The following is a 54,878-nucleotide window of genomic DNA, read 5'->3' on the forward strand; positions in this document are numbered from 1 at the left end:
GCCAGGCCGAGGCCGAGCCAGTGGTCCATGATGTCGCGGAGCGCGGCGCGGTTGGCGCGCGGGCCCTCGGCCTCGACGGACCGGCGCCACGGTTCGGCCGGATGCGTGCGGGCGTAGCCGAAGTTGAGGGCGGGCTGGGAGTCGAAGAAGTTCGGCAGGTACGCCCCGGGGCGGGCGCCGGGAGAAGCCACGAACCGCGCCGGGGCCGGCTGGGTCCCGTCGGTCCAGATGTAGCGGTCGTCGTCGGGGTCGTCGGCGGACGCGGTGAACCAGGGGTGCTGGTCGGAGGTGTGTCCGGCGACGAGGTCGAGGAGTACGCGGATGCCCCGGCGGCCGGCCGCTTCCACGAGGGCGGCGAGGTCGTCGTTGGTGCCGTAGCGCGGGGCGACCGTGAGGTAGTCGCTGATGTCGTAGCCGGCGTCGAGGAAGGGCGAGGCGAAGCACGGGTTGAGCCAGACCGTGTTGACACCCAGCCAGGCGAGGTGGTCCAGGCGTTCGGTGATGCCGTTGAAGTCACCGATGCCGTCGCCGTTGGAGTCGGCGAAGGACTGTGGATAGATCTGGTAGAAGACGGCGTCGGCCAGCCAGGCGGGAGCGGGGCGGAACGTTGTCATGGAGGGGTACTTCCCTCGCGGAAGCGCGAAATGCCCAGGCAGGAAATGCTCCGGCCGGGGCATCCGTACTGCTGGTGGGTTTCGGCGTCACCAGGACTCGGACTCACGGGCAGGCCGTTGCCCGAGCCGTTCGTACGCCGCCCGCGCCGTGAACTCCCCCTGGCCGCCCGGGAAGAGCAGTCCGGCCGTGGCGAACGCCGGATCGTTCGCCGTCCCGCGCACATACGGCACGGCGACGCAGCGCATGCCCGCGGCGTGCGCCGCCGCCGCGCCGGCCGGGGCGTCCTCCAGGACCACGCAGTCGGCCGGCGCCGCGCCGATCCTGCGGGCGGCCTCCAGGAAGATGTCGGGCGCGGGCTTGCCGTGCGGTACCTCTTCGGCCGAGACGACCTCGGTGATCAAGGAGTCCAGGCCGGTGCCCGCGAGCACCGCCTCGATGGCGGCCCGGGACGAGCCCGAGGCCACGATCATCGGCGTCCCTTCGGCGTGCAGCCGCTCCACGAACTTCCGCATCTCGGGGAAGACCTCGGTGGCCGCGGCGGCCAGCTCCAGATACAGCCGGTTCTTGCCGGCGAGCATCTCGTCGAGCGGCGCCGTGATCCCGTACTGCTCACGCAGGGCCGCCAGCGTCTCGCGCGTGCCGATGCCGATGAAGCGGGTGTGCTCGTCCCAGCCGAAGTCCGCGACTCGCACCCTCTGCTACGCCGGCCGCCGCTGGAGTCGCCCTGGGGAGGCGGATGTCGCCTCCGCCAGGGCGCGGGTGTATTCGAGATCCCAGACCAGGCTGAAGGCCGCCAGCGACGGTCGATCGGCGTGTAGGGCGTGGAGCAGGCATCCTGCTCCGATCGCGCCGGTGACGGCGCACCGGTGAGCCGTCGGCGGCCGGCAGACCCGACGGGCGAGGCGCAGCAGCCAGTGCCGGTGACGCAGGCCCTCTCGCACCGACGACAGCCGCCCCGAATCGGGCACGAGCTGATCGATGAGAACGTCGAAATGTGCGCTGAGGGCTGGGATGCGGGTCCACGTCCGAAGGGTGCGATCGCTGTCGTGCCAGACGACGGCGACTGGATCGAACGCGAACCGGCAGCCCAGTCGGAAGAGCCGGAAGCCGAGTTCGATGTCCTCCTGTCTGGCCAGACGCTCGTCGAACCCGCCGACGGCACGGAAGTCCGCGCGACGGACCGCGAGGTTGCCGGTGTAGCAGTGGTTCCACGTCGGGGTGCTCTCGCCGTGGCCCAGCCGGGCGTATTCCCGTCCCAGACGATCGGCGTCCCAGTGCGTCCAGGGCGGCAGGCGCCGTTGTGGCGGGGAAAGGATCGGGCCGAGGGACACCACCGGTCCGGCGGCACGGCCCAGTGCGGCGTGGTGCCGGGCGACCAGCCCGGACTGGGAGATGCAGTCGTCGTCAATGAACAGCACGTACGGTGCGTCCGACAGGGCCACACCGTGGTTGCGGCTCGCGGCAGGCCCAACCGATTTCTCATTGCGGATGACCCGGATCGGACGGGTGGGGTGGGACGCCTCGACGCGATGCACCACCGGGTCCCGGCTGCCGTCATCGACCACGATCACACCGAACTGCTCGAAACTCTGGTGCCAGAGCGCGTCGAGACAGGCCGCCAGCTTGTGGGCCGGGCGGTCACGGGTCGCGATGACGACGTCCAGCTCGGTGTCTCGTCCTGATCCCTGTATGTCCGCCATCACGTCCGCCTTCCCGGTATGTGCATGTTCAGCGATTCGAGCCAGTGGCCGGCGAGTGCGTCGACGGCGGCAGACCCGCTTCAGGGGCGAATCCGCAGGAGCGGCATTGACCTGCCCTCTCGTTCATGCCGAAAGCTCCAAAGGAGCCGCGGGAGCGACGCACGCGGCGGTCGCTCGCGGCGCTGATCAGGTCCACCAGCGGCGCACCACCTTCTCGGCTGCCTTGCCGCGCGGCGTGTAATCGAGCGCGTCATCCCGGCTGCCGCGTGGCGTCACGTCCCAGACCCACCAGAAGACACCGGCCCACCAGGACTGGTTCCGGAAGCTCGCGAGCAGCGCCTCGTAGCCGGCCGCCTGCTCCGCCTGATCCGGCGTCGTGCTGATCGTCCAGGAGTACGGGGCGGTGGTGGACCCACGCTGGCTGACATAGCCGGCTTCGGTGAACAGGATCTGGCGACCACGTTCGGCCGCGAACGCCGCCAACTTCTCCCGGATGGGTCTCCAGGTTCGTTTCAGCGCCTGCACATCGTGGGTGGGCTGCCTGCTCAGGGGCCAGTAGGCGTCGACGCCGATCAGGTCCACAGCGTCCCAGAAGGCGACTTGCGGGTACTCGTCGTAGTTGGCCGCGTACACCAACGGCCCTGGATAGCGGGCACGCACGGCCCGGATGACGCCCAGCCAATTGTCCCTGTCCCCCGAGACTCCTTCCAGTTCAGTCCCCACGGCGAATTGCTCCACTCCGGTCCGTGCGGCCAGATCCGCATAGTGGGTGATGAAGGCGGTGTAGGAGGCGAACCACGTCGCGTGGCTGCGTGGCCGGATGTGGCCCCGGCTTTCGGCGCCTGGCAGATCGACATGCGGTTTGAGCAGGACCTTCAATCCGCGCTCGTGGGCCAGGGCGATCACCTTCTGCACCCCGGCGTCGTCGGGCGTCTGCCATGTCGCACTGGCAGGCGCCCGGGTGATCTCGTTGGCGTCGGAACTGGACTGGAACCACGTGGGTACGATCTGGACCCATCCCGCGCCGACGTCGGCGATGTGGCGGAGACCGCCCTCGAGTACCCGCGTATCGCCGTAACCGTCACGGGAGTACGTGGGCAGGGCGAAACCGTGTTGCCGCTGCTGCGCCGGGCCGGGTCCGGGGTCACCGGAAGATCCGGAGATCGTCGTGGCGACAAGCACGATGCTCAGCACGGCGCCGGCCAGGCACCGTGCGTGGCACGTCAACGCACCATGCGGACCGAGGCCCTTGTCACGAGAACACCTGGTGGCCGGCACGAGGGCATCGTCTCCTCATATCCGCCGCACACGCGGCCGGGCGTGCTTGGGCGCACCGCTGCCGGGCGGCGACAGCGGTCTCGCCGAGGTGGCACGGTCACCACCGGAGAAGCAGACGGCGACCAGCAAGCCCATCACCGCGGTGATGCCCAGAACGTCGAAAGCCGGAAAGGTCACGCTGGTGAGGAGAAGAGCGAGCAGGGCCGCTCGGCTGCCGATCCGGAGGGTGTGCCGCTGCCACTCCTCTGCGGGCGGGGCCCGTCTCACGACGGCCGCTGCGATCACGAGCACGAGGAAGGCCGCCGCCGGTATCCCGATCTTCCATGCCAGCCAGAGGTACCCGTTGTGGGCGAAAGGGGTCGTCAGGGTGTCGAACGTATCGTCCTTGCTCCAGGTGATCGTGGCGCCGAAGCCCGATCCGGTCAGGGGCCGGCTTCTGATCTCCTCCAGGACGACCTGCGACTCGATCACCCGGTACTCGTAGGACTTGTCGACCTCAAGTCGAGTGACCGAGACCAGGCGTTCCACGGCCGTACGGATCTCGCCGGGTGCGAGCGCGGCGAGGCACCCGAGCAGCGACACAGCACCGATCGGCGCCCACCTCGCCGCTATCCGGCGCGCGTGGGCCCCCGACATCATCACCACGACGGCGCAGGCCACCGCCGTGGCCACCCAGAAGGTCCGCTCGTACGTCAGCCAGACGCAGATCGCGTTCAAGCACACGATCGCCGCCAACAGCCACCGGAGCGGGATCGACCGCACGCGACCGGATACCAGCGCGGCCCAGGCCAGCGTCACGGCGACCGGGTACGCGTACAGCCCACCCTGCAGTGAACCGCGGCCCGATGACGTGAGGTCAACACCCTGGCGTACGCCGACATCGGCCGAGCTCGTGTAGCCGATGGAGAAACCCCACTGGAACAGCCCCCAGACCCCCAGAGCCAACCCGAGAGCGAGGAGTGTCCGGTTGAGACGTCGTCGGGCCGCCTCGTCATGGACCACCGGCCACGCCAGCACGAACGCACCCACTCCGAGCATCACACGACGGGCTTCATGGCCCGCCTCGCTCACGGCGGCTCCGTGCGCGATTCCCCACGCCAGGGCCCCGGTGAGCATCAGGGCGACGGCCGCGGCGGCGAGGAGCGGCGCGTCGATCTTCAGCCTGCGCGACAGGATCAGCCATCCGACCCGGCACAGCCCGAGGATGAGGAGGACGTCGACGAGCAGCAGCCCGGGTCGGCCGGATCCGCCGACGACGGAGAACTCGTCCTGTACCTGGAAGGGCACCAGCACCGTGAGGGCGACCAGCACGGACAGGGCGGCGACCGGAGCTCCGAACGCCAGCGGGATCACCACGATCGCGGCGACGGCCGCGAGCGGGGCACCGGGGAGGAGAGCCCCGAACGCGAGCGCTGACAGCACGGCGACACACGCCGTGCCCAGGGCGCGACGGCCCGGTCCGGACGCGAGCGGCGGCAGCGATGGCGCCCCGTTCCGTCCGGCCGCTGCCCAGGTCACTGTGATCGCCTCCGGAGGAAGGGCCGCAGCAGCAAGATCCCGGATGCCGCCAGCCCGGCAGCGACTGCGGCGCAGACGGCGACGCTGTCGGAGGTCCCCGAGGCCCTCAGGGAGACGAGCACGGCGAAGGTCACCGCCACCTGCCATCCCACCGCGGCCACGATCGGGCGCACGGCATGCCAGAGGTCTCGGGATGTGGTTCCGGCGAGCCGTGCACCGACGGTGGCATACACCGCCACGTACGGCACGAAGACCACGAGGTGCGCCAGTGCGGCCCCACGGATCCCGTCGACCGACACGAGGACCCACAGGGCGACCGCGGTAGCGATACAACGGACGGCCATGACCTTCGCGCGGAAGGCGATGTGTCCCGTCCCGGAGAGCGCCTCACCTATGCAGTTGTCGATGGCGTAACCGATGCCGGCCACCCATAGCACCTGGAAGGCGGTCACCATGCCCGCCCATTCGGGCCCCAGGACCGCCGGAAGCACCACCGGTGCGAGCAGGATGCCGGCCGGAAGCATCGGCAGCAGGAGCGCCGACATCAGGCGTACGGACTGCACCGTCCGCTCCCCGCTGGTCTCGGGGCTGGATGCGGCGGCGGCGAAGAGCACCTTTCCGACCTGCTCCGAGAACTGCGTCGAGGGCGCCATGGCGATCGTGAAAGCCAGAGCGTAGAGACCGACGAGATGCGCATCGCTGGAGAGGCCGACTATCAGGTAGTCGATGTTGGCGGCCAGCATCATGGTGACGCCGAACAGGAAGAACCACCGGTTCGCGGTGCGCACGTGTTCATGGGCGCCGGAGGTGTAGGGCGCCGCCGACCGATGGCGGAGACCGGGCAGACACAGCGCGGTGGTGAGCACCGCCAGCAGACCGAACAGCACCACTTGGCGCATCACCAGCGACCAGACGCCCGCGCCGGCCAGGACCGCGGCCACGGCCACCGCCGCGGACACGATGTTGGCGGCGGCCGTCGCCCCGGCGAGCCGCCGGAACCGCATCGACTTGTGCAGCAGCGCCGTGGGGATGACGGAGATCGCGTGCAGGGGCAGGCAGACCGCGAGCAGCGCGACGGCAGCCGCGTCTCCGCCTCCCGCGAAGGTGCCCACCAGGGGCCCCGCAGCCGCCGCCATCGCTGCGGCGAGTGCTGCGGCGATGAGGAAGCAGCGCCAGAAGGCGCGTACGAGGTAGGACCGGGTGAGACCCGGGTGCACCATGATGCCGCCGTAGGTGCCGCGTTCCACCAGCAGGGTCGCGATGTAGACGACGGCTGTTCCGACTGCCACGGTCCCGAAGCTGGCGGGCGGTAGGCGTCGTGCAAGGAAGATGAGCGATCCGTAGGCGAAGGCCTGGGCGACCAGATGGCTTCCGGTCATCCACGAAGCGGAGGCGATCAGGCTGCGCCCGGTCGGCTTGCCCGGCCTGGAGACGATCTCGGGGACGCTCACGGCAGTGCCCGGCTGCCGGCTGACGTCGCCGATGACCCCTCACGCTGCCACCGCAGGCGCAGGGCGTCGACGGTCAGGCGAGCGGCGGTGGGAACCCCCTGGACCAGGTAGCGGCGCCAGAGCCAGGGCTGACTCGTGAGCCGCCAGGCCCACTCGAGGCAGAGCCGCCGCACGATTTCCGGGGGACGTGTGCGATCGCCGTTGATGAAATCGAAACTCGAGCCCACGCCCACGAACCATGTGCCCGGCAAGGCGGGGCGCAGATCGGTCATGATCGATACCTGGCTCGCGAAGGGCAGACCGAGGAACACGATGTCCGGGGACGAGGCGATCAGTGTGCGCGAGAGGGCCGCCAGCTCTCTGGTCATGGTGTCGGGCCGGACGTAGCACGGGTAGGTTTCGGCGCGCAGCCCCGGGTTCACCTGCCTGAGACGGTCGGCGGCCCGCTGTGCCTCGCCGGGACGACCTCCTGCGAGCAGGACCGAGCGCCCACGCGCATCTGCTCCCGCGGCCAGTGCCCGGAGCATGTCCGTGCCCGTGATCTGCTGGGGCACCGGGGTTCTCTGGAGCCGCAGCGCGACCACCAGCGGCATTCCGTCGGTGACGACGAGCTCGGTGTGTTCGAACACCCGCCGCAGGTCCGGCGAGCGCCGGTACTGCCGCAGGATGTCGATGTTCGGAGTCAGCACTGTCCCGCCCCCGCCGTCCGCCAAGCTGTCGAACACCTGGCCGACCGCCTCGTCCGGCGTCACCGCATGGATGGGCATGCCCATGAGACGTGGGATCCGCCGAGGCGGAGGTGATTTTGGAGCAGGCAACGACACCGGACTCACCTCCCCAGGGTTTCCGCTGAGGACACCGGGGGCTCGCGTCCGGCGGCCGCAACGTCATCGCTCTGCGCGCGGCGCCTGTGTCGCTCGATCCCGAAGGCGGCGAGAACGCCGAGGAACATCCCACCGACGGCCGCCATGCCGGTCATCACGACTGCGGGCATCCCCTCGACGCGCACCGGCGGGCTGGTCGAGTCGATTCTCAGGGTGGGGTCCGCGCCGGTCTGGCGGACGAATGTGAGAAGTTGCAGCTTCCCGGACTCTTCCCCGGCGTTCGGATCGGCAGCGGTGTTCTTGGTCGCGAAGGCGATGCGGCGGTCCAGTTCGGCGGAGATCGTCTGCCACCGATCCTTCAGAGCGGTCTTTGCGAACGTCTGTGCCAGGCGGTCCGCCTGGCCCGGGTCGGCCGCTCGGGCGGTGATCTCGATCATGTTCGTTTCGCCGACCGGCGTGACGTCGACAGCAGCGCGGACGGAATCGGGGGTCCAGCGGCCTCCGAGGGACTGGGCGGTCGTGAGCGCGACGCGGTGGGAGTCCAGCAGTCGCGCCACCGTGGAGGAGGTGCGGTTGGTATCGCCCGCGTCGCGAACGAGGCTGGTTCCGAGGAATGTCTCGTCCGATTGCGCGAGCGGCGTGACTTCCATTCTCGTGGTCGCACTGTAGGAAGGGGCCCGTGGACCCAAGGCCACCACGCTCGCCACGAGGGCGGCGAGCGTGGTGAGCACCACGAGTGGCCACCAGCGCGCGACGTCGCGGATCTCGACAGCGCCCGCATCGGCACCACTGACGTGTGGCGCTGCGCGCCGTGTGGCATCCGATGCCGTGGAGGTCCCGGGGACACGTCGATGCAGATCCGTTGTCATGTCAGCTGCCCGTATGCGAGAAGGTGCACTTTGACCGCCAGGTTCTCGTCGAGGGACAAGTCGGGTGCCACGGCGCAGGCCAGCTGCGCATCGATGGCACGGCTGAGATCGTGCGGATCGCCTGCCTCGAACGTCTGTGAGGCAAGTTCCCGCAGGCCACCGACGTTCGCCGCGACGGTCGGGGTGCGCAGCTGACGGGCAACCGCGAGCACCCCGCTCTGGCTCGCCTTGTCATAGGGCAGGACGACGAGATCCGCCGCCGAGATCGCCGCCGCGAACTCTGCGAGCTCGAGGAACTCCACTCGTGCGGCGACGTCGACGCCGTAGGCCTTCGCGAGTTCTGTGCAGTGAGCCCACCCACCACGGTCTTCGCCCACGACAGCCAAGCGTCGATTCGCAGGCCAGTGACGAGCACTCTCGATGAGCACGTCGAGCCGCTTCTCGGGCCGGATGCATCCCGCGAAGAGGACGACGGACACGTCCGTACCGGCCCGCCACGCGTTGCGCCACTCGAGCTGCTCATCGTCCGAGACCTCAGGCACGATTTGGACGAGCGGAGAACAGTGCGCCTCGAGACCCTGGCGGCGAAGAACCTCGACGTCCGCATGGGAGTAGACGATGATCGCGTGCGGGACTCGAAGGGCGAGCCGCAGCAACGCGCCGTCCACACGACCTCGTCGCGAGAACGTGTCGTGCGGTGAGTAGATCACCAGGCGATCCCTGAACCGCACAATGCTCAGTGCGAGAAGTGTCAGTGCCCCCGCCGCGGCGATCCCCTGTACGTGAAGGACCGCTCCGCGTGGCACCGCGGCGTGAAGGTGCGGCAGCGTGTGGCTGACGAACCTGCGGGCGATGGCGCCACGGCGGCGAGCGCCGACACGACCATGACGTGGCCACCAGGAGCACGGGCACAGGTCGACGCCCTCGATGCGCACCTTCTCGTGCTCGTGCCCGGTGTGGAGCACCACGCGCCGGCCGGACCGGCCGAGGAGCTGACCGAGGCGGCAGGCGTGTTGGAAGACACCGGCGTATCCCGATGGTTCGAACAAGTGGATCTCGGGGCGGGCGGACGCGGTCGAGCCGCCGCGGGCCGGTTCTCGAGCCCTTTCCGTCGTGACGGCAGTGCCGTCGGTCGTGGTCGTGCGGCGGGACGGACCATGTGGGTTGGTTTGGTCGGGTTCGGGGCGCATGCCAGCAGTCTGCGGTTGGCGCCGAGGCGGGTTCATCGGTAACCGGACCCAATTTTTCGCGGCGGTATACCCAGATACGCCGAGCGACGACGCTGTTACTGGTGCATCACGCGCGGCCACCCCGGCGCCGACGCTGCCGGCCTGCTGAGCTGCCCCCAGCGCGGGCGCGAAGGCGTTCGAGCCCGAAGATCCTTAGACTGAAGGTGTACGGACACACATACGCACCCACGCTGGGGACAGCCGTGACCGATCTCCTCGAACGCGGCGCCGTACTGCAGGATCTCGCAGACTGCCTGGAACAGGCTGAAGACGGCCACGGACAGCTGGTGCTGTTGCGCGGTGAGGCGGGTATCGGCAAGACCTCAGTCATGCGGCGCTTCGCGGAGGAGCTGAGTGGTGCCGGGCGCGCCCGGGTGCTGCTCGGAGCCTGCGACCCGCTGTCCACGCCGCGCCCGCTGGGCCCGCTGACAGACGTCGCCACGCTGCTCGGCCCGCCGGTGTCCCAGGCCCTGCACGCGGGGCTGCGCAGGCGCACCGACCCGGGCGGGATCTTCAGCGGAGTGCTCAGCGCGCTCGGCGGCCTGCCCGGAGGGCAGCCGACACTGCTGGTGATCGAGGACCTGAACTGGGCCGATCAGGCCACCTTGGACCTGGTGCGTTTCCTGGCCCGGCGGATCGACCGGCTCCCCCTCCTGCTCCTGGCCACCTATCGCGACGACGAGATCGGCCCCGCACACCCCCTGGCGGCGCTCCTGGGAGACCTCGCCGCCCTTGCCGCGGTCCACCGCTGCACACTGCCGCCACTGAGCCGCCGGGCGGTCGCCGGTCTGACGGCCGCGGCCGGGCACCCCGTGGACGCGGACGAGCTCTTCAGCAACACGCACGGAAACCCGTTCTACGTCACGGAAGTCCTGGCAGCCCGCACCCGCGGCGTCCCCACCACCGTGCGCGAAGCGGTGCTGGGCCGCATAGCGCGGCTCCCCGACTGGGCCCGGGAGGTGGCGGAGACGGTGGCCGTCATCGGGCCCCGTGCCACCGAACCGCTGATCACCGCCGTGGCACCGGACGCAGCCCCGGGGTTGGCGAACTGCCTGGCCGCGGGTGTGCTGCGCCCGGACGGTCCGGTGCTGTACTTCCGCAACGAGCTGGCGCGCCGGGCCGTCTGGGAGTCGCTCCCCGTCTACCGACGCGCCATGCTGCACGGCCGCGTCCTGGCCGCCCTGCGCTCCGGCCCGGTCGACCCGGTCGATCTCGCGCAGGTTGCGTTCCACGCCGAGCAGGCCGGCGACGAAGGGGCCGTGGCCGAGTACGTCCCGAGGGCTGCCGCCTACGCCGCGGCGCTCGGCTCGCACCGGGAGGCTGCCGACCTCTACCGGCGCGCCCTGCGCGACCCGGCCGTCACACCGCCCGAACAGCGCGGCGACCTGCTCGAAGCCCAGGCTTACGAGAGCTACGTGACCGGGAACCTTCCGGAAGCGATCGACTCCTGGGACGAAGCGGCCCGGCTGCGCCACGAGCAGGGTGACCGGCGCCACGAGGCGGAGGACCTGTGCCGGCTCTCCCACATGCACTGGCTGACGGTCCGCGTGACGGACGCCTGGCGAGCGGGCCTGGACGCCGTGCGCGTGCTGGAAGGCGAGGGCCCGACCCGGGAACTCGCCTGGGCCTACGCCAACCTCGCCCAGCTGGCCTGCCTCGGCCACGACCCCGCGACGACCGCCGACTACGCGGGCAAGGGCGCCGAACTGGGACTACGCCTGGACGAACCCGCGCTGACGGTCCGCTTCCGTGTCTACAAGGCCCTGGTGAACGTCGCCTGCCACGGGCAGGGCTGGCAGGACTTCGAGGACGCATGGCAGGCGGCCATCGCCGAGGACGACACCATGGCGGACGACGCCTGCGAGATCGGAGCGGTGGCCTGCTGGACCGCGGCACTCCACCATGACCTGCCGCGTCTCGATCGCCTCACCGACCGCACCTGCGCGTACTGCCGGGAACACGACCTCCCGATGTTCCTCGTGCTGGCCCTCGGAGCGGCCGGCCTCGGCATGCTGCACCGGGGCCAGTGGGCACGGGCCGCCCAGAAGGCGGGCGACGTGCTCGACCGGAACCCCCAACCGCTGCACCGGCTGCTGCCCTTGGTGACGTCAGCGCTGGTCAGGGCCCGCCGAGGCGAACCCGGGGTGTGGCCGCTGCTGGACGAGGCACTCTCGTACGGCGAAGAGGCGGATCTCTTCCTGGCGGGCCCGGTGTGGGCCGCCCGCGCCGAGGCGGCCTGGCTCGAAGGGGACGACAGCCGCGCCGTGGCGGAGGCCGAACACGGCCTGAAGGCGGTCACCATCGACAGCGACCCCTGGCTCGTCGGCGGAATGCTGCGCTGGTCCCGGCTGGCGGGCGGCGAACCCCCGCAGGCGCGGGCCGCAGAGCCGTACGACCTGGAACTGGCCGGCCAGTGGCGCGAGGCGGTGCGAGCGTGGGAGGAGCTCGGCTGCCCGTACGACGCGGCGCTGGCCGGCCTCGGCGGTGACGTGCCCGCCATGCGGCAGGCCCTGGAGACCTTTCGCTCCCTGGGGGCCCGACCGGCTGCGGACCGCGCCCGGGAACGCCTGCGGGCGGCCGGGGTGCGGCGCACCCCGTACGGCAAGCGCGCCTCGACGTGCGCCAACCCGTACGGCCTGACCAAGCGGGAGCGGGAGGTCCAGCGCCTGCTGTGCGAGGGACTCACCAACAGGGAGATCGCCGCCCGGCTCTACATCACCCCCAAGACCGCCGAACATCACGTGGCCGCCGTGCTCGCGAAACTCGGCGTCCACACACGCGAGGGGGCCGCCATCCCGCTTGACGACGACCCCTCACGGTGAGCCGGCGAACACTCGAAGTGTCGTTACGGCCACCCGCGGTATCTGGGTATCCCGCCGCGAAAAAATTGGGTCCGTTTACCGATGAACCTGCCCCGGCACCACCGCAGACTGGCCGCAGCATCTCTTGCCAGCGCCGGACGTGGGAGGTGGCACATGGCGAGACGCATCCGTGTGGTCACGTTCCTGGGCACACGGCCCGAGGTCATCAAGATGTATTCGCCCATTCGGGCACTGCGCGACAGGGATTCGATCTTCGAGACGACCGTGTGCTCCAGCGGCCAGCATTCAGAGCTGTTGTCCGACGCCCTCACGACATTCGGGATGAGCGTCGACTACCAGTTGTCGGTGATGCGAAAGGACCAACGACCTGCTGAGGTGGCATGGAGAGTGGCTCAGTGGGCCGCCGATATCTGTGACCAGCTACGCCCGGACGTTGTCATGGTTCAGGGCGACACCACGACCACGATGGCCGCCGGCGTCGCGGGCTTTCACTCCTCCACGCGAGTGGCTCACGTCGAAGCCGGACTGCGGACCTATGACAACAGTGCTCCTTGGCCCGAAGAGGGCCACCGGCGGATCCTCGGCGCGATCGCGGATCTGCACTTCGCCCCCAGCGAGATGGCCGCGGCCAACCTCGTACGCGAGGGGGTGGCCCCGGACCGGATATTCCTCACCGGGAACACCGGGATCGACGCGCTCCATTGGGCGCTCTCACACCCACGTCAAACGGCCGCGCCACCCGAAGGGCAACGTCGAATTGTGATCACCACGCACCGGCGCGAGAGCATACCCGACGGGATCAGATCCATCTTCGACGCTGTCCGGCAGCTGGCGAGTCTCTACCCTGACGTGCAATTCCAATTGGTGAGTCACCCGTCTCCGCGGGTCATGCGGATGCTCCAGCAGACCCTGAACGGGACTCGTCCCCGGAACGTCGAGGTGCTGGCGCCATGCAGCTACATCCCGTTCATGCGTATGCTCGCCGACTCGTATGTGATAGTGACGGATTCGGGCGGCATCCAGGAGGAAGCACCAGCCTTGGGTAAACCGCTTCTCGTGGTCAACCGTCGCACGGCGCGCGAGGAGCCCCTCAGGGCTGGGACATCCAACCTTGTCGGAACCGATCAGGACGACATCGTCGCAGCGGTGGCCGCCCTGCTCGAGGACCCCGTCCACTATGCGCGCATGGCCACTCGCCATGACCCCTATGGGGATGGCGTCGCCGGCGAGCGGATCGTGAAGATCCTCGGCGACGTGATCGCGTCATCGGCAGGGACGGAGTTCCGGCGATGACGGAGGCGTCCTCGATCACTGGTACCGGGTTGTCTGCCGAGACAGCGGAAGCTGCCCGGCGCATCGAGCGATGGTTGCTGCAGAGCGGGGTTCAGATCGAGGAGGGCGCCCAGCGCGGAGCGGTCGCCGGATGGCTGGATCGGGAGGGGCAACCAGAGTTCGTATACCTCGAAATCACCGGCTACTACCTGAACACGATGGCCTCGTTGACGTCGGGCGCGGCGAGCTCTCCGGACCGTGCCGCGGATGCACTCGAGCACGGCCGGCAGGCGCTGGACTGGATCACCCGCACCTTGTCGGAACAGGGAGTTCCGCCGACGCGGCTGTACCTGTCGGCCGGTCGCTCCGATTGGCGGAACGCCGGCGTGTTCACGTTCGACCTGGCGATGGCAGCGCGGGGAGTCGCATGTTTCGGGGACGTCGCCCGGCACGGCGCATGGGAGAAGCACGCCGCCGGCCTCTGCACCATCATCGAAAGCATGTGTTCGGGAGCTGCTGTCCTGCGGTCCCATGACGCGGTCGCCGGCGCGCCACTTCCGGACCGTTGGTCGACGCAACCGGGCCCGCACCACCTGAAAGCGGCTGCGGCCTTGCTCCGGATGCCTGATGGCGTGCTCAGGACACCTCTCAGACGGGTCTGCCACCGGACCTGCGAGCACTGGGAGGCGATGTTGCAGGAAGCCTGGCCGTGCCGTGAGCTGCACCCGCTCCTCTACGGGATCGAGGGCCTGCTCATCGGGGCGCTCCATACGGAAGACGAGGCGCTGGAGGTCGTCGAGAGGCTCTACGCACGCCTCATGGGACTGCAGGCCGTTGCCGGAACCCTCGCGGAGACCACGGGAGGGGGAATCGTGCGTTCCGACGTTCTCGCCCAGGCCTTGCGCATCGGCCTCCTACTGCGCGGCCGTGGATACCTGCAGGGGGACCACTGGGCCGGACGTCTGGAGGGGCTGACGCGGGCGCTGCTCGGCTTCGTGCGACCGGACGGAGGAGTCCTGTTCTCAGGCGATCAGGACATCGCCAACGTCTGGTGTGCGATGTTCACCCATCAGGCGCTGCTCCTTCACTCCCGCAGCGCCGATCAGGCCCCTCTGACCGCAGTCGTCTCGGAGCTGTTGGTGTGAGCTCGGCGACGGCGCATCAGTAGGCGCCTCGGCGCTCGAGCACGGCCGGTACCGTCCTGACCAGGAGCGTGATGTCCATCACGAGGTTCCAGTTGGCGATGTAGTCCAGATCCATCCGCACTTGTTCAGCGAACTCGACATCGGAGCGGCCGCTGACTTGCCAGATGCATGTGATACCGGGCTTTACGAGCAATCGCTGCCGCTCCTGCGGACCATAATGCTCACACTCCTCCGGAAGAGGGGGGCGCGGGCCGACGAGACTCATCTCGCCGTGTATGACGTTCAGCAGCTGTGGCAGCTCGTCGATGCTCCACCTGCGAAGAACGCGTCCCACCGGGGTGACCCTCGGATCGTGACGAATCTTGAAGATGGGACCAGCGCATTCGTTCAGGTCCAGATACGCCGACCGCTGACGCTCCGCATCCAGACGCATCGAACGAAACTTGAACATCTTGAAAGGCTTCCCGTCGCGGCCGACTCGCTCTTGCGGGTAAAAGACCGGCCCCGTGGAAGACAGCTTGATCGCGCATGCTGCCACCAGAAGGACCGGCGACAGCAGGATCAGTGCCAGCAGGGCGAGAACAATGTCAAAGACACGCTTGGCGAGCAGTTGGCGGCTGCTTACTGCAAGAAGGCCGCAATCGAGACGTGGCGGGATATCGCCATCTGCGATCGGGGCGGCCCCCGGGTGGACCCCTGTGTCAGAGACCTGATCAGGGGCAGCGGCGTCCTGATGAGTGTCCAGGATGGGCTGCCCGCGAACATCTTGCGAACACGGGTTCGACGTTGAATGCGCTGACGTCTCGGGACTCCCGGTTTGCACAGTGTTTCTCATCGTGACGGCGACATCGCCGTTCATGGCCGTGCGGCAGGACGGACCCTCTGGGTTGGTTTGGTCGGGTTCGGGGTACACGCAAGCAGTCTGCGGTGGCGCCGAGGCAGGTTCATCGGTAGCCGGCCCCAATTTTTCGCGGCGGGATACCCAGATACGCGGAGCGCCGACGCCGCTACTTGGAGCGCCGGCCAACGGCAAACCACCGGTGCGGTACCCCTGCCTCCCTGGGCGGAGCCGGGGGTTTCGTGTATCAGGGGGCGTAGGCGTAGCCCACGCCTGAGAGCCGCTTCCGCTTCCAGTGCTCAAGGAGCGTTCTCGGCGCGGATCATGCTGCGCGGGCTGATCCGGTCGCTGGCCAGTGCCTCGTCGCGTTCCCCCTGCAGACGGTGGTTCTCCGGGCCTCGCGCAGGACCTGGGCGTCCGGTCGGTGAAGTTGCGGATGACGAACTCGGCGGTCTGCAAGGGCGATGGAACGTGCAGTACGAAAAATGGAGCGCCGTATGCCCGGCGTACGTCCTCTCAGTGTTCTAGGCCCGGCCAGCATCTCGCAGACCTGCGAGGAAGAGCGAGCCCTCACGGTGAAGGGCGTAGTCGTCAGCTCCGACGATCACCCACCCGGTCCGGTCCTGGGCCGGCGTCGCCCGTTCTGCGCGGAACGACGTGACAAACGTGCCTGTGAAGCCGAACACCCCTTGGCTACCGGTGACCAGCCCGACGGAGGTGCGGTGCGGGTGGCTCATGGCACCAGCATGCCAAGCCCGGCGGTCAGTCCCGCTTCGCGGCCGCCGCCCTGCCCACCGACTCCACCAGCGGAAGAAGCCGGTGCGGTACCCGCTCGCGCAGCGCCACCTCGGTCCGTGTCCGTACGACGCCGGGAATCTGGATCAGCCGCTGGATGACGTCCTCCAGATGCCCGTTGTCGCGGGCCGCCACCCGCGTCAGCAGGTCGCCGCCGCCGGTGATGGAGAACGCCTCGATGATCTCGGGTACGGCAGCCAGCGCGTCACCCACCTCGTCCAGATGCCCCTGGGTGACCTCGACGTGTACGAAGGCGAGCACGGGGTGGCCGAGAGCGGCGGGGGACAGGGCGGGGCCCGTACCCGTGATCACGCCGTCGCGCTCCAGTCGGTCGAGCCGGGCCTGGAGCGTCCCGCGGGCGATGCCCAGGAGACGGGCGTACTCGCGCACGCTGGTGCGCGGCTGCTCGATGAGGAGTCGCAGGATGCGGGTGTCGAGCTCGTCCACTGCCATGATCCGTTGGTCTCCTTCTGGCCCGGTCTTCTGATCGTAAACAGTACCAATGGCCCAGTGAGATCTCATCGAGTTGAGCCAGTGTGCCTCTTGATGCTTTCCTTTACTCATTGATGGCGCCGCCAGCGCCGGACGGCAACGAAGCCGCCTCGGACCCGCGGCGCCTTTGCCATGTCTGAAGTGTGAAGTCTGAAGAGCAAGGGGGGCGGAACCTACCGTCGTGAAGAGGATGTTTACCGCTCCTGATCCGGGGCTCCTGCGTCTGCGCGTCTCCGCGCGCGCCGTCATCGGCGTGGGCCTGTCGGTGGCAGCCGCCGAACTGGCCGGGCTGTCCCTGACCGCCTCCATCACCGCGGGACTCGCCGCGCTCCTCGCACTCTTCACCGTCCAGGACGCGACCACGCGCCGCCAGGCCGTCACGACCGCGTTGCTCCCGGTCGCGGGCTTCCCCGTCCTCGCCCTCGCGACGGCCCTGCACGGCGCGCCGCTCCTGCGCGACCTGGCGTTTCTCCTGGTCGTCTTCTGCGGGGCGTACGCCAGGCGGTGGGGGCCGCGCGGGCACGCGCTCGGCATCTTCGCGTTCATGCAGTTCTTCGCCGTCCAGTTCCTGCACGCCGTCCCCGGCCAGCTGCCCGAGCTGTACGCCGCCGTCGCGCTCGCCGTCGCCGTGTCGGCCGCCGTGCGCTTCGGGGCGTGGTGCATCGAGCGGCGCACCGCGCCGCCCGCCGCCCCGGCCCCGCTGACCGGGCGCGGCCTCGCCCGGCCCACCACCCGCCAGGCGTTCCAGGTCACCGCCGCGTGCGCGTTCGCGCTCGCCCTGGGCCAGCTGCTCTCCCAGGAGCGCTGGTACTGGGCCGTCGGCACCGCCTGGTGGATCTTCGTCAACACCACGGCGCGCGGCGAGACCCTGGTACGGGGCTTTCGACGCGTACTCGGTACGGTCGCCGGCATCGGAGCCGGCCTGCTGATCGCGGTCCCGATCGCCGGGGCCCCAGTGCCGACCGCCGCGCTGGTCGCGGTGTGCGTCTTCGGGATCTTCTACACGGCCGCGCCCTCGTACAGCTGGATGATGTTCTTCGTGACCGTCATGGCCGGTCTGCTGTACGGACTGCTCGGCGTCCTGCACCCAGGACTGCTGCTCCTGCGCTTCGAGGAGACCGCCGTCGGCGCGATCGGCGCGGCCCTCGCCGTCGCCCTCGTCCTGCCCGTCACCACCCACGGCGCCACCGACGCCTGGATCCAGCGCGCCCTGCACTGCGTGCGCGCCTGCACGGCCGAGGCTGTCGCACGGCTGGCGGGATCAGACGTCGCCGACCCGGCTCCGCGGGCCGCCGAACTGGAGCTGCTGCTCGGGCGCGTACGGCTGTCCCTCGCGCCGCTGATCCATCCGCTCAGCCCGTTCCGTGCCCGCAAGGCCCGGGCGCGCCAGGTGCTCGCGTTGCTCGACGAATGCGCCCGCGAGGTACGGGGACTGGCTTCCGTGGCGGCGGACCCGTACGCGGGCCATGACGCCCGGCTCGCAGCGGCCTGCTGGCGCGTCGAAGCGGCGGTAGGGGCGCTGGTCTCGCCGGCGACGCCCGGGACGCCCGGGACCGTACGCCGCACCGAGGACACCACGACATCGGCCGCCGACCCCGTGCCGCTCCCCGCCGAGCCGGCGCTCGCCCATCTGCACGGGCTGGAGACACTGCTCGCCCAGCTCGACGAGCCCTTGCGGAGCTCGCCGCGCTCCCCGCTGGACACCGTGCCGCGCTCGGCATCACGCTGACCGCGCCGAAGTGGTCTAGACCGGCTACTACCGTCGAACGTCGGCACCCCGGCAGAATGTGATCAAAGCTGTCACAGCTCTTGCGGCTGTACGCGGTCAACTGGCGGAAAGGGGCTCCACGGTGAGCAGCAGCAACGAGGCCGAGCGGGCTGGGCGGGCCGAGCGGTCCGGGCGGGCGTTCATCGGGTCGTTCACCTCGGCAGGCGGGCGCGGGATCGTTGCCGCCGCCGTGGACCGGGAGACGGGCGCGCTGACCGTGCTCGGATCGACCGACGCCGTCGCCGACCCGTCGTTCCTCGCGCTCGCCCCCGATGGAACGGTTCTGTACGCCGTGAGTGAGACCGACGACGGGGCGGCCGCGGCCTTCGACGTGACCGGCGACGGCGCCCCGGTCCCGGCCGGCGAGCCGGTCCTTGTGGGCGGCGCCGGGCCCACCCACCTCGCGCTCGCCGCCGGGCACCTGCTGACCGCCAATTACGGCTCGGGCAGCGTCACGGTGCTCCCTGTGGGCGCGGACGGCGCCCCGGAAGCGGCCACCGGCGTACTGCACCACCGCGGCAACGGCCCCGACCAGGACCGCCAGGCCGCACCGCACGCCCACCAGGTGCTGCCCGACCCCACGGGACGGTGGGTGCTCAGCGTCGACCTCGGCACCGACTCCGTACGGGTCTGCGCGCTCGCGGCGACCACCGGGACGCTGCGGGTGCACACCGAGACCGCGCTGCGGCCGGGCTCCGGGCCGCGCCACCTGGCCTTCCACCCCGCGGGCGGTCACGCGTACGTCCTGGGCGAGCTGGAGCCGACCGTCACCGTCTGCCGCTGGGACGCCGAGTCCGGAGTGCTCGTACCGCTCGGTGAGGCTCCTGTGGTGGCCCCGGGCACGGAAGGGCCGACGTACCCCTCCGAGGTCGTCGTCGCCCGCGACGGGCGCTTCCTGTGGGTGGCGGGCCGGGGGCACGACAGCATCGCCGTCCTCGCGCTCGACGAGTCGGGAGCGAGGGCGGAGTTCGTGACGACGGTGGAGTGCGGCGGTCAGTGGCCGCGGGACCTCGCCCTGGACCCTTCGGGGCGCAGGCTCTACGTCGCCAACGAACGCTCCGGGGACGTCACCTGGTTCGACATCGACCAGGAGACGGGCATCCCGCGCCGGGCGGGCTCCATCGAGGCGCCGGCGGCCTCCTGCGTCGTCTTCGGCTGACCGGAACGCCCAGGGGGTCCGCACCGGTCGCTCGTCGCTCGGTGCGGACCCCCAGGCGTTCGCCGTGCTCAGTGGGCAGGCATGCCCTGCGCCTGCTGCTGAGGGGCGATGCCCAGCGCGGTCGTGTAGTGCGACAGCGCGAGCTTGCCGATCGCCGGGTAGGCACCCAGCGGCTCGGCGGTCGCGCAGTCCGCCTCCTTGACGGCCGCGTCCAGGAGGCTGTCGGGCACCTCGGGACCGATGACGTACGGCGCCAGGGCGAGCTGGGTCGAGCCGGAACCGCGCAGCTGCTCCGCGACGGCGCCGACCGATCCTTCCTCGTCGAGCGCGGCAGCGATCACCGGTACGGCGAGACGCGCGGCCAGCAGCATGCCGGTGATGCCGGCGGCCTGCACGGCCTCGTCGCCGCCCACGGTGGCCAGGATGATGCCGTCGGCCGCCGTGGCGACCGTGAACAGCCTGGCGCGGTCGGCGCGGGACAGACCTGACTCGGACAGGCGCACGTGCAGGGCCTCGGCGAGCAGCGGGTGCGGGCCGAGGACGTCGGTCAGCTCGACGGCGGCACGGCTGTCCATGACGGCCTGCCGTATCCGGCGCATCAGGGCGTTCTCGGGGCCGGCGAGGAGCGGCACCACGACGGCGACTGGGCCCTCCGGCTCGGCGACCTCGCGGCCCGCCGCGAGCGCCTGCTCGTAGCGGGCGGTGCGCTCGGTGGCGGTGTGCGCCAGGACACTCTCAAGAGTGGGGTACTCGGCGTTGTCGCCGTCGAGGTAGCCGATCCGGGCGTCAAGACCGGGCAGCTCGGAACGGGCGATACTGACGACTTCCTCCGCCAGGCTGCGCGACGCGCTGCCCGGGGTACCGGGGACGGCGAGGACAAGCGCGGGCGCGCCCTCGGGCGCCACCGCGGGTTCCGGCCGGCGGTGCCGTCCGGACTGTCGTGGTCGCGGCATTCGTACAGGCAGGCCGGATGCGGGCCCAGTGGGGGAGCTCATGGCGCCGCATGCTACTGGGTTTGTGTGCTTGGCTGTTCGGGGAGGGCGCATTGAAGCGGTGTCTGTCCGCATTTATCCCGTGAGTCGCTTTGAGTTCAACTGCCCTGCTCTGTCGGTACGTGCAGCAGGCGCCCGTCGACCGGCAGCCGCAGGCTGTCGGTGGCGAGCGAGGCGGCGACGCGCACGGCTCCGGCCAGCGGATCTCCGGACGCCGACACCGTACGGGCGTGCGGCAGTCGCTCGGCGAGTGCGGCCCGCACCGGTACGAGCAGCGGGTCGCCGATCTTGAACAGGCCGCCGGTGAGGGCCACTTCGCACGCCCCGGCCTGCGGGCAGACGGCAACGGCGGCGTCGGCGATGTGCCGGGCCGCGTCCCGCAGGATCCCCGCCGCGACCGGATCGGCGGGTTCCGCCGTCGCGCAGTGGGCCACTTCCGGCGCGAACGAGGCGAGCACGGCGGGGCGGTCGGCGCGGGGGTAGAGCAGGCCGGGCAGCTCGGGCGCGGGACCGAAAACCGCCTCCACACGGGTCAGCAGCGCGGGGGAGCCGCCGGGCCTCCCGTCGTGGGCGCGCATCGCCGCTTCGAGCCCGGCACGGCCGATCCAGGCACCGCCGCCGCAGTCACCGAGCAGATGCCCCCAGCCGTCGGCCCTGCGCCAGTCCGCCAGGTCCGTACCCAGTGCGATCATGCCGGTGCCGGCCGCGACCACCGCTCCCGGCCGCAGGCCGAGCGCTCCGGCGTACGCCGTGACGGCGTCGGCGGCCAGCGCGAGGCGCCGTACGCCCAGCGCGCTCTCCAGCGCCCCGGGCAGCCGGGCCCGCAGATCGTCGCCGAGGGTCGCCATCCCGGCCGCGCCGATGGCGACGGCGCCGATCGTGGCGGCGGACGCGTCGCCGTCCGGGTCTTCGGCGTCGCGGTCCCGGTCTTCGGCGTCGCCGAGGAGCGCGCGGGCCATGGGCAGCAGTTGGTCCAGCAGATGCGCCGCGTCGATGCCGGCGGGCCCCGTGCGTACGGGCTCACGCGACGCGGCGGTCCGGGTACGCCCGATGTCCGAAGCCTCCGCGAGCGCCACCCGCAGCCCCGACCCGCCGGAGTCGACCCCCAGCACCCACGACGAACGCCCGCGTGACCTCAAGGACCGGCTCCAGGAAGAAGAGGAGTGACGGCGGCAGCCTATCCGGAGCCTCTCGCGCCTGGCCCGGCAGCATCCGTGCGCCGTACGCCGGTAGAGTGATCTGCCGTGGCAGCACTACCGTTGAACGAACTGGTCGAGCCCGGATGGGCCGACGCGCTGCGTCCTGTGGCCGGGCGCATCGCCGCGATGGGCGACTTCCTGCGTGCGGAGATCGCGGCAGGCCGCACCTATCTTCCTGCCGGAGCGCATGTCCTGCGCGCCTTCCAGCAGCCCTTCGACGAGGTACGTGTCCTGATTGTGGGTCAGGACCCGTACCCGACGCCGGGAATGGCCATCGGCCACAGCTTCGCGGTCTCGCCCGACGTACGCCAACTGCCGGGCAGCCTGGAGAACATCTACCGGGAGCTGCACACGGACCTCGGCCTGTCCCGGCCGTCCAACGGTGACCTGACTCCGTGGACCCGTCAGGGTGTGCTGCTGCTCAACAGGGCGCTCACCACGGCTCCTCGCAAGCCCGCGGCGCATCGCGGCAAGGGCTGGGAAGAGGTCACCGAGCAGGCGATCCGGGCGCTCGTGGCGCGCGGAAAGCCGCTGGTGTCCGTGCTGTGGGGGCGTGATGCCCGTAACCTGCGGCCCTTGCTCGGCGACCTCCCGGCCATCGAGTCCGCGCACCCGTCACCGATGTCGGCGGACCGCGGTTTCTTCGGGTCGCGGCCGTTCAGCCGCACCAATGAACTGCTGGTCCGCCAGGGCGCGCAACCGGTGAACTGGCAACTGCCGTAGGCAGCCGTACGCGGTCGAATCGGCCGGTTCAAGATCACGGCGCCGGCCAGGCAGGTACGGTGACTGGCCAAGACACCGGCGCGGAACCCGACGGGGCCGCAGCCGGCCCGGCCGGACCGGAGAGACCATGGCATTTGATCCGCAGCTCCAAGCCCTGTACGACCAGCGTTCCGCGCAAGGCGCCCGACCGTTGTACGAGATGACACTGGACGAGGCCAGGGCGGCCGACCTCGCCGCCGTGCGGGCCGACGCGGGAACGCCTGAGCCCGTACGCGAAGTGCTCGACGAGTCGATACCAGGGCCCGCCGGAACACTTCCTGTCCGCGTCTACCGTCCCGACGCCGGCCCGGGCCCCCTTCCCGTCCTCGTGTACTTCTTCGGCGGCGGCTGGACACTGGGGAGCATCGAGACGAGCGACGCGATCTGCCGGAGCCTGGCCAATGCCGCCGGCTGCCTCACCATCGCGGTGGGCTACCGCCTGGCGCCGGAGAGCAAGTTCCCGGCCGCACTCCACGACTGCTTCGCGGGCCTGCGCTGGGCCGCCGAGCACGCCGCACGCCTCGGCGCCGACCCCTCGCGCATCGCTGTCGGAGGCGACAGCGCCGGCGGCAACCTCGCCGCCGCCATGACCCTCATGGCGCGGGACGCGGGCGGCCCCGCCATCCGGGCCCAGCTGCTCGTCTACCCCAATACGGACTACCTCGCGGACACCGGCTCCCGCCGCGAGAACAACGATCCGCTGCTCTTCAACAGCAAGTCCGTGCAGTGGTACTGGGACAACTACCTGACCTCCCCCGAGGACGGAAACAACCCTCTCGTATCCCCGCTGCGGGCAGCTGACCATGCCGGTCTGCCACAGGCGCTGGTGATCACCGCCGAGTACGACCCGCTGCGCGACGAGGGTGAGCAGTACGCCCAACGCCTGCGCGACAGCGGTGTCCCGGTCGAGTCGACCCGCTACCCGGGCGTGGCCCACGGCTTCTTCGCCATGGCAGGAACCCTCGACGCGGGTGGCCGTGCCCTCGCGCAGGCGGCCGCGTACCTGCGCACCGCCTTGGCATGACGCCACCCCGGCGGAGCCGACGATCCCCGGCCGGCCACACCGGGGATCGGCGGCTCCGCCGCCACGGTCAACCGATGACGGCGGCCCGCACGCACAGCACATCTGGCAGATGAGAGGCGAGCATCTGCCAGCTGTCCCCGTCGTCCGCGCTCGCGAAGAGCTCGCCGTTGCGGTTGCCGAAGTACACGCCCGCCGGGTCGGCGTCGTCCGTACAGAGCGCGTCGCGCAGCACGGTTCCGTAATGCGGCTCCTGCGGCAGACCCGTCGACAGCGGCTCCCAGCTCTTGCCGGCGTCCCCGGTGCGGTAGACCCGGCACTTGTTGTCGGCGGGCACCCGGTCGGAGTCCGCCGTGATGGGGAAGACGTACGCCGTGTCCGCGCGGTGCGGATGCGCGGCCGCGGCGAAGCCGAACGTCGAGGGAAGCCCCGCGCCGATGTCCGACCAGTTGGCTCCGGCGTCGTCGCTGCGGAACACCCCCCAGTGATTCTGCAGATACAGCCGGTCGGGATCAGCCGCGTCCTGGGCGATCTTGTGTACGCACTGGCCGAACTCCGGGTCGGGATTGGGCAGGAAGACCGCCGACACCCCTTTGTTGGACGGAGCCCAGCTCGCCCCGCCGTCCAGCGAGCGGAACACGCCGGCCGTGGACACCGCGACCGTCACCGCCCGGGCGTCCCGCGGATCGGTGATGATCGTGTGCAGCCCCTCGCCGCCACCGCCCGGCACCCACTGCGAGCGCGTCGGGTGCTCCCACAGCGGCCGTACGAGCTCGAAGGACTCGCCACGGTCCTCGGACCGGAACAGCGCGGCCGGCTCTGTCCCCGCGTACACCACGCCGGGCGCCTCGGACCCGGCCGGACGCAGCTGCCAGACTCGCTCCAGCGACGCGCCGGTGAACTCCGGGAACTTCACGGCAGGTTGCTTCGGCTCGACCCAGGTCGCGCCCAGGTCGTCGGAGTGGAAGACCGAAGGACCCCAGTGCAGGCTGTCCCCGCCGACGAGCAGCCTGGGCACCGCGCCGCGGGCGTCGATGGCGATCGAATACACCGCCTGCGCGTTGAAATGAGGCCCGTCGAACTGCCACTCTCCATCCCCGCGCCTGCGGCCGATGAAGAGCCCCTTACGTGTTCCTACAGTGAGCAGTACGTCGGTCATGGCCGACACCTCCAGGACGCCGATGTCTCAGATACGAGCCAGTGTGCACCCGACCACTGACAGTGGCCCTCGGACCAGGTGTCGTAGCAGCTCAGGACGGCATGCCGGGCGACGGGCTCGTCCGGCCGTGGGAGGATTCGCAGGGGCCGGCAGCGAGCCGGTCCGTCGAAAGGGCGTCAGGACATGGCAGCGGGATTTTCGGAGTGGAAAGTCAATCGGCAGTATTCAGTGAATGACCGTGCCGCCTATTTGGGCAAGCAGTATCGCTGTCTGGTCACGCACAAATCGAATTCCGCGTCCAACCCGAAGACGGCCACCAAGATGTGGCAGAAGTCCACCGACTAGTACCGACTGGCGACTACTGACTAGCAGCGCGGGTGCGGCTCATCCTGGGTGGTTGACGCGGCCAGCAGCAGCGGCACGAACCGGCGGGCGAGCGCTCCCGGAGCGAGCCGCTCCGGTTCGACGTAACTCTGGCCGAGCGCCCCCTCCCGCATCGCGATGAGGACCCTGACCAGGTCGTCCAGGTCGACAGTGGGCCGCAGCCCGGCCCGCTCCAAGAGGTCGCGCAGCAGCCGGACCGCTTCCGCGCGCAGCCGGGCGTCATGATCGGCCAGCACCCGGGCCGCCCGGGGGTCGCGGATGGCGTACAGCGTGAATTCCGTGGTCACCAGGAACCAGGTGCGCTCGTCCGGATCGACGTACGCCAGCACTTCGGCGATCCGGTCGAGGGTCAGTTCGTCGTCGCCGAACTCCGCCGCCGTCCGGGCGATGCGCCCGAGCTCACGGTCGGCGTGCGCGTCGAAGAGCGCGAAGAACAGCTCGTCCTTGGTCCGGAAGTTTGAGTAGAAGGCGCCACGGGTGTAGCCGGCCCGTCGGCAGATGTCCTCGATCCCGGCGCCCTGGAAGCCCGATTCGGCGAACACCTCGCGCGCGGCGTCCAGCAGCCGTGCCAGCGTCTGCGGCCGCCGCTTGGTCGTTCCCTTCGGCATCCGCCCACCTCACTCCCGGAAAGTCCGGGTCCCTTCGTCCGGACCCTTGACAGCGCGTACGGCCTCGGAAAGCATCCGGACCCGTAATCGGATACGCGAATGTATCCGATGGACGAGGAGGCACACCATGCCCGAAGCGACGCCCCCCACCATGTCCGAGGTCATCGCGGCAGCCGCCGGACCCATGCCCGAAGGAGTCACGCTCCCGACGCCGCCGTCCTTCGGATCGGCGGACGTCGAAGAGGAACGGCGCTACCGCAAAGAGCAACTGGCCGCCGGATTCCGGCTCTTCGGCAAGTTCGGGTTCTCCGAGGGCGTCGCGGGACACATCACCGTCCGTGACCCGGAGAACCCGGACTCGTTCTGGGTCAACCCCTTCGGCATGAGCTTCAGCCGGATCAAGGCGTCCGACCTGATCCTCGTCGACCACGAAGGCAACCTCCTGCACGGCAACCGCCCGGTGAACCGGGCCGCGTTCGTCATCCACTCGGAGGTCCACAAGGCGCGCCCCGACGCGCTGGCCGCCGCGCACTCCCACTCCCTTCACGGCAAGGCGTTCTCCAGCCTCGGCATACCGCTCGACCCGATCACCCAGGACGCCTGCGCCTTCTTCGAGGACCACGGCATGTACAGCGACTACCGGGGTGTGGTCAGCGACGCGGAGGAGGGCAAGCGCATCGGCGCGGCCCTCGCCTCGTACAAGGCCGTCATCCTCCAGAACCACGGCCTGCTGACGGTCGGCGAATCCGTCGCCGAGGCCGTCTGGTGGTTCATCACCATGGAACGCTCCTGCCAGGCACAGCTGCTGGCGATGGCCGCGGGTACGCCGAAGCTCATCGACCGGGACACCGCGGTGCACACCCGCTCCCAGATCGGCGGCCACTTCGCGGGCTGGTTCCAGGCGCAGCCACTGTGGGAGCAGATCACGGCGTCCGACCCCGACCTCTTCGACTGATGAGTTACCTCGCCGGATGCGGCGTCGCCGACATCACGGGGGAGGCGGCCGAGTGCGGAATGCTCGGGTACGGCAAGGCCGGCCAGCAGACGACCGGAATCCACACCCGCCTGCACGCGCGCGCGTACGCCTTCGCGGACGGTGAACGGCGGCTGCTGCTCGTGGTGTGCGAACTGCCGCTGATGTCGGCAGGAGTCGTACGAGCGGTGCTTCGGCGACTGCCCTCCGGCTACACCGAGTCCAACGTCATGATCACCGCGACGCACACCCACTGCGGGCCCGGCGGCTACTTCCACCACGCGCTCTACAACAGCAACACGGGTGGCTTCCGAGAGCGCACCTACGGTGCGATCGTCGACGGCATCGTGGAGGCCTCGGAAGCGGCACACGCCGACCTCGCCCCTGCCGTACTGCGGCTGGCCCACGGCGAGCTCCACAAGGCCAGTGTCAACCGCTCCAAGCGCGCCTTCGACCGCAACCCGGCCGCTGACAGAGCGCACTTCCCGGACGCCGTGGACCCGCAGACCACGCTGCTGCGCATCGAGCGAAACGGACGGCTCACGGGAACGGTCAATTGGTTCGCCACGCACAACACGAGCATGACCAACACGAACACGCTCATCAGCGCCGACAACAAGGGCTACGCCGCCTCCCACTGGGAAGCGGAGGACCCCGGCGTCGTCGCCGCCTTCGCGCAGACCAACGCCGGGGACATGTCACCGAACCTACGCCTCGCGCCCGGCAGCGGCCCCACCGAGGACGAGTTCGAGAACACCCGCATCATCGGCACCCGCCAGTACGAGGCGGCCGCCGCGCTGTACGGCGACGAGATCCCCGGCGCCCTGGACGCCCGCCTCACTCACGTGAACCTTTCCCGTGTGACCGTACGGCCCGAATTCACCGGAGACGGACGTACGCACCGCACCTCGGGCCCGGTCGCGGGCGCGGCGGCCTTCGCGGGGGCCTGGGCGGACGGACCGGCGTTCAAGGGCTTCAGGCCGGGCCGCAACCTGCTCTGGGACACCCTGTCGCACCAGATCGTCTACCCCCTCGCGCCCCGGCTGCGCGATGCTCAGGCACCCAAGGGAATGTGCCTGCCCGCGGGGCCGGTCAACCGTGTCCGCCCCATGGTCCAGGAACGGCTGCCGGTGCAGTTGCTGCGCATCGGCCCGCTCCACCTCGTCGGCCTTCCCGCCGAGGTCACGATCGTGGCGGGACTGCGGCTGCGGCGTACCGTCGCCGCGATCGTCGGCGCGGAACTGAGGAACGTACTGGTCGCGGGCTACAGCAACGCGTACGCGCACTATGTGACGACACCGCAGGAGTACGACGCCCAGGAGTACGAGGGCGGCAGCACACTCTTCGGCCGCTGGGAGCTGCCGGCCCTCTGCCAGAGCGCGGCCGGCCTCGCGGCAGCCATGCGCGACGGCAGACCCGTCGCCCCGGGCACGCCGGAGCGCATACGGCCGCCCCGCACGCGGTACCGGCGACGGGGGAGCGACGTACCGCACCCCGGAAGGCACTTCGGTGACGTCCTCTCCCTCGTCCGTACGGACACCCGGGTCACGGCCCGCTTCGTGGGCTCCCATCCCGGCAACGACCTGCGCAGGGGAGGCACTTATCTGGCGGTGGAAAGGAGGGACACCGGGGAATGGACCAGGATCGCCGACGACGGCGACTGGTCCACCACCTTCCGCTGGACCAGAGCGAGTGCGTCAGCCCCACAGGCGTCCACAGTGACGGTCACCTGGGACGTCCCCGCCGACACACCCCCCGGTGTCTACCGGATCCGCTACTTCGGCGACACCGCCACGGGCCCGTTCACGGGAACGACAGAAACCTTCGAATGGAACCGGACGGTACGGCACCGGCGTTATAACACCGGGAGCGACCAGTAGAACCGAAGCGAGGGGAACGCGCCGGTGACCAACGGGGCCGTACGGATCGACGGAGACAGTCTGCTGCTGCCGGGCGGGGTGCGGGTGCGTTTCGTACGCACACTGCGCCTGCCCGAGAAGGGGACGCACGCCCTTCCGCCGGGCCTCGGTCACTTCCCGCTGCGCAGGGTCGAGGATTACGCCGCCACGGTGCCGCAGGAGTGGCTCGCCAGAGGCGGCGTCATGCTGCCCGTGTATCTGCGCGAAGCGATGTGGCTGAGCTTCGCCGGAACAGTGGAACCCGGCGCCCTCCAGGTGGCGGTCGGGAAGGTGTGCGCGGTGTCGGGCAAGCCGTGGAACAGCCGGCTGTCACGCGGCCCGCAGAACTACCTGGTCCTGCCGCGCCAGCCCTGGCTCGACGGCATCAACTCCGGGACGGGCACGGTGCGCCAGTTCGTCGCGGTGCCGCTGGGCATGGGCGCGACCGTGGAGGGCCAGGTCACCGGCGAGGAGAAGTGGGGCGGGCTGCAACTGCAGTCGTGGCCGCTCGCCGACGGCCCGCTGGAAGCGTGGCGGGAGGAGCAGCGGCGAGCGGCTGAGCGGCGGGCCGCGATGCCGCAGCACGGGGGCGCGTACGGCATGCCTGCCCCGGGGGCGGCCGCCGCCCCGGCCATGATGTCCGCCGGTGGTGGCGGCTGGGGCAGTGCGCCCGCGCCCCGGTCGCCAGGGGCGGCGATGGGACTCGGCGTGGGCGGCTCCATGCGCCAGGAGGTCTACAAGGACGACCGGCCCGCATCGGACTGGGCCGCCGAGCCGTCGGGCCGGGTCTTCGTGCACCTGGTGACGCCGCCGGAGTGGCGGCGTATCACCGGGGAAGAGCCCCCGCGGTCTCCCGTCGACCGGGCCGCGTACACACGGGCCGGCCTGCCCTGGTTCGACTACTACGACGCCGACGGCGAGGACCTGGCGCCCACGGACACGCTGGGCGGGGTGCGGCCGGTCGGCGAGTGGCTGGGTGAGGACCACACGCCGTGGCAGCAGCCGTCGCCGCATCAGGTGAAGCCGCTCGGCGACGCACCGGGGAAGCCGGTGGCCGACGGCGACTGGTAGCGCGCGGCGCCGTACGCCTGCTGACGAGGTGCGCCGTGTCGGGGAGATCATGGAGGGCATTGCCGAAGCGTCCGCCGGCACGGTCACGGTGGGCGCGCACGCCTGAGGAGAAAAACCATGCCCGACATCCGCATGTACACCCCGGACGGTCCGGCGGCCCCCGTGGAGGCCGTCGAGGTCGCCACGGGACCGGCCGTGAACGCGGCGGCGGGGCAGATCCACATCGGCGCGCGGGGCAGTGCGTACGTCCCCCTGGTCGCCACTCCCGAACAGGCGCGGGAGCTGGCGGCGGCCCTTCTGCGGGCGGCCGACGAGGCGCAGGCGCAGGTCAAGGACACGTACCCGACCGTCAAGGCCGGCGAGCTGCGCCGCGGGGACGTACGTACCGGGGAGCGCGTGATCACCGTCGACCGCGTCCGGATCGACGGCGACACCGTCCACGTCACATGGGCGTCGGACGCCGGGCGCCACTGGACTCAGAGCTACGCGACGGACGCGGACATCGACCTCCGGCGACGCGCGTAATCCGCTGCGAATAATTTCCTTCTGGTGCAGGGGAGTTGACCTGCGGTGGGCGCCTGCCTATGTTCTCGTTCGGGATTGTGGTCAATGTCCGATATTTCGAACGAACGCCAGGAGCCCATATGCAGAGCCAGAGAAAGAAGCCCAGACGCGGCCTCGTTGTCGCGGCCGTCCTCGCCGGCCTGACGGCCGCGCTCGTCGTCGCACCCAGCGAGGCCCCGGCCGCAGCGGAGGTGGAGCCCGCCGACTACTCCATCAGCGTCGACCCGGCCAGTGCCGGGCCCGCGATAGACGACTCGATGTACGGCGTGTTCTACGAGGACATCAATCACGCCGCTGACGGCGGGCTGTACGCCGAGCTCGTGCAGAATCGTTCCTTCGAGTACGACCCCGCCGACAACCGCGCGTACACCCCGCTGACCGCCTGGAAGGAAACCGCGACCGCCGGAGCTACCGGCACAGCGCGCGTCGTGGACGACGGCGGGCGGCTGAACGAGCGCAACCGTCGCTATCTGCGGCTGGACCTCCACGGCACAGGCGACAGCGACAGTGGACGCTTCGGCGTCGCGAACTCCGGCTACAACGCGGGGATCGCGGTTCAGGCGGGAAAGAAGTACGACTTCTCGGTGTGGGCGCGCACCGACCAGCCGCGAGGAACGCCACTCAACATCGAACTGCGCGACGGAACAACCCCGTTGGCGAGCCCCCTGCGCGTCACCGCACGCGGCGACCGCTGGACGAAGTACACGGGAACGCTCACCGCGCGCACCACCAGCGGCGCCGGCCGGCTCGCCGTCACCGCCGGCGGCAGCGGTACCGTACGGCTCGACATGGTCTCGCTCTTCCCCCGCGACACCTACAAGGGCCGCCCGAACGGTCTGCGCAAGGACCTCGCCGAAAAGATCGCCGCCCTGGACCCCGGGTTCCTCCGCTTCCCCGGCGGCTGCCTGGTCAACACCGGCAGTCATGAGGCGTACGAGGCCCCCGACTTCGAGCGCAAGCGCTCCTACCAGTGGAAGGACACCGTCGGCCCGGTCGAGCAGCGGCCGGTCAACGCCAACTTCTGGGGCTACAACCAGACGTACGGCCTCGGCTACTACGAGTACTTCCAGTACGCCGAGGACATCGGCGCGATGGCCCTGCCCGTAGTCCCCGCCCTCGTCACCGGCTGCGGCCAGAACAAGGCGACCGACGACCCCGAGCTGCTCCAGCGCCACATCCAGGACACGCTCGACCTCATCGAGTTCGCGAACGGACCCGTGACCTCCCCCTGGGGCAAGAAGCGGGCGCAGATGGGCCACCCCAAGCCCTTCGGCCTCACCCACCTGGAAGTCGGCAACGAGGAGAACCTGCCCGACGAGTTCTTCGCGCGCTTCACCGAGTTCCGTAAGGCCATCGAGGCCAAGTACCCGGCCATCACCGTCATCAGCAACTCCGGCCCCGACGACAGCGGCACCACCTTCGACCGCGCCTGGCAGCTGAACCGCGACGCCAAGGTGGCCATGGTCGACGAGCACTACTACAACAGCCCGCAGTGGTTCCTGGAGAACAACGAGCGCTACGACGCCTACGACCGCCAGGGACCCAAGGTGTTCCTCGGCGAGTACGCGTCACTCGACAACCGCTTCTCCAACGCCCTCGCCGAAGCCGCCTACATGACCGGCCTCGAACGCAACGCGGACATCGTCAAGCTCGCCTCGTACGCCCCGCTCCTCGCCGACACCAATGACGCGCAGTGGCGGCCGAACATGATCTGGTTCGACAACACCACCTCATGGGGCAGCGCCAGCTACGAGACGCAGAAGCTCTTCATGAACAACGTCGGTGACGAGGTCGTACGCAGCCGGGCGTCCGGCACCCCCGCCGTCAGCGGCCCCATCACCGGCGCCGTCGGCCTCTCCACCTGGGCGACCGCAGCCGCGTACGACGACGTGCGCGTCACGTCGGCGGACGGCGCCGCCCTCTTCGCCGACGACTTCTCCGGCGACGACAGCCGCTGGACGAAGGCGGCGGGCACCGGCTCCTGGTCCGTCAAGGACGGCGCGTACGTCCAGTCCGACGCGGCGGCCGAGAACACCCTGGTCACCGCCGGTGACGCCGCGTGGCACGACTACGACCTGAAGCTGAAGGCCACGAAAGAATCCGGCAAGGAGGGCTTCCTCATCGCCTTCGGGGTCAAGGACACCGGTAATTACTACTGGTGGAACCTCGGCGGCTGGGGCAACACCCGTTCCGTCGTCGAGAAGGCCGTGGGCGGCGCCAAGCAGACCCTCATAGAGCGCGGTACGACGATCGAGAGCGGCCGTACGTACGACGTCAAGGTCCAGGTGCGCGGCCGGCAGGTGACCCTCTTCCTGGACGGCCAGGAGTGGGGCAGCTTCACCGACGACAAGGTTGCCGAGCCCTTCCGCCAGGTCGTCACCCGCGACAAGGCCACCGGCGAACTCATCGTCAAGGTCGTCAACGCCCAGGACGCACCCGCCCGTACGAAGATCGACCTTGGCGGGCAGAGCGCCATCGCGTCGTCCAAGGCCCGCCTGACCACGCTCCAGGGCGCCCCTGACGCCGTCAACACCCCCACCGACCAGCCGATCAAGCCACGCCGCTCCACCCTCGACGGGGTGGCCGGCAGCTTCACGTACACCTTCCCCGCCCACTCCGTCACCTTCATGCGCATCAGGACCGGCTGAGACCCGGGACAGACAGACTGAAGCCCCCTGCCGGAGCCTGATGCGGCAGGGGGCTTCGCTCGTGCGTGTGTCGTCAGCGGGCCGAGAAAGTGTGCACCGTGGTGGAGCGGTACGTCGTTCCCGGGCGCAGCACCGTCGAGGGGAACGACGGCTGGTTGGGCGAGTCCGGGAAGTGCTGCGACTCCAGGCACAGGCCGTCGCCCTGGCGGTACAGCCGGCCCGACGTTCCCGCGAGCGTGCCGTCGAGGAAGTTGCCGCTGTAGAACTGCATCCCCGGCTCGGTCGTGGACATCTTCATCACCCGGCCTGAGGCGGGATCGGTGAGCGTGAGAGCGTACCCGGGAACGGTCGTTATGCCCTTGTCCAGCACCCAGTTGTGGTCGAGCCCCTTCCCGTACAGCACCTGCTGATGCGGCACCCGGGCCTGCTCGCCGATCGCCTTCGCCCGCCGGAAGTCGAAGGGCGTTCCCGTGACGCGTGCGAGCTCGCCCGTCGGTATGAGCGTCGCGTCGACGGGGGTGTAGCGGGCGGCGGCCATCTCCAGCGTGTGCCCGTTGATGGAGCCGCTGCCCTCGCCCGCCAGGTTGAAGTATGTGTGGCTGGTGAGGTTGGCGACGGTCGCCCGGTCGGTGGTGGCCTCGTAGTCGATCCGCCAGTCACCGCGCGCGGTGAGCGTGTACGTGACCGTCATTTCGAGCGTTCCCGGGTAGCCCATTTCGCCGTCAGGGCTGGTCCGCCTGAGGACGAGGCCCCGGTCGGATCCCCGGCTGAAGGGCTCCACGGCCCACATCTGCTTGTCGAAGCCCTTGTCGCCGCCGTGCAGGCTGTTCGGGCCGTCGTTGACGGGGAGCTGGTACGTACGCCCGTCGAGCGTGAACCGGCCCTTGGCGATGCGGTTGCCGTAGCGCCCGATCAGCGCGCCGAAGTACGGGGACTTGGCGACGTAGTCGTCGAGATTGTCGAAGCCCAGCGAGATGTTCGCCGCCGCGCCGTGCCGGTCCGGTATCTCCAGGGACTGGACGATCCCGCCGTACGAGAGGACCTTCAGCCGGGTCCCGCCGTTGGCGACGGTCCACCGGTACACCTTCGTGCCGTCGGCCAGCCGGCCGAAGAACTCCCGCGAAGGGGACTTGCCCGTAGTGGCGTACGCCGTGCCCGTCCCGGCCAGGCCCGCGGTGGCCGCCACTCCCGCCGCTGCCGCGCCCGCGAGTACTGTGCGTCTGCTCGTGCTCATCTGTCTGTCTCCTTCGGAGAGTTATGAACCGACCTTGCGCTTGTTCCATACGTCGAACCCGACCGCCGCCAGCAGCACCAGACCCTTGATGACCTGCTGGTAGTCCGTGCCGATGCCGACCAGCGACATGCCGTTGTTGAGTACGCCCAGCACCAGACCGCCGATGATCGCGCCGAACACCGTGCCGACGCCGCCGCTCATCGACGCGCCGCCGATGAACGCCGCCGCGATCGCCTCCAGTTCGAAGTTCACACCGGCCTGCGGTACGCCCGCGTTCAGCCGGGCCGCGTACACGACCCCGGCCAGGGCGGCGAGCACGCCCATGTTCACGAAGACCAGGAAGGTGACGCGCTTGTCCTTGACGCCCGACAGCTTCGCCGCCGCCTGGTTGCCGCCCAGCGCGTACACATGCCTGCCGACGACCGCGTTGCGCATCACGAAGCCGAAGCCGATGAGCAGCACCGCCAGCAGCAGAAGCACCACGGGTACGCCCCGGTAGCTGGCCAGCGTCATCGTGAAGGCGAGGACGGCCGCCGCCATCGCCACGCACTTGGTCAGGAAGAGCGAGCGCGGCAGCACGTCGAGCTCGTAACTCAGCTGCCTGCGCCGGTCGCGCACCTCCTGCGCCAGCGCGAAGACGAGCAGTCCCAGTCCCAGCAGCAGGGTGAGGTTGTGGTAGTTGGTGTCCGGGCCGAGGGACGGCAGGTAACCCGTGGAGATCTTCTGGAAGCCCTCGGGGAACGGGCCGATGGAGCGCGAGCCGAGGAAGATCTGCGTACCGCCGCGGAAGAGCAGCATGCCCGCCAGCGTGACGATGAACGACGGGATGCCGACGTACGCGATCCAGAAGCCCTGCCACGCCCCGGCCAGGGCCCCGATAGCGAGCGCGATCACCGTCGCCAGCGGCCAGGGAATGTCGTGCTCGACCATCATCACCGCGCACGCGGCGGACACGAACGCCGCCAGCGAGCCGACCGAGAGGTCGATGTGGCCCGAGATGATGACGATCATCATGCCGATGCCGAGGACCAGGATGTAGCTGTTCTGGAGGACCAGATTGGTGACGTTGTTCGGCTGGAGGAGTACGCCGTCCGTCCAGATCGCGAAGAGCACGACGATCAGCGCGAGTGCGATGAGCATGCCGTACTGGCGCATGTTGCGGCGCATGGTTTCCAGCAGCAGCGTGCTGACCGCGGAAGTGCGGGGGCCGGGCGGAGCGGCTTGCCGCCCCGGCTTCTCGGTGGTGACCGGGCTGCCCATCGTTCTTACCTCTTGTCCATGGTCATGTGGCGCATCAGTACTTCCTGGGTCGCGTCCGCGCGCTCGATCTCGCCGGTCAGTCGGCCGGCGGACATCGTGTAGACGCGGTCGCACATGCCGAGCAGTTCGGGGAGTTCGGAGGAGATGAAGACGACGGCCTTGCCTTCGGCGGCGAGGCGGTCGATCACGCTGTAGATCTCGAACTTGGCGCCGACGTCGATCCCGCGGGTCGGCTCGTCGAGGATCAGCACATCGGGACCCGCGAAGATCCACTTGCTGAGGACGACCTTCTGCTGGTTGCCGCCGGACAGCCGCCCGACCTGCTCGAAGACCGTCGGTGCCTTGATGTTCATGCTGCGGCGGTACGACTCCGCGACCCTGGTCTCCTCGTGCCCGTCGACGATGCCGCGCCTGGCCACCTTCGGCAGGGCGCTGAGGGTGATGTTGCGGCCGATGGTGTCGATGAGGTTGAGGCCGTAGTGCTTGCGGTCCTCGGTGACGTACGCGATGCCGTGGCCGATCGCCTCGGGGACGGTCCTGGTGCGGATCTCCTCGCCGTCCTTGAGGACGGTGCCGCTGATGTTCCGGCCGTACGACCGCCCGAAGACGCTCATCGCGAGCTCCGTACGCCCGGCTCCCATCAGCCCGGCGATGCCCACGATCTCGCCCCGCCGGACGTGCACCGAGACCCCGTCCACGACCTTGCGCTGCTGGTCGATGGGGTGGTGCACGGTCCAGTCGCGGACCTCGAGGGCGGGGTGGGCGCCGGGATCACCTTCGTACGCCGTCCGCTCGGGAAAGCGGTGGTCGAGGTCGCGGCCGACCATGCCGCGGATGATCCGCTCCTCGGTGGTCTCCGCCGCCTTGACGTCCAGCGTCTCGATGGTCCGGCCGTCGCGGATGATGGTGACCGAGTCGGCGACCTCCGCGATCTCGTTGAGCTTGTGCGAGATGATGATCGAGGTGATGCCCTGTTCCTTCAGCTCCAGGATGAGCCGGAGAAGCTGAGCCGAGTCCTCGTCGTTGAGCGCCGCGGTCGGCTCGTCGAGGATCAGCAGCTTCACCTCCTTGGAGAGCGCCTTCGCGATCTCCACGAGCTGCTGCTTGCCGACCCCGATGTCCGCGACCCGCGTCTGCGGATGCTCGCGCAGCCCCACCCGTTTGAGCAGCGCCGCCGCGTGCTTGAGCGTCTCGTTCCAGCTGATGATCCCGCGCCGGGCGTGCTCGTTGCCGAGGAAGATGTTCTCGGCGAGGGAGAGGTACGGCACCAGGGCGAGCTCCTGGTGGATGATCACGATGCCGTGCGCCTCGCTGGCCCGGATGTCCTTGAAGGCGCAGTGTTCGCCGTCGAAGAGGATGTCCCCTTCGTAACTCCCGTGCGGGTGTACGCCGCTGAGGACCTTCATCAGCGTCGACTTGCCGGCGCCGTTCTCCCCGCAGACGGCATGAACCTCACCGCGCGCCACGGTCAGCGTCACGTCGGAGAGCGCTTTGACGCCGGGGAAGGTCTTGACGATGGAGCGCATCTCCAGGACGGGCGCTGTGGGCCCCGCCGTCACAGGTCGCTCGCCTTGATGTATCCGGAATCGACCAGAACGGACCGGTAGTTGGTCTTGTCGACACTGACCGGGTCGAGGAGGAAGGACGGCACGACCTTCTTCTCGTTGTTGTACGTCTTGGTGTCGTTGACCTCGGGCTTCTTGTCGTTCAGTACGGCGTCGGCCATCTGCACGGCCTGCTTGGCGAGCGCCCGGGTGTCCTTGTAGACGGTCTGCGTCTGCTGCCCCGCGATGATCGACTTGATCGAGGCGACCTCCGCGTCCTGACCGGTGACGACCGGGTACGGCTTGGCCGCCGTACCGTAACCGTCCGACTTGAGAGCGGAGAGGATGCCGATGGAGATGCCGTCGTACGGCGAGAGGATGGCGTCCACCTCGTCGGAGCCGTACGCCTTGGTCAGCAGGTCGTCCATGCGCTTCTGCGCGGTCCCGCCGTCCCAGCGCAGGGTGGTGACCTGGTCCAGCTTGGTCTGCCCGCTCCTGACGACGATCTGCTTGCTGTCGATGTACGGCTTCAGGGTCTTCCACGCGCCCTGGAAGAAGTAGCCGGTGTTGTTGTCGTCGGGCGAACCGGCGAACAGCTCGACATTGAACGGCCCCTTCTTGCCACCGTCCTTGAGCCCGAGCTTGTCGATGATGTACGTCGCCTGGAGGACGCCGACCTTCTCGTTGTCGAAGGAGGCGTAGTAGTCGACGTCGGGGGTGCCGAGGATGAGGCGGTCGTAACTGATCACCTTGACGCCCTGGTCGGCGGCCTGGCCGAGCACGTCGCCCAGCGCGCGGCCGTCGATGGCGGCGACCACCAGCACGTCAACACCCTTGGTGATCATGTTCTCGATCTGCGAGACCTGCTGGTCGACGTCATCCTCGCCGTACTGCAGATCCGTCTTGTAGCCGAGCTTCTTGAACTGCTCGACCATGTTGTTGCCGTCGGCGATCCACCGCTCCGAGGACTTCGTGGGCATCGCGATGCCGATGGTGCCGTCCCCCGCGGACTTCTTCTCCTTGCTGCCACCCTCGGCATTCTGGCCGCAGGCGGCGAGGGAGAGGGCGAGCGCGGTGGTGGTGAGGGCGGTTGCGGCCCGGAATATGCGTCGCGTCATGCGGATCAGTCCTTCGCGGGGGTGGTGGTGGCGGTGGGGACGGTGGTGGTGACGGGGAAGCGGTGGAGCGGGCCGGGCAGCCGGGAACCGAGCGGGGACATCCCGCCGTCCGCGCCGTGCCGGGCCAGCAGATCGAGTACGAGCCGGCCGCGGCGCACGCGCTCACGGGCGCCGGCCAGGGCGGTGTCGCGCAGTTGGGCGCCGTACGGATAGATGCCGGGGGACTTGGACAGCCCGAACTTGAGGTAGAGGGGTGCGCCGCGCCGGATCAGCTCGGCGGCTTCGTACATGCGGATGTAGCCGCCGAGGTCGTCGGGCGCCTCCACGTAGAGGTCCATGGGGGCGCGGCTGACCCGGCGGATCTCGGTGAAGTGGGCGAGCGTGAGGTCGGAGGGGATGTTGACGGAGTCGGCGCCGAGCCGCTCGTACACGGCGTACGAGGCCGGATTGACCGGGCCGATCAGCGCGGAGACCTTGAAGGTGGTGTCGGCGGGCAGCACACCGTCGGCGCGCAGTTGGTGCAGCGTCCACAGCACGCCCTCGTCGGCGACGAGCAGGCACTTCACGCCCAGCGCGGATGCCCGCAGGGCGTCTTCGACGCATCCGGCGAGCGCGTCGTGCCCACGGGCACGCAGCCCCGCTCCGCCGGAGTCGGTGCGGGTGGCGGCGCCGATGTCCCAGGTGCCGCGCGGGCCGGTGAACAGGCAGAGCTCGATGTCGCGTTCGGCGCAGGACTCCACCATCTCCGTGATGTCGCTGTCGGTCAGCATCCAGATGCCGCTGCCCTGGCTGATGCGGTGGATGGGGACGTCGAGGCGCGAGCTCTCCTTGAGTACGACGGCGAGCGCCTCGGGGCCTTCGACGGAGGGGACCTCGGTGCGCCAGGTGCCGCCGTCGGGGAAGGTGTGCGGGGAGGTGTCGGCGGGGTTGTCCTTCGGAGAGGTGTACCCCACGCGAGCGAGAGCGTCGGCGCCGGGGCGGCGCGGGGCTGACGGGACTGACGGGGCTGTCACGAGACTCCTTGGTTCGACATTTCGGACGAAGTTCGGTCACAAGCGCATGCGTTACGGGCAACGCCGGCCTTGCGGGCCGGCGCCGGCGCTACGGTCCAACGGCGCCGGTGCGGGTCAACCGGGACCCTGTGGGCCAACTCCGGCCCTGTGGGCGACTCGGCCGTGAGGCCAGTGCCGCCCGCGCGGGCCGGCTTACTCCCTGCGGGCCGCCTGCTGGCCGGGCGGGCCAACCGGCGCTGTGGCCATTGCCCGCCTGGGGCCAACTCCGGCCCCTGCGTGCAAAGCCCGGTCCTGCCGGGCGATGCCCGTGCGCTGCGGAAAACCAGCCCGTCCGGCGTTTGAGGACTGGGGGTCTGGGGGCAAAGCCCCCAGTTCGGGAAGGGGCGGGGTGGGGGAACGAAAGCCCCCGGCCGCCCGCTACGGCCGCAGCAGCACCTTCCCGACCCCGTGATCGCCGCCTCCCACCAGCGCCACCGCATCCCCGAACCGCTCCAGCGGGAACTCGTGCGTGATCAGCGGGCGCGGATTGATCAGCCCGGCACCGAACGCCCGTACAGCGAACGACCACGCCGACGACGGTGCCCCGAAGACGGACCGCACCGTGAGCTGGCTCAGCGACAGATGCACCGGATCGATACCTGTCGCCCCCGCCGTGAACATCCCGGTGAGGATCACCCGCCCGCCCCGCCGCGCCAGCAGACAGGACGACGCCGCGGTGGAAGGCGCTCCGGCGGTCTCGACGACCAAGTCGTAGCGTCCCGCCAGGTCCGCACCCTCCTCCGGCGTACGCGCCTCGGTCGCCCCGAACTCCAGCGCCTGAACGGCCCGTTCCTTGCGAGGGTCGAAGACCGCCAGCTCACCGGGGCCCCCGGCGGCCAGCAGCTGAACCGCCAGGAGCCCGAGCGTGCCGGCCCCCACCACAGCCACCCGCTCGCCCGCCTCCGCCTGCCCCGCCCGCACGGCGGCGGCCACCACCGCGGCCGGCTCCAGCAGCGCGGCGGCCGGCAGATCGGCGTCGTCGGCGAGCGGATGCAGCAGCCGCGCGGGGACGACGACATGGTCGGCGAAGGCGCCCGGCCGGGTGAAGCCCGTCTCGTCGTACCCCGAGGCGCACAGCGACGTATCGCCGCAGCGGCACCGCTCGCACGTGCCGCACGCCCGGAATCCCTCAGCGACGGTCTTACGCCCGACGAGCCCGGCGTCTACTCCCTGGCCCACCGCCTCGACCGTCCCGGACCACTCGTGCCCGGGAACCACCGGATAGCGCACATACGCCGCGTCGCGATGGCCGTCGTACACCTCCCGGTCGCTCATGCAGATCCCGGCGGCGGCCACCCGCACCAGCACCTCGCCGGGACCGGGCTCGGGCGGTGGACCGGCCACCATCCGGTGCTCACCCGGCCGCTCAATCACCACCGAACGGCTGCTCACTTCGGCTTCCTCTGCTCCCAGCCCTCGGCCCACAGGTCGAACCTCGCCTGCTGCTGCGGGAATTCGGCGGCTGCCGCGACATCGAGCTCGACGCCGAGACCGGGGGCGTGGGAGACCTCGAAGTACCCGTCGACCACCTCCGGCGCTCCGCGCACCACCTTCTTGATTTCGGCGTCGGCGAAGTCGTTGAAGTGCTCAAGGATCTTGAAGTTGGGGGTGCAGGCCGCCAGTTGGAGGCTGGCCGCAGTCAGTACCGAGCCGCCCACGTTGTGCGGCGCGATCTGCACGTAGTGCGTCTCGGCGGTCGCGGCGAGCTTCCTCGCCTCCAGGATTCCGCCGACATGGCCGAGGTCCGGCTGGATGATGTCGGCGGCCTGCGACTCGAACAGCTCGCGGAACTCGATCCGGTCGTGAATGCGTTCGCCGGTGGCGATCGGCATGTCCACCTTGGCGGCGACCTTCTCCAGCGCCTTGAGGTTCTCCGGCGGCACCGGCTCCTCCAGCCAGGCGGGCCGGAAGGGCGCCAGCTCGCGGGCGAGCCGCACCGCCGTGGCGGGGGAGAAGCGGCCGTGCATCTCCAGCATCAGCTCGGTCTCCGGGCCGATCGCGTCCCGCACGGCCTCGATCAGCGACACCGCGTAGAGCGTCCCGGCGTGGTCGAGCTCGTAGTGACCGGTTCCGAAGGGGTCGATCTTCAGCGCGCGGTAGCCGCGCTCGACGACCGTCTGTGCGGCCTTGTGGTACGCCTCGGGAGTGCGCTCCGTGGTGTACCAGCCGTTGGCGTACGCCTTGACCTTGTCGGTGACCTTTCCGCCGAGCAGCTGCCAGACCGGTACCCCGAGCGCTTTGCCCTTGATGTCCCAGCAGGCCATCTCCACGACCGCGATGCCCGACATGACGATCTCGCCCGCCCGGCCGTAGTCGCCGTACTTCATCCGGCGGACGAGGTCCTCGACGGCGAACGGGTCGGATCCCGCGATGTGGTTGGCCTCGGCCTCGCGGAGGTAGCCGAGGAGCGCGTCGGTGTGGCCGAGCATCCGGGTCTCGCCGACACCGGTGAGGCCTTCGTCCGTATGGACCACGACATAGGTGAGATTGCGCCAGGGTGTCCCGACGACATGCGTGCTGATTCCCGTAATACGCAAGGCAGTTGTCCCTTGGGGTGTGTTCGAGATTTCGTCACACGTTCGAAATGCTGGCGTGACCGTAATCAGCACCTCGCGGGGGTGTCAATGGCTTGCGCATCGTGAAGCGCTGCCCATTGCCCGGCGAACGGACCTGCGGTTAGCCTGTGTTCGTCATACCGGCCAATGGTCGGAGTTTCGAACGGAAGGGGTGGGTGGCCGATCATGGGACGACTGGTCCCGGCGGTGACGAGGTCGCTGGACATACTCGAGCTGTTCCTGGAGGGGGACGGCACGCTGTCCGCGCCCGACGTCACGCGCAAGCTCCAGCTGCCGCGCACCACAGTGCACGAGCTGCTCACCACGCTCGCCGCGCGCTCCTACGTGGTGCCCGTTCCCGAACAGCCAGGCCGCTACCGGCTCGGTGTGCGCACGTACCAGCTCGGCAGCCGGTACGCGGAACAGCTCGATCTCGCGGCGGAGGGGCAGCAAGTGGCCCGTGAGGTGGCCGAGACCTGCGACGAGACCGTCCATGTCGCCATCCTTGAGGACACCGACGTCATCTACATCGCCAAGGTGGACTCGACGCACGCGGTCCGGATGGTCTCCGCCGCCGGTCGCAGGCTGCCCGCGCACTGCACCTCCGTCGGCAAGATGCTGCTCGCCTCACTGTCGGAGGCGGAGCTCGACGCGCGCGTCGAAGGACGGGACTTCGCTGCCATGACGCCCAACAGCATCACTGATCCGGGCGATTTGCGCACCGCCCTCGCCGAGATCCGGGAGCGTGGCCTCGCTTTCGAGCACCGGGAGTCGAACCCGGACGTGAGCTGTGTGGCCGCGCCGGTGCGCGACAGCGCGGGACGGGTCGTCGCCGCGCTCTCCATCTCCGTACCGATGATCCGGTGGAGCGAGGAGCGGGAGGCGGAGCTGGCGGAGCTGGCGGCGAAGGGTGCGGGCGACCTGTCGGTACGCCTCGGCCACCGGGTCCGGTCGTGAGGCCGCACATGACGCAGGTCGCGGTGCGGGAGTGGGCGTCGCTCGGCGAGGGGCCGACCTGGGACGCGGCGACGGGCCGGCTGATCTGGGTGGACATCCTGTCCGCGCGCATCCACACGTACGACCCCGTGAGTGGCCGCCGTACGGTCATGGTCACCGAACAGCATGTCGGCGCGGCCGAGCCGCGGGCCGGCGGCGGCCTGGTCGTCAACCTCCGCGACGGAATCGGCCTGTACGGGCCCGACCTCGCCTTCTCCTGGCTGGTGCGCGACCCGGTGCCCGGCCGTCGCGGCAATGACGCGGCCGTCGCCCCCGACGGGGCTCTGTGGGCGGGCACCATGCGGTACGACGAAGAGCCGGGCGGCGGAAGTCTCACGCGGATCGCGCCGGACGGCACGGCCACGCGGGCGGTGACCGCCGCTGTCAGCAACGGCACGGGCTGGAGCCCGGACGGGCGCCTCATGTATTACGCCGATTCGCCCACCCGTCGCATCGATGTCTTCGACGTGGCCGGTGAAGGCGTCACGAACCGGCGGCCGTGGGTGCGGATCGAAGAGGGCGCGGGCTATCCGGACGGCCTGACCGTCGACGCCGACGGCTGCGTCTGGGTGGCCCTGTGGGACGGCGCCGCGATCCGCCGGTACACGCCGGACGGGCGGCTCGACCGGATCGTCGAACTGCCCGTGAGCCGGCCGACGGCCTGCGCTTTCGGTGGCGCCGGTCTGCGTGACCTGTACGTCACCACGGCCCGGACCGGCCTCACCCGCCCGCACCCGCTCTCCGGTTCCCTGCTGGTCCTGCCCGACGCGGGCCAGGGCCTGCCCTCCACGCCCTTCGGAGGCTGAGGAAAACTCGTTGTACGAGAGGCTTCGTAATTTGACGATCGTCGTAGTACGGTGTGTATCGTACTAAGCGCGGTCGATCGATCCAGCCGCACCAGCTGAAACGGAGTCCTTCTCGTGAGTGCCCTCTTCGAGCCCTACACCCTGCGATCGCTGACCATCCCCAACCGCATCTGGATGGCGCCCATGTGCCAGTACAGCGCGGAGGTGTTCGGACCGAACGCCGGAGTCGCGCACGACTGGCACTTCGCCCACTACGCCGCCCGCGCCGCCGGCGGCACCGGCCTGATCCTGGTGGAGGCCACGGCGGTCAGCCCCGAGGGCCGGATCAGTCCGGCCGACCTCGGCATCTGGAACGACCGGCAGGTCGAGGCGTTCCGCCGCGTCACCGCGTTCCTCGAGGGCCAGGGCACCGTCCCGGGCATTCAGCTGGCGCACGCCGGACGCAAGGCGTCCACCGACCGCCCCTGGCGCGGCGGCGCGCCCCTCGTCGCGGACCCCGAGGCCTGGCAGCCCGTCGCTCCGAGCCCGATGCCGTACGACGAGGACCATCCGGTGCCCACCGAGCTGACCGCCGGGCAGATCGCGGAGATCGTGGAGCAGTTCGCGGACGCCGCGCGGCGGGCCCTCGCCGCCGGCTTCAAGGTCGCCGAGATACATGGCGCGCACGGCTACCTGATCGGCGAGTTCCTCTCCCCGCACAGCAACCGCCGCACCGACGAGTACGGCGGGTCCTTCGAGAACCGCACGCGCTTCGCCCTGGAGGTCGTGGACGCGGTGCGCGCGGTGTGGCCCGAGGAGCTGCCGCTGTTCTTCCGGATCTCGGCCACCGACTGGCTGACCGAGAACACCGAGGACGAACGCGACGGCTGGACGGCCGACGACACCGTCCGCTTCGCCCGTGAGCTCAAGGCGCACGGCGTGGACCTGCTCGACGTCTCGACGGGCGGCCTCGCGCCGCGCGCGCGGATCCCCGTCGGCCCCGGTTATCAGGTGCCGTTCGCCGAGCGCGTCCGTACCGAGACGGGTCTGCCCGTCGCCGCGGTGGGCCTGATCACCGACCCAGTACAGGCCGAGAAGATCCTCGCCGACGGCCAGGCGGACGCCGTACTGCTCGGCCGGGAACTGCTGCGCAACCCTTCGTTCGCCCGCCACGCCGCACGCGAACTGGGCGGCGAGGTGCACACCCCGGAGCAGTACCACCGCGCCGTCTGAGCATCCCCTGGGGGCACGGCGGCCGCCGTGCCCCCAGGGCGCGTACGAACGACGGACGCCGAACTACGACGGGCGTCGTACGATTGGTACCCCGGACGAACTGGAGACGCCGTGAACACCGCAACGAGTACGCGTGAACTCGCGCACCCCACGCGCGACGAGATCCGCCTCGAAGGGGTGCTCCACGCGCTGTCCGACCCGATGCGCCTGCTCATCGTCCGCGAAATGGCGGTGGCCGAGTCCGAGCTGGCCTGTTCGTACTTCACGCTCCCCGTCACCAAGTCCACGACCACCCACCACTTCCGCGTACTGCGGGAGAGCGGCGTCATCCGGCAGGCCTACCGGGGTACGGCCAAGCTCAACGGGCTGCGCCGCGAGGACCTGGAAGCGCTCTTCCCCGGCCTGATGGACCGCGTCCTGGAGGCGGCGGCCCTGGAGGCGGACCGGCTCGGCACCGACGGCTGACGCGCCCGCTCAGTTCCCGCCGTGCGCGGCGGCCAGCAGTCCCTCCCAGTCGTGGAGCTTCACCGACCGGCGGCCCAGCGAGACGCCCAGCGCCGCCTCCGCCGCCTCGATCGCCCGCCAGTCGTTCCACACGACCGGGCGGATCCCCGACTCCCGCAGCGCGTCGAGCGGGTCGTCCACGAGCGGGCGGCCGGCGAGCGCCGACGCGTCCGCGAGGAGCGAAGCCACCGTCTCCTTGGCGCACGGCCGGTTGGTGCCGATGACGCCGGTCGGACCCCGCTTGATCCAGCCCGCGACGTACTCGCCCGGCGACGGCACACCGTCCCGCAGAACGCGCCCCGCGGCATGCGGCACCGTCCCGCTCCCCGGGTCGAACGGCAGCCCGGGGAGCGGCGCCCCCCGGTAGCCGACCGACCGCAGCACCAGCTGTGCCTCGAGGTCCTCGTACGTCCCCGTGCCGCGTACGCCGCCGCTGCCGTCGGGCACCGTGCGCTCGAAGCGCACCCCGGCCGCCCGCCCGTTCTCCTCCAGCACCTCCACCGGCCGCAGGAAGAACCGCAGATGGATGCGGCGGGCCCGCTGCCCGTCGCCGCCCGTGGCCCAGCCCCGCAGTACCTCGACATTGCGCCGGTTCACAGCGGGCAGGGCCACAGCGACGGCCGACTCGGGATCGGCGTACGCCGGATCCAGGGCGAGCTCCTCGGGCCGTACGACCACACCCGCGTCCGGCAGCGTGCCGAGCTCCCGCAGCTCCTTGGTGGTGAACTTCGCCTGCGAGGGACCGCGCCTGCCCACCATGTGCACATCGCGCACCTGGCTGCGCGCCAGCACGTCGAGCGCCGGCTGCGGCACATCCGTGGGCCGCAGCTCGTGCGCGCCGCGCGCCAGGATACGGGCGACGTCCACCGCCACATTGCCCACGCCGATGACGACGGCCGAACGCGCGCCCAGCGCGAACCCGTTCGCGGACGCGTCAGGATGCGCGCTGTACCAGGAGACGAAATCGGTGGCCGAATAGCTACCGGGCAGATCCTCACCGGGAATGCCGAGCCGGCGGTCGGTCGCGGCCCCGACGCAGTACACCACCGCGTGGTAGAGCTCCAGCAGCCGCGCGCAGGTGAGTCCGGCCGATCCCACCTCGGCATGGCCGACGAAGGTGATCCGCTCGTGTTCGAGCACGGTGCGCAGACTGCCCTGAAGCGACTTGATCTTCTCGTGGTCCGGTGCGACGCCGTAACGCACCAGTCCGTACGGACAGGGCAGCCGGTCCAGTACGTGCACGTGAACGTCGGGCACCGCGTCCTGCTGCACCAAGGCCTGCGCGGCGTAGACCCCGCTGGGGCCTGAACCGATCACTGCGACTCGAAGCACGGCGGGGGCTCCTTCCCGCGAAGGTCTCCAGCATGGCATCGATCGGCGGGCCGGGGGAGATGCTCTGAGGGGGTGCCTTACGGCGTACCCACGTGCGCGCCGTGGCGGACCCCGCGCGGGGTGGGGTTACGTTCTCACCGTGCTGGAAAGTACCTTTTTTGACGTTAACAACCATTATGAACCGAATGAGGCGGAGCCGGTACGGCCCGCCTGGTTCAACGTCCGGCTCACCTTCGCCGACGGCGCCAGGATCGACGTACTGGCCGCGATGTCCGCGGAGCGGATCACCGTCGAGGAGGTACGCGCCGATCTGCCGCTGGGCGGCTTCACGGCGGCCGCGGAGTGGGTCGAAGGACCGCTCGGCGGCGCCTGCCGGGTGGTCGCCGAGGCGCCGCGTACGTCCGCCGAAGAGGCGTCCGAGCCGAAGCCGCCGCCCGTGAAGCCACCGCCGGTCAGACGCGCCCGCCCGTCCTGGCCCGGCGGCAAGGCGGGACGGCGGATCGCGGCGCAGGCGTACCGGGCGGCCCAGCAGGCGGGGCAGGACCCGGTGCTCGCGGTGATGTGCGCGACGGGCCGCAGCCGGCGCAAATCGCTCAGGCTGATCGCGAGCGCGCGTGACGAGGGCCATCTGCCGCCCCGCCACAACCGCCGCTAGGCGTCCTTCGGCATCAATCGAGGCCCGCCCCTACATGTCGCGCATCCTGCCGATCTCGGCGGTCTGCTGCGCGAGCACGTCGGTCGCCATCTCCTCGACCTGGACGTTGTTCCCCTGCGACAGGACCTCGGTCGCCATGTCGACCGCGCCCTGGTGATGAGTGATCATCAGCTTCAGGAAGAGCCGGTCGAAGTCCTTGCCCTCGGCCGCGCGCAACTGCGCGAGCTGCTTGTCCGTGGCCATCCCCGGCATCGCGCCGTGGTCGTGGCCGCCCTTGTGCTTCTTGCCGCCGTTGTTGTCGAGCCACCCCCGCATGGCGGCGATCTCCGGTCCCTGGGCGCCCGCGATCCGCTCGGCGAGCCCCTTGACCTTCGCCGAGTCGGCCCGCTTCGGCGCGAGTTCGGTCATCACCAGTGCCTGGCCGTGATGCTCGATCATCATCCGCGCGTACGTGAAGTCCGCTCCGTTGGGCGAGCCGTCGGGCAGTGCCTTCGCCGCCTCCTGGGCCGACATGGTCTTCGCGGGCTCACCCGGCTTGCCCGGCGCGACAACCGAAGGACCGGCGGCTGCCTTGCCCTTCGGCGCGGCCGCACCGCCCGCGTCGCAGGCGCTGAGGCCCAGCACGGCGGCCGCGGCCACCGCGACCGCCGCCGTCGCCGCGCGTGCGGGTCTGTGCGTTCCCGGTCTCCGGGCGCGCGTGGGCTGGCGGCGGATCAACACGGCGACCTCCTGAGGGACATGGGGTAGTTGATGCCTGTTCTTAGCACGCTTGTGCACACCGGTGATCAAAAACTTTCATTACGTCTTCGTTGCCATCTGTTGAGATGTGCATGCAAACGACGATACTGCCGGGGTGTGTCAACCGTTCAACTACGAACGGATACAAGGGAGGACGCAGTGACCTCGTTGCACATCACCCGCGTGCGGCGCAGACGCCTGGGCGTGGCTACAGCCGCGGCAGGGCTCATCGCCACCCTGCTGACGGCCGGTCCCGCGGCCGCGACCCCCGACCCCGGGGACGCGCCCGCGAAGAAGAAGAGCCTGACCACCTCACAGCAGGCCGAAGCCAGGGCCGCCATCGAGAGCGGCGAGATACCCGGCGTGGACGAGATCGTCCACAGCGACAACATCGAGCACCTCGTGAACGTCCCCAAGGACGCCATCAAGGGCACCAACTCGGACCTGGCGTTCCAGGGCAACTACGCCTTCTCCGGAAACTACGACGGCTTCCGGATCCTCGACATCAGCAACCCGAAGGCCCCGAAGACGGTCTCCCAGGTGCTGTGTCCCGGATCGCAGAACGACATTTCCGTCTCCGGAAACCTGCTCTTCCTCTCCACGGACTCCTCGCGCAACGACAACTCGTGCGCGAGCACGTCGCAGCCGGCGACGGAGAAGTCCTCCTGGGAGGGCATGAAGATCTTCGACATCAGCGACAAGAGCAACCCGCAGTACGTCGCCGCTGTCGAGACCGCGTGCGGCTCGCACACGCACACCCTGGTGCCGGACGGGCGTAACGTCTACGTCTACGTCTCCTCCTACTCGCCGAGCGACACCTTCCCGGACTGCCAGCCGCCGCACGACGGCATCTCCATCATCAAGGTGCCGCGCGGCGCCCCCGAGAAGTCCGCGATCGTGAACTTCCCGGTGCTCTTCCCGGACGGCGGAAACCCGGGCGCGCCCACCAACCCGGGCGTCTCCAAGACCACCGGCTGCCACGACATCACCGTGCTGCCCTCGAAGGACCTGGCCGCCGGTGCCTGCATGGGCGACGGCATCCTCTTCGACATCGAGGACCCGGAGCAGCCCAGGGTCATCGACCGCGTCCAGGACAACGTCAACTTCGCGTTCTGGCACTCGGCGACCTTCAACCAGAAGGCCAACAAGGTCGTCTTCACCGACGAGCTCGGCGGCGGCAGCGCCGCCACCTGCAACGAGGCCACCGGCCCGAAGCGCGGCGCCGACGGCATCTACGACATCACCGGCAAGGGCGACCAGCGCAAGCTGGTCTTCAAGAGCTACTTCAAGATCGACCGCCACCAGGCCGCCAACGAGAACTGTGTCGCCCACAACGGCTCGCTGATCCCGGTCAAGGGCAAGGACATCATGGTCCAGGCCTGGTACCAGGGCGGCCTCTCCGTCTGGGACTTCACCGACTCCTCCAAGCCCGAGGAGATCGCCTTCTTCGAGCGCGGCCCCGTCAGCGCGACCGCCACGGTCACCGCCGGTTCCTGGTCGGCGTACTACTACAACGGCTACATCTACTCCAACGACATGGCGAAGGGCTTCGACGTCCTGAAGCTCAACGACAAGCGCACCGACGGCGCCAAGAGGGTCCGGCTGCACGAGCTCAATGTGCAGACCCAGCCCGACTACCGCCGCTGATCCACGGTCCGCACGCGTGTGCCGCCGGGCGGTTCTCCGCCCGGCGGTACGCCGAGTTCCCAGGCCAGCCCGTACCGCTGGAACAACTCCGCCCGCAGGCTTGCGAGCGGCATCGGCGCCCCCGGCAGCAGCACGGCGAACACCGCGCCCATCAGCAGTGCGCGCAGCAGCGGATAGTCGGCGTCCACATCCGGTGACCCGTAGCGCACGACAGCGCCCCGCAGCAGCTCCGCCAGCCGCCGCTGTTCGGGGCACTGCACAAAGCCTTCGGCCTGGAGAATGCCCGCCATGTGGGTGCGCATGAGCACCGGGTGGTCGCAGGCGAGCCCCAGTACGGCGTCGATCGCGCGGGCCAGCAGTTCGCAGCCGTCGTCGGTGCGCGGCTCGCGCTCCAGAGCCGATTCGAGCGTCCGGTGCATCAACCGGTGAACGGCCGACTGCAACAACTGCCGTTTGCCGGGGAAGTAGTACGAGACCAGTCCGCGCGCCGATCCGGCCCGGTCCGCGATGTCGCCGAGCGTCGTCGCCTCGTAGCCGCGCTCCCCGACGAGCTCCACGGTGGCTTGCAACAGCCGTTCCCGGGAACGGCGACGCAACTCTTCATTGACCGATGCGCTGCGCGGGGTCATTCTGTAACTCCTGCGTTGACTGGCCCGTAGCCAATATACTCAGTGGTCTCACGTCAGGCGCCTCACCGGGCCTGCTCTGTGGGCTTGTTGTCCGTATCCGGCGGCGCGGGGGACCGCCGGATACGGACGCTTCGGCTTGCCCGGCTCCGCCTCACCCCACCAGTCTCAGTACCGGGCGCAGCCCGGCGGGCCGCTCGTCGGCCGGCAGGTGGTCCACGAAGTGCACGGCGCACCCCAGTTCCGCCGCGCCGCCGTCGGCCCGCCGGTCGTCGCCGACCATCAGGACATCGCGCGGATGGTGGCCGAGCGCCTCGCAGGCGGCCCTGAAGAGCCTCGCATCCGGCTTCTGGATGCCGTGCTCGTACGACAGGACGTACGCGTCCACCCACACGTCGAGCCCGTGCGCACGGAAGACCGGCCTCAGGTCCCACCCGATGTTGCTGACGACAGCTACGCCGATGCCCCGCCGCCGCAGTTCACCGAGCACCTCGGCGGCGTCGGGGTACGGACGCCAGGCGGCCGGCGTCATGTGGCGTTCGTACAGGGCGTCGTACAGGCGCGCGTCGGGGAGGACCACCTCACGGGCCAGACCCGTGTACGCGGCGCGGTGCCGCTCCGCGCTCTCGTCGCGAGTGGCCCACAGCTCGGCCAGATGCGGCGGCACCCGCTGCGGAGCGGCGCCGCCGGGCAGCGCCCCTGCCGCCTCCAACCGCCGTACGTACCGTGCGAAGTCGTCCGGCGGTACGGACAGTCCCTCGTCGTCGAGAACGGCGCGAAGCCACACCTCGGTCGGTTCGATCCTGAGCAGCGTGCCGGAGAAGTCGAAGAGCGCACCCTTGAACGTCATACGGAGGGTCCTTCCCGGGAAGCGACCAGGCGACCGTACGCCACCACCGAAAGGGCTACGACGGCCCCTCCCAGCAGCCAGCCGCCCAGCACGTCGGACACCCAGTGCACGCCCAGATACAGCCGGGTGACACCGACCCCGACCCAGGACAACGTCCCCACCACCAGCACGGCGGTGCGCAGCCGGGGATCCGCGCCGCGCAGCCAGAGCAGCCACACCAGCAGCCCGCAGGTGACCACCGCCGTCATCGCGTGGCCCGACGGCCAGGCCGAGAAGTGCGCGGAGTCGACCGGATCCGGCCACTCGGGCCGCTCACGGCCGACCGCTCCCTTGAGGCCCTGCTGTACGAGAGCGCCGAGCGCACTGGTGGCGGCGATCCAGAGGGCCAGAAGCCGTTCCCCCTGCCGCAGCAGCCAAAGGAAGACAACGGCCACCAGCGCACGCATCGTCCACGGGTCCCACACCCAGTCGGACAGGATCCGGTTGGTGTGCGTGACGGCGGGGTTGCCGACCGCCGAGTCGTGCAACGTGTCCGCGACCGAGCGGTCGAACGAGACCAGGGGGTGCCACTCGAGCGCGACCAGCAGCAGTAGCGCGACCGAGAGAGCGGAAAGGACAACGGCCGCGCGTACGGGGGCTGGAGGTTCCGGACGTGACGGCGGGGGCGACTGGGGCGGCTGAGTCGGCCTGGAGGAACGCATGGAAGGATCCTCGCTCACCGCCGACGCCCGGTGCCATTCCGGGGGGCCTGGGTGGCCGTCCCGCGGCCGTCTTCGCGCACACCGGCTATCCCACTATCCCAGCGCGCTGAGCCCCGGCACGAACGCCACCAGCAGCGGTACAGCGGGAACGAGCGAGGCCGCGGCCGTCAGCCGCAGCCGACGGCCCGCCGTGAGTCGCGGGGCCGCTGCCAGCAACCGGTCGACGCGCTGCGGCAGTTCGGCGTGCGGTGTCGGGCACGGGCCGAACACGCCGCGGTCCTCGTTGAGTTCGACCAGAGCGAGGGCGATCGTCAGCCGGCCGAAGCGCCGCGACGCCACATCGTCGGCGGCCAGCTCCACCAGCCGGTGCATCTCGTCGCGGAACGCCGCGAACACCGGAATCTGCGGGAACCCGATCGCGAGCGCGGACGCGCAGTGCAGCAGCCAGTCGTGCCTGGCCCGGACATGCCCCTGCTCATGGGCCAGTACGGCGTCGAGCTGGTGCCCCTTCAAGCGCCGCAACGCGGCAGTGGTGATGACCAGCTGCGGCGTGGCGCCCGGCAGCCACCACGCGTCGAGGCGCTCACCTTCGAGTACGACGAGCCGGTCACTGCCGGGCTCTTCGCCGGGCAGCAGCGGGGCGCGCACGAGCAGTTCCGCGCGCCGCTGCCCGCGCCGTACGTGCGCTCTGCGGATCTCCCGCGTCAGCATCGCCGCCGTCCAGGCGCCTCCGCACGCCAGCAGCACCGCGATGACCGCGGACCAAGGCCCGTACGCGGCAAGGGCGTACGCCTCCACCACGCCGTGCGGAGCGGGTGCGAAGACATGGCCCCGTACAGCCTGCCAGGCGGCGGCCGCGCTGAAGGTCATCGACAGACCGAAGCACAGCAGCACCGCAGCCACCACGCACTGCCACACCCACAGGGCCACCACGGGTTCGCGCTCCCGCCAGTCGGCGCGCGACATGAGCCGCGGGGCTCCGACGGCGGCGACGACACCGAGCAGCAGAAGTGCGAAGGAGACCGTCATACGGCCCAGCCTATGAGCGCGACCCTACTCGCGGGTATGACCGCGGCCCGCATGTGACGCAGGACACCGCTCAGAACCGTTTCACAGGGTGAGCAGCATCGCGATCATGCCGATGCCCATGGAAACCCGGCAGGCGAGCGCCAGCTCGGGCCGCGCACCCCAGGCGATTCCCCCGGCGCCGCCCGCTTCCACCGTCCCCGCGGCCACCGGCATCAGCCTCACCCCCGAGCGCAGCACGTACGCGGCGTAGTACAGCAGCAGTGCCCCGGTCAGCAGGGGAACACCGCCCGCCGCGTACCCGGCCGCGTGCCCCGCGTGCGCGGAGCTCGCCCCGCCCGGCGCCATCACCAGCGCCATGTAGACCATGGCCAGCGACCCCACCAGGTGATGCGCGTGGTGCCCGTGAACCGCGCCGCTCCCACGGGCCTGCCAGAGCGCCCACAGGGCCGCCCCGCCGAATACGGCGGCGTACAGCATCCAACCCCACACCGGCGGCGCGAGGACCGCGGCGGGCACCGCCATCGCCGCCATCCCGAATCCCATCAGAGCCTCACCGGCCGCCCCCTCGCGGTGTTCCCCCCTGCCGCTGCGCAGACGCAGCAGGCAGTAAGCGCCGGTCGCGGCGCACAGCGCCACGAGCAGCCAGCCGGACATCACCTGTCCGTGCACGGCATACCTCCCCGGTCGACGATCGACGGTGTCCCTCCCGTCCCGTCGATGCCCGCCCGCGCCGCGTCGTACGCGAGCGCACGGGGGTGCACAGGGGGCACGCCGGGGTCAGGGGCGGTAGCGCAGCGGGTGGTCCGCGGGCACCTCCACGACCGCGATGCGCACTCCGTCGGGATCGGCGATCCACATTTCGATCAGTCCCCACGGCTCCTTGACCGGCGGGCGCAGCACTTCGACGCCGTGCGCCGACAGTTCGTCGTACGCCGCAGCCGCGTCCGCGACCTGGAGCCACAGCTGGAGGGCGGGGGAGGGAGGGACGTCGGAGCGGCCGGAGACCTCCAGGAAGCCGCCGCCGAGGAAGTACACCGTTCCGCGCTCGGGGCCCGTGCCGAACTCGCGGTAGACGGCGAGCCCAAGAGCCTCGCCGTAGAACGTACGGGAACGCTCCGGATCCGTGGGCCGCAGAAGCGTCCTGCTGCTCAGTACATGCACCATGCACCCGGACCCTAGCGCGCGTTACGCTCGGGGCGCCCGACCCGCCGTACAGATCTGGAGAGCGCCCCCATGGAGACCACCCCGCGCCCGGCAGCCGCCGAGCTCATCTTCCGTGACGCGACCGAGGCCGACGTGGCGGCGCTTGTCGCGCTCATCGAGTCGGCGTACCGGGGGGACTCCAGCCGGTCGGGCTGGACCACCGAGGCGGACCTCCTCGAAGGGCAGCGGACCGATCCCGAGGGCGTCCTCGATGTGATCAAGTCGCCGGACAGCCGGCTGCTCACGGTGGAGCGGGACGGCGTGCTGGTTGCCTGCTGCCAGCTCGAACACCGTGGAGAGGCGGCGTACTTCGGAATGTTCGCGGTCCGTCCCGACGCGCAGGGCGGGGGGCTCGGGAAGGTGATCATCGCTGAGGCGGAGCGGATGGTGCGGGAGGTCTGGGGCGCCAGTGAGATGCACATGACGGTGATCTCCGTGCGGGACGATCTCATCGCGTGGTACGAGCGGCGTGGCTACCGGCGTACGGGGCGGATGACTCCGTTCCCGTACGGCGACGAGCGCTTCGGCGTTCCGCAGCGGGACGACCTGGAGTTCGAGCTGCTGGTGAAGGCGCTGGGCTAGGCGGGCGTGCGGGGCGCCTGCGGCGGGCCTTTTCCCCACCCCGCCCCTTCCCGAAACTGGGGGCAAGCCCCCAGCCCCCCAGACCACACAGACGCCCTTCGGGCGTGTCCTCAAACGCCGGACGGGCTGGATTCGGCCGCACCATCCAGCCCCTCCGGCGTTTGAGGAGCGGGGTCTGGG

General features: G+C 70.1%; 51 protein-coding genes (1 of these 51 only partly in view). 20 read left to right on the forward strand and 31 right to left on the reverse strand.

Going from position 1 to position 54,878, the window contains the following annotated elements:
* The 9 genes from ABZX79_RS29500 to ABZX79_RS29540 form a co-directional block, all read right to left on the reverse strand.
* A protein-coding gene (locus ABZX79_RS29500; protein ID WP_355264253.1) for an alpha-amylase family glycosyl hydrolase crosses the window boundary here: on the reverse strand, positions 1 to 614 show its beginning. It extends 1,027 nt beyond the left edge of the window; only the first 614 of its 1,641 coding nucleotides appear in the window; it begins with the start codon at positions 612 to 614; its stop codon lies off the left edge, out of view.
* A gap of 87 nt (positions 615 to 701) precedes the next feature.
* Entirely contained in the window at positions 702 to 1,307 is a 606-nt protein-coding gene (locus ABZX79_RS29505; RefSeq protein WP_355264256.1) for an HAD-IA family hydrolase, read from the reverse strand.
* A 6-nt stretch (positions 1,308 to 1,313) separates the two neighbouring features.
* Positions 1,314 to 2,315, reverse strand: coding sequence for an exopolysaccharide biosynthesis glycosyltransferase EpsD (gene epsD / locus ABZX79_RS29510; protein WP_355264259.1), 1,002 nt, complete (start codon positions 2,313 to 2,315; stop codon positions 1,314 to 1,316).
* 186 nt (positions 2,316 to 2,501) lie between these two features.
* Entirely contained in the window at positions 2,502 to 3,509 is a 1,008-nt protein-coding gene (locus tag ABZX79_RS29515) for a hypothetical protein (protein WP_355264262.1), read from the reverse strand.
* Positions 3,510 to 3,608: 99 nt separating this feature from the next.
* Positions 3,609 to 5,111: an O-antigen ligase family protein gene (locus tag ABZX79_RS29520; protein WP_355264265.1), complete on the reverse strand. Its 1,503-nt coding sequence runs from the start codon at positions 5,109 to 5,111 to the stop codon at positions 3,609 to 3,611.
* Complete coding sequence (locus tag ABZX79_RS29525) at positions 5,108 to 6,562, reverse strand: oligosaccharide flippase family protein (RefSeq protein ID WP_355264268.1); 1,455 nt, start codon at positions 6,560 to 6,562, stop codon at positions 5,108 to 5,110. The genes ABZX79_RS29520 and ABZX79_RS29525 overlap by 4 nt, the downstream gene beginning before the upstream one ends.
* Complete coding sequence (locus ABZX79_RS29530; RefSeq protein WP_355264271.1) at positions 6,559 to 7,335, reverse strand: WecB/TagA/CpsF family glycosyltransferase; 777 nt, start codon at positions 7,333 to 7,335, stop codon at positions 6,559 to 6,561. The genes ABZX79_RS29525 and ABZX79_RS29530 overlap by 4 nt, the downstream gene beginning before the upstream one ends.
* A 56-nt stretch (positions 7,336 to 7,391) precedes the next feature.
* Entirely contained in the window at positions 7,392 to 8,036 is a 645-nt protein-coding gene (locus ABZX79_RS29535) for a hypothetical protein (protein ID WP_355264274.1), read from the reverse strand.
* Positions 8,037 to 8,251: 215 nt separating this feature from the next.
* The gene (locus tag ABZX79_RS29540; RefSeq protein WP_355264277.1) at positions 8,252 to 9,223 is read right to left on the reverse strand and encodes a glycosyltransferase; all 972 of its coding nucleotides are present in this window, start codon (positions 9,221 to 9,223) and stop codon (positions 8,252 to 8,254) included.
* A gap of 464 nt (positions 9,224 to 9,687) precedes the next feature.
* Between ABZX79_RS29540 and ABZX79_RS29545 the strand changes: the two genes are divergently transcribed.
* From ABZX79_RS29545 to ABZX79_RS29555, 3 genes are all read left to right on the forward strand, one after another.
* Complete coding sequence (locus ABZX79_RS29545; RefSeq protein ID WP_355264280.1) at positions 9,688 to 12,306, forward strand: AAA family ATPase; 2,619 nt, start codon at positions 9,688 to 9,690, stop codon at positions 12,304 to 12,306.
* Between the two features lie 153 nt (positions 12,307 to 12,459).
* The gene (gene wecB, locus ABZX79_RS29550) at positions 12,460 to 13,599 is read left to right on the forward strand and encodes a UDP-N-acetylglucosamine 2-epimerase (non-hydrolyzing) (RefSeq protein WP_355264283.1); all 1,140 of its coding nucleotides are present in this window, start codon (positions 12,460 to 12,462) and stop codon (positions 13,597 to 13,599) included.
* Positions 13,596 to 14,723 (forward strand): hypothetical protein, encoded by a 1,128-nt coding sequence (locus tag ABZX79_RS29555; protein ID WP_355264286.1) that lies wholly within the window; start codon positions 13,596 to 13,598, stop codon positions 14,721 to 14,723. Before wecB ends, ABZX79_RS29555 begins: the two co-directional genes overlap by 4 nt.
* Before the next feature lie 16 nt (positions 14,724 to 14,739).
* On the opposite strand, the gene ABZX79_RS29560 is transcribed toward ABZX79_RS29555, so the two are convergent.
* From ABZX79_RS29560 to ABZX79_RS29570, 3 genes are all read right to left on the reverse strand, one after another.
* Entirely contained in the window at positions 14,740 to 15,636 is an 897-nt protein-coding gene (locus ABZX79_RS29560; protein ID WP_355264289.1) for an exopolysaccharide biosynthesis polyprenyl glycosylphosphotransferase, read from the reverse strand.
* A 449-nt stretch (positions 15,637 to 16,085) separates the two neighbouring features.
* Positions 16,086 to 16,298: a hypothetical protein gene (locus ABZX79_RS29565; RefSeq protein ID WP_355264291.1), complete on the reverse strand. Its 213-nt coding sequence runs from the start codon at positions 16,296 to 16,298 to the stop codon at positions 16,086 to 16,088.
* Between the two features lie 25 nt (positions 16,299 to 16,323).
* A complete protein-coding gene (locus tag ABZX79_RS29570; protein ID WP_355264294.1) occupies positions 16,324 to 16,809 on the reverse strand; it encodes an Lrp/AsnC family transcriptional regulator in 486 nt (161 codons plus the stop codon).
* A gap of 229 nt (positions 16,810 to 17,038) precedes the next feature.
* Here ABZX79_RS29570 and ABZX79_RS29575 point away from each other — a divergent pair, with 229 nt between their 5' ends.
* Both ABZX79_RS29575 and ABZX79_RS29580 read left to right on the forward strand, forming a co-directional pair.
* Positions 17,039 to 18,577 (forward strand): FUSC family protein, encoded by a 1,539-nt coding sequence (locus tag ABZX79_RS29575; RefSeq protein ID WP_355264379.1) that lies wholly within the window; start codon positions 17,039 to 17,041, stop codon positions 18,575 to 18,577.
* A gap of 121 nt (positions 18,578 to 18,698) precedes the next feature.
* Positions 18,699 to 19,775 (forward strand): lactonase family protein, encoded by a 1,077-nt coding sequence (locus tag ABZX79_RS29580; protein WP_355264297.1) that lies wholly within the window; start codon positions 18,699 to 18,701, stop codon positions 19,773 to 19,775.
* Between the two features lie 68 nt (positions 19,776 to 19,843).
* On the opposite strand, the gene ABZX79_RS29585 is transcribed toward ABZX79_RS29580, so the two are convergent.
* Positions 19,844 to 20,770: a hypothetical protein gene (locus ABZX79_RS29585; protein ID WP_355264300.1), complete on the reverse strand. Its 927-nt coding sequence runs from the start codon at positions 20,768 to 20,770 to the stop codon at positions 19,844 to 19,846.
* A gap of 95 nt (positions 20,771 to 20,865) precedes the next feature.
* A complete protein-coding gene (locus ABZX79_RS29590) occupies positions 20,866 to 21,906 on the reverse strand; it encodes a BadF/BadG/BcrA/BcrD ATPase family protein (RefSeq protein ID WP_355264303.1) in 1,041 nt (346 codons plus the stop codon).
* Between the two features lie 105 nt (positions 21,907 to 22,011).
* Between ABZX79_RS29590 and ABZX79_RS29595 the strand changes: the two genes are divergently transcribed.
* Together ABZX79_RS29595 and ABZX79_RS29600 are read left to right on the forward strand one after the other, a co-directional pair.
* Positions 22,012 to 22,689 carry a uracil-DNA glycosylase gene (locus ABZX79_RS29595; RefSeq protein ID WP_355264304.1) on the forward strand — a complete coding sequence of 226 codons (678 nt, stop codon included), beginning with the start codon at positions 22,012 to 22,014 and terminating at the stop codon, positions 22,687 to 22,689.
* A gap of 127 nt (positions 22,690 to 22,816) precedes the next feature.
* Positions 22,817 to 23,752, forward strand: a complete 936-nt coding sequence (locus ABZX79_RS29600) for an alpha/beta hydrolase (protein ID WP_355264306.1) — start codon at positions 22,817 to 22,819, stop codon at positions 23,750 to 23,752.
* Between the two features lie 67 nt (positions 23,753 to 23,819).
* Here the strand turns inward: ABZX79_RS29600 and ABZX79_RS29605 are convergent, their stop codons facing one another.
* Positions 23,820 to 24,908, reverse strand: a complete 1,089-nt coding sequence (locus tag ABZX79_RS29605; protein ID WP_355264309.1) for an exo-alpha-sialidase — start codon at positions 24,906 to 24,908, stop codon at positions 23,820 to 23,822.
* Between the two features lie 183 nt (positions 24,909 to 25,091).
* Between ABZX79_RS29605 and ABZX79_RS29610 the strand changes: the two genes are divergently transcribed.
* Positions 25,092 to 25,253 (forward strand): carbohydrate-binding protein, encoded by a 162-nt coding sequence (locus ABZX79_RS29610; RefSeq protein ID WP_355264312.1) that lies wholly within the window; start codon positions 25,092 to 25,094, stop codon positions 25,251 to 25,253.
* Between the two features lie 20 nt (positions 25,254 to 25,273).
* On the opposite strand, the gene ABZX79_RS29615 is transcribed toward ABZX79_RS29610, so the two are convergent.
* Complete coding sequence (locus ABZX79_RS29615) at positions 25,274 to 25,900, reverse strand: TetR/AcrR family transcriptional regulator (RefSeq protein WP_355264315.1); 627 nt, start codon at positions 25,898 to 25,900, stop codon at positions 25,274 to 25,276.
* 184 nt (positions 25,901 to 26,084) lie between these two features.
* Between ABZX79_RS29615 and ABZX79_RS29620 the strand changes: the two genes are divergently transcribed.
* From ABZX79_RS29620 to ABZX79_RS29640, 5 genes are all read left to right on the forward strand, one after another.
* Positions 26,085 to 26,855: a class II aldolase/adducin family protein gene (locus tag ABZX79_RS29620; RefSeq protein WP_355264382.1), complete on the forward strand. Its 771-nt coding sequence runs from the start codon at positions 26,085 to 26,087 to the stop codon at positions 26,853 to 26,855.
* Entirely contained in the window at positions 26,855 to 28,753 is a 1,899-nt protein-coding gene (locus ABZX79_RS29625; RefSeq protein ID WP_355264318.1) for a neutral/alkaline non-lysosomal ceramidase N-terminal domain-containing protein, read from the forward strand. The genes ABZX79_RS29620 and ABZX79_RS29625 overlap by 1 nt, the downstream gene beginning before the upstream one ends.
* 24 nt (positions 28,754 to 28,777) lie before the next feature.
* Complete coding sequence (locus tag ABZX79_RS29630; RefSeq protein WP_355264321.1) at positions 28,778 to 29,842, forward strand: hypothetical protein; 1,065 nt, start codon at positions 28,778 to 28,780, stop codon at positions 29,840 to 29,842.
* Between the two features lie 117 nt (positions 29,843 to 29,959).
* Positions 29,960 to 30,367, forward strand: coding sequence for a hypothetical protein (locus ABZX79_RS29635; RefSeq protein ID WP_355264324.1), 408 nt, complete (start codon positions 29,960 to 29,962; stop codon positions 30,365 to 30,367).
* Between the two features lie 119 nt (positions 30,368 to 30,486).
* On the forward strand, positions 30,487 to 33,054 hold the full coding sequence (locus ABZX79_RS29640) for an alpha-L-arabinofuranosidase C-terminal domain-containing protein (RefSeq protein ID WP_355264327.1): 2,568 nt from the start codon (positions 30,487 to 30,489) through the stop codon (positions 33,052 to 33,054).
* A 73-nt stretch (positions 33,055 to 33,127) separates the two neighbouring features.
* Here ABZX79_RS29640 and ABZX79_RS29645 read toward each other — a convergent pair whose 3' ends face one another.
* The 7 genes from ABZX79_RS29645 to ABZX79_RS29675 form a co-directional block, all read right to left on the reverse strand.
* The gene (locus ABZX79_RS29645) at positions 33,128 to 34,288 is read right to left on the reverse strand and encodes an aldose epimerase family protein (RefSeq protein WP_355264330.1); all 1,161 of its coding nucleotides are present in this window, start codon (positions 34,286 to 34,288) and stop codon (positions 33,128 to 33,130) included.
* A 21-nt stretch (positions 34,289 to 34,309) separates the two neighbouring features.
* Positions 34,310 to 35,548, reverse strand: coding sequence for a multiple monosaccharide ABC transporter permease (gene mmsB, locus ABZX79_RS29650; protein WP_215128774.1), 1,239 nt, complete (start codon positions 35,546 to 35,548; stop codon positions 34,310 to 34,312).
* A 5-nt stretch (positions 35,549 to 35,553) separates the two neighbouring features.
* Positions 35,554 to 37,074: a multiple monosaccharide ABC transporter ATP-binding protein gene (gene mmsA / locus ABZX79_RS29655; protein WP_355264385.1), complete on the reverse strand. Its 1,521-nt coding sequence runs from the start codon at positions 37,072 to 37,074 to the stop codon at positions 35,554 to 35,556.
* A gap of 29 nt (positions 37,075 to 37,103) precedes the next feature.
* The gene (chvE, locus tag ABZX79_RS29660; RefSeq protein WP_215128772.1) at positions 37,104 to 38,210 is read right to left on the reverse strand and encodes a multiple monosaccharide ABC transporter substrate-binding protein; all 1,107 of its coding nucleotides are present in this window, start codon (positions 38,208 to 38,210) and stop codon (positions 37,104 to 37,106) included.
* A 5-nt stretch (positions 38,211 to 38,215) separates the two neighbouring features.
* A complete protein-coding gene (locus ABZX79_RS29665) occupies positions 38,216 to 39,223 on the reverse strand; it encodes a hypothetical protein (RefSeq protein ID WP_355264334.1) in 1,008 nt (335 codons plus the stop codon).
* Between the two features lie 417 nt (positions 39,224 to 39,640).
* Entirely contained in the window at positions 39,641 to 40,609 is a 969-nt protein-coding gene (locus ABZX79_RS29670; protein ID WP_355264388.1) for an alcohol dehydrogenase catalytic domain-containing protein, read from the reverse strand.
* Positions 40,610 to 40,650: 41 nt separating this feature from the next.
* Positions 40,651 to 41,799, reverse strand: coding sequence for a mandelate racemase/muconate lactonizing enzyme family protein (locus tag ABZX79_RS29675; protein ID WP_355264337.1), 1,149 nt, complete (start codon positions 41,797 to 41,799; stop codon positions 40,651 to 40,653).
* Positions 41,800 to 42,003: 204 nt separating this feature from the next.
* On the opposite strand from ABZX79_RS29675, the gene ABZX79_RS29680 reads away from it, so the two are divergent.
* From ABZX79_RS29680 to ABZX79_RS29695, 4 genes are all read left to right on the forward strand, one after another.
* Entirely contained in the window at positions 42,004 to 42,774 is a 771-nt protein-coding gene (locus tag ABZX79_RS29680; RefSeq protein ID WP_214967079.1) for an IclR family transcriptional regulator, read from the forward strand.
* Between the two features lie 8 nt (positions 42,775 to 42,782).
* On the forward strand, positions 42,783 to 43,619 hold the full coding sequence (locus ABZX79_RS29685; protein ID WP_355264341.1) for an SMP-30/gluconolactonase/LRE family protein: 837 nt from the start codon (positions 42,783 to 42,785) through the stop codon (positions 43,617 to 43,619).
* Positions 43,620 to 43,733: 114 nt separating this feature from the next.
* Entirely contained in the window at positions 43,734 to 44,831 is a 1,098-nt protein-coding gene (locus ABZX79_RS29690) for an NADH:flavin oxidoreductase/NADH oxidase (RefSeq protein ID WP_355264344.1), read from the forward strand.
* Between the two features lie 111 nt (positions 44,832 to 44,942).
* Positions 44,943 to 45,296: a transcriptional regulator gene (locus ABZX79_RS29695; RefSeq protein ID WP_355264347.1), complete on the forward strand. Its 354-nt coding sequence runs from the start codon at positions 44,943 to 44,945 to the stop codon at positions 45,294 to 45,296.
* A gap of 9 nt (positions 45,297 to 45,305) precedes the next feature.
* On the opposite strand, the gene ABZX79_RS29700 is transcribed toward ABZX79_RS29695, so the two are convergent.
* Positions 45,306 to 46,667 carry an FAD-dependent oxidoreductase gene (locus tag ABZX79_RS29700; RefSeq protein WP_355264350.1) on the reverse strand — a complete coding sequence of 454 codons (1,362 nt, stop codon included), beginning with the start codon at positions 46,665 to 46,667 and terminating at the stop codon, positions 45,306 to 45,308.
* Between the two features lie 139 nt (positions 46,668 to 46,806).
* Here ABZX79_RS29700 and ABZX79_RS29705 point away from each other — a divergent pair, with 139 nt between their 5' ends.
* Positions 46,807 to 47,322, forward strand: a complete 516-nt coding sequence (locus ABZX79_RS29705) for a DUF6214 family protein (protein ID WP_355264352.1) — start codon at positions 46,807 to 46,809, stop codon at positions 47,320 to 47,322.
* 30 nt (positions 47,323 to 47,352) lie between these two features.
* Here ABZX79_RS29705 and ABZX79_RS29710 read toward each other — a convergent pair whose 3' ends face one another.
* Complete coding sequence (locus tag ABZX79_RS29710; RefSeq protein WP_355264391.1) at positions 47,353 to 48,036, reverse strand: DUF305 domain-containing protein; 684 nt, start codon at positions 48,034 to 48,036, stop codon at positions 47,353 to 47,355.
* Between the two features lie 183 nt (positions 48,037 to 48,219).
* Between ABZX79_RS29710 and ABZX79_RS29715 the strand changes: the two genes are divergently transcribed.
* Positions 48,220 to 49,707, forward strand: coding sequence for a hypothetical protein (locus ABZX79_RS29715; RefSeq protein ID WP_355264355.1), 1,488 nt, complete (start codon positions 48,220 to 48,222; stop codon positions 49,705 to 49,707).
* On the opposite strand, the gene ABZX79_RS29720 is transcribed toward ABZX79_RS29715, so the two are convergent.
* From ABZX79_RS29720 to ABZX79_RS29745, 6 genes are all read right to left on the reverse strand, one after another.
* Positions 49,695 to 50,336, reverse strand: a complete 642-nt coding sequence (locus ABZX79_RS29720; RefSeq protein WP_355264358.1) for a helix-turn-helix domain-containing protein — start codon at positions 50,334 to 50,336, stop codon at positions 49,695 to 49,697. The two genes, ABZX79_RS29715 and ABZX79_RS29720, sit on opposite strands and share 13 nt — an antisense overlap.
* A 151-nt stretch (positions 50,337 to 50,487) precedes the next feature.
* The gene (locus ABZX79_RS29725; RefSeq protein WP_355264361.1) at positions 50,488 to 51,183 is read right to left on the reverse strand and encodes an HAD-IA family hydrolase; all 696 of its coding nucleotides are present in this window, start codon (positions 51,181 to 51,183) and stop codon (positions 50,488 to 50,490) included.
* Entirely contained in the window at positions 51,180 to 51,884 is a 705-nt protein-coding gene (locus tag ABZX79_RS29730; protein WP_355264364.1) for a phosphatase PAP2 family protein, read from the reverse strand. The genes ABZX79_RS29725 and ABZX79_RS29730 overlap by 4 nt, the downstream gene beginning before the upstream one ends.
* A gap of 93 nt (positions 51,885 to 51,977) precedes the next feature.
* The gene (locus ABZX79_RS29735) at positions 51,978 to 52,913 is read right to left on the reverse strand and encodes a M56 family metallopeptidase (protein WP_355264367.1); all 936 of its coding nucleotides are present in this window, start codon (positions 52,911 to 52,913) and stop codon (positions 51,978 to 51,980) included.
* An 81-nt stretch (positions 52,914 to 52,994) separates the two neighbouring features.
* Complete coding sequence (locus ABZX79_RS29740) at positions 52,995 to 53,582, reverse strand: DUF5134 domain-containing protein (protein WP_355264370.1); 588 nt, start codon at positions 53,580 to 53,582, stop codon at positions 52,995 to 52,997.
* Positions 53,583 to 53,690: 108 nt separating this feature from the next.
* The gene (locus ABZX79_RS29745; RefSeq protein ID WP_355264373.1) at positions 53,691 to 54,077 is read right to left on the reverse strand and encodes a VOC family protein; all 387 of its coding nucleotides are present in this window, start codon (positions 54,075 to 54,077) and stop codon (positions 53,691 to 53,693) included.
* 69 nt (positions 54,078 to 54,146) lie between these two features.
* Between ABZX79_RS29745 and ABZX79_RS29750 the strand changes: the two genes are divergently transcribed.
* Positions 54,147 to 54,698, forward strand: coding sequence for a GNAT family N-acetyltransferase (locus ABZX79_RS29750; protein ID WP_355264376.1), 552 nt, complete (start codon positions 54,147 to 54,149; stop codon positions 54,696 to 54,698).
* Positions 54,699 to 54,878: the final 180 nt, after the last annotated feature.

The sequence above is a fragment of the Streptomyces sp. NPDC002994 genome (genome assembly GCF_040611155.1).
GTDB lineage: Bacteria > Actinomycetota > Actinomycetes > Streptomycetales > Streptomycetaceae > Streptomyces.

What these genes read in the sequence shown, in the direction of transcription:
- epsD (WP_355264259.1), bottom strand. Translation starts at nt 2,315, where the DNA reads ATGGCGGACATACAGGGATCAGGACGAGACACCGAGCTGGACGTCGTC.
- ABZX79_RS29530 (WP_355264271.1), bottom strand. Translation starts at nt 7,335, where the DNA reads ATGGGCATGCCCATCCATGCGGTGACGCCGGACGAGGCGGTCGGCCAG.
- ABZX79_RS29535 (WP_355264274.1), bottom strand. Translation starts at nt 8,036, where the DNA reads ATGGAAGTCACGCCGCTCGCGCAATCGGACGAGACATTCCTCGGAACC.
- wecB (WP_355264283.1), top strand. Translation starts at nt 12,460, where the DNA reads ATGGCGAGACGCATCCGTGTGGTCACGTTCCTGGGCACACGGCCCGAG.
- ABZX79_RS29555 (WP_355264286.1), top strand. Translation starts at nt 13,596, where the DNA reads ATGACGGAGGCGTCCTCGATCACTGGTACCGGGTTGTCTGCCGAGACA.
- ABZX79_RS29565 (WP_355264291.1), bottom strand. Translation starts at nt 16,298, where the DNA reads ATGAGCCACCCGCACCGCACCTCCGTCGGGCTGGTCACCGGTAGCCAA.
- ABZX79_RS29570 (WP_355264294.1), bottom strand. Translation starts at nt 16,809, where the DNA reads ATGGCAGTGGACGAGCTCGACACCCGCATCCTGCGACTCCTCATCGAG.
- ABZX79_RS29575 (WP_355264379.1), top strand. Translation starts at nt 17,039, where the DNA reads ATGTTTACCGCTCCTGATCCGGGGCTCCTGCGTCTGCGCGTCTCCGCG.
- ABZX79_RS29585 (WP_355264300.1), bottom strand. Translation starts at nt 20,770, where the DNA reads ATGAGCTCCCCCACTGGGCCCGCATCCGGCCTGCCTGTACGAATGCCG.
- ABZX79_RS29600 (WP_355264306.1), top strand. Translation starts at nt 22,817, where the DNA reads ATGGCATTTGATCCGCAGCTCCAAGCCCTGTACGACCAGCGTTCCGCG.
- ABZX79_RS29605 (WP_355264309.1), bottom strand. Translation starts at nt 24,908, where the DNA reads ATGACCGACGTACTGCTCACTGTAGGAACACGTAAGGGGCTCTTCATC.
- ABZX79_RS29610 (WP_355264312.1), top strand. Translation starts at nt 25,092, where the DNA reads ATGGCAGCGGGATTTTCGGAGTGGAAAGTCAATCGGCAGTATTCAGTG.
- ABZX79_RS29615 (WP_355264315.1), bottom strand. Translation starts at nt 25,900, where the DNA reads ATGCCGAAGGGAACGACCAAGCGGCGGCCGCAGACGCTGGCACGGCTG.
- ABZX79_RS29620 (WP_355264382.1), top strand. Translation starts at nt 26,085, where the DNA reads ATGCCCGAAGGAGTCACGCTCCCGACGCCGCCGTCCTTCGGATCGGCG.
- ABZX79_RS29625 (WP_355264318.1), top strand. Translation starts at nt 26,855, where the DNA reads ATGAGTTACCTCGCCGGATGCGGCGTCGCCGACATCACGGGGGAGGCG.
- ABZX79_RS29635 (WP_355264324.1), top strand. Translation starts at nt 29,960, where the DNA reads ATGCCCGACATCCGCATGTACACCCCGGACGGTCCGGCGGCCCCCGTG.
- ABZX79_RS29640 (WP_355264327.1), top strand. Translation starts at nt 30,487, where the DNA reads ATGCAGAGCCAGAGAAAGAAGCCCAGACGCGGCCTCGTTGTCGCGGCC.
- ABZX79_RS29645 (WP_355264330.1), bottom strand. Translation starts at nt 34,288, where the DNA reads ATGAGCACGAGCAGACGCACAGTACTCGCGGGCGCGGCAGCGGCGGGA.
- mmsB (WP_215128774.1), bottom strand. Translation starts at nt 35,548, where the DNA reads ATGGGCAGCCCGGTCACCACCGAGAAGCCGGGGCGGCAAGCCGCTCCG.
- mmsA (WP_355264385.1), bottom strand. Translation starts at nt 37,074, where the DNA reads ATGCGCTCCATCGTCAAGACCTTCCCCGGCGTCAAAGCGCTCTCCGAC.
- chvE (WP_215128772.1), bottom strand. Translation starts at nt 38,210, where the DNA reads ATGACGCGACGCATATTCCGGGCCGCAACCGCCCTCACCACCACCGCG.
- ABZX79_RS29670 (WP_355264388.1), bottom strand. Translation starts at nt 40,609, where the DNA reads ATGGTGGCCGGTCCACCGCCCGAGCCCGGTCCCGGCGAGGTGCTGGTG.
- ABZX79_RS29680 (WP_214967079.1), top strand. Translation starts at nt 42,004, where the DNA reads ATGGGACGACTGGTCCCGGCGGTGACGAGGTCGCTGGACATACTCGAG.
- ABZX79_RS29685 (WP_355264341.1), top strand. Translation starts at nt 42,783, where the DNA reads ATGACGCAGGTCGCGGTGCGGGAGTGGGCGTCGCTCGGCGAGGGGCCG.
- ABZX79_RS29720 (WP_355264358.1), bottom strand. Translation starts at nt 50,336, where the DNA reads ATGACCCCGCGCAGCGCATCGGTCAATGAAGAGTTGCGTCGCCGTTCC.
- ABZX79_RS29725 (WP_355264361.1), bottom strand. Translation starts at nt 51,183, where the DNA reads ATGACGTTCAAGGGTGCGCTCTTCGACTTCTCCGGCACGCTGCTCAGG.
- ABZX79_RS29730 (WP_355264364.1), bottom strand. Translation starts at nt 51,884, where the DNA reads ATGCGTTCCTCCAGGCCGACTCAGCCGCCCCAGTCGCCCCCGCCGTCA.
- ABZX79_RS29735 (WP_355264367.1), bottom strand. Translation starts at nt 52,913, where the DNA reads ATGACGGTCTCCTTCGCACTTCTGCTGCTCGGTGTCGTCGCCGCCGTC.
- ABZX79_RS29745 (WP_355264373.1), bottom strand. Translation starts at nt 54,077, where the DNA reads ATGGTGCATGTACTGAGCAGCAGGACGCTTCTGCGGCCCACGGATCCG.
- ABZX79_RS29750 (WP_355264376.1), top strand. Translation starts at nt 54,147, where the DNA reads ATGGAGACCACCCCGCGCCCGGCAGCCGCCGAGCTCATCTTCCGTGAC.